The 41,534-nt window shown below is 73.1% G+C and carries 26 protein-coding genes and 1 pseudogene; 11 read left to right on the top strand and 16 right to left on the bottom strand.

From position 1 onward, the window contains the following. The first annotated feature begins 173 nt into the window (after window positions 1–173). A complete protein-coding gene (locus J7E97_RS11810) occupies window positions 174–1,064 on the top strand; it encodes an AraC family transcriptional regulator (RefSeq protein WP_251054296.1) in 891 nt (296 codons plus the stop codon). Here the strand turns inward: J7E97_RS11810 and J7E97_RS11805 are convergent. The 9 genes from J7E97_RS11805 to J7E97_RS11765 all read right to left on the bottom strand — a co-directional run bounded on the left by J7E97_RS11805 (window position 1,052) and on the right by J7E97_RS11765 (window position 10,781). Beyond that, a complete protein-coding gene (locus J7E97_RS11805; protein ID WP_215025527.1) occupies window positions 1,052–4,489 on the bottom strand; it encodes an endo-alpha-N-acetylgalactosaminidase family protein in 3,438 nt (1,145 codons plus the stop codon). The genes J7E97_RS11810 and J7E97_RS11805 overlap by 13 nt on opposite strands. Before the next feature lie 247 nt (window positions 4,490–4,736). Next, a complete protein-coding gene (locus J7E97_RS11800; protein ID WP_215025524.1) occupies window positions 4,737–5,111 on the bottom strand; it encodes a YbjQ family protein in 375 nt (124 codons plus the stop codon). Window positions 5,112–5,159: 48 nt separating this feature from the next. Beyond that, window positions 5,160–5,882 (bottom strand): response regulator transcription factor, encoded by a 723-nt coding sequence (locus J7E97_RS11795; RefSeq protein WP_215025521.1) that lies wholly within the window; start codon window positions 5,880–5,882, stop codon window positions 5,160–5,162. Further along, window positions 5,872–6,102 carry a hypothetical protein gene (locus J7E97_RS11790; protein ID WP_215025518.1) on the bottom strand — a complete coding sequence of 77 codons (231 nt, stop codon included), beginning with the start codon at window positions 6,100–6,102 and terminating at the stop codon, window positions 5,872–5,874. Before J7E97_RS11790 ends, J7E97_RS11795 begins: the two co-directional genes overlap by 11 nt. A 224-nt stretch (window positions 6,103–6,326) precedes the next feature. After that, on the bottom strand, window positions 6,327–6,704 hold the full coding sequence (locus tag J7E97_RS11785) for an NTP pyrophosphohydrolase (RefSeq protein ID WP_308346465.1): 378 nt from the start codon (window positions 6,702–6,704) through the stop codon (window positions 6,327–6,329). A gap of 64 nt (window positions 6,705–6,768) precedes the next feature. Next, window positions 6,769–7,824, bottom strand: a complete 1,056-nt coding sequence (locus J7E97_RS11780; RefSeq protein WP_308346464.1) for an AAA family ATPase — start codon at window positions 7,822–7,824, stop codon at window positions 6,769–6,771. Window positions 7,825–7,827: 3 nt separating this feature from the next. Further along, the gene (locus J7E97_RS11775) at window positions 7,828–9,045 is read right to left on the bottom strand and encodes a T4 RnlA family RNA ligase (RefSeq protein ID WP_215025515.1); all 1,218 of its coding nucleotides are present in this window, start codon (window positions 9,043–9,045) and stop codon (window positions 7,828–7,830) included. Window positions 9,046–9,320: 275 nt separating this feature from the next. After that, window positions 9,321–9,755 (bottom strand): VOC family protein, encoded by a 435-nt coding sequence (locus J7E97_RS11770; protein ID WP_215025512.1) that lies wholly within the window; start codon window positions 9,753–9,755, stop codon window positions 9,321–9,323. 78 nt (window positions 9,756–9,833) lie between these two features. Then, window positions 9,834–10,781: a tellurite resistance/C4-dicarboxylate transporter family protein gene (locus tag J7E97_RS11765; protein ID WP_308346463.1), complete on the bottom strand. Its 948-nt coding sequence runs from the start codon at window positions 10,779–10,781 to the stop codon at window positions 9,834–9,836. Between the two features lie 259 nt (window positions 10,782–11,040). Here J7E97_RS11765 and J7E97_RS11760 point away from each other — a divergent pair, with 259 nt between their 5' ends. Beyond that, a complete protein-coding gene (locus J7E97_RS11760) occupies window positions 11,041–11,715 on the top strand; it encodes a DUF6445 family protein (RefSeq protein WP_215025506.1) in 675 nt (224 codons plus the stop codon). A 198-nt stretch (window positions 11,716–11,913) separates the two neighbouring features. After that, a complete protein-coding gene (locus J7E97_RS11755) occupies window positions 11,914–12,636 on the top strand; it encodes a dienelactone hydrolase family protein (protein WP_215025503.1) in 723 nt (240 codons plus the stop codon). A gap of 214 nt (window positions 12,637–12,850) precedes the next feature. On the opposite strand, the gene J7E97_RS11750 is transcribed toward J7E97_RS11755, so the two are convergent. From J7E97_RS11750 to J7E97_RS11740, 3 genes and pseudogenes are all read right to left on the bottom strand, one after another. Next, window positions 12,851–14,878: a serine/threonine protein kinase gene (locus J7E97_RS11750; RefSeq protein ID WP_215025500.1), complete on the bottom strand. Its 2,028-nt coding sequence runs from the start codon at window positions 14,876–14,878 to the stop codon at window positions 12,851–12,853. Between the two features lie 133 nt (window positions 14,879–15,011). After that, window positions 15,012–15,624 (bottom strand): annotated as a pseudogene (locus J7E97_RS11745) (RraA family protein). Window positions 15,625–15,790: 166 nt separating this feature from the next. After that, window positions 15,791–16,339 (bottom strand): SRPBCC domain-containing protein, encoded by a 549-nt coding sequence (locus tag J7E97_RS11740; RefSeq protein WP_308346462.1) that lies wholly within the window; start codon window positions 16,337–16,339, stop codon window positions 15,791–15,793. A 417-nt stretch (window positions 16,340–16,756) separates the two neighbouring features. Here J7E97_RS11740 and J7E97_RS11735 point away from each other — a divergent pair, with 417 nt between their 5' ends. From J7E97_RS11735 to argG, 5 genes are all read left to right on the top strand, one after another. Beyond that, the gene (locus J7E97_RS11735) at window positions 16,757–18,454 is read left to right on the top strand and encodes a M3 family metallopeptidase (RefSeq protein ID WP_215025497.1); all 1,698 of its coding nucleotides are present in this window, start codon (window positions 16,757–16,759) and stop codon (window positions 18,452–18,454) included. Window positions 18,455–18,802: 348 nt separating this feature from the next. Next, window positions 18,803–19,960 carry a ThiF family adenylyltransferase gene (locus tag J7E97_RS11730; RefSeq protein WP_215025494.1) on the top strand — a complete coding sequence of 386 codons (1,158 nt, stop codon included), beginning with the start codon at window positions 18,803–18,805 and terminating at the stop codon, window positions 19,958–19,960. A gap of 8 nt (window positions 19,961–19,968) precedes the next feature. Beyond that, the gene (locus J7E97_RS11725; RefSeq protein ID WP_215025491.1) at window positions 19,969–20,886 is read left to right on the top strand and encodes an isocitrate lyase/phosphoenolpyruvate mutase family protein; all 918 of its coding nucleotides are present in this window, start codon (window positions 19,969–19,971) and stop codon (window positions 20,884–20,886) included. A 130-nt stretch (window positions 20,887–21,016) separates the two neighbouring features. Continuing rightward, window positions 21,017–22,282, top strand: a complete 1,266-nt coding sequence (locus tag J7E97_RS11720; protein ID WP_215025488.1) for an MFS transporter — start codon at window positions 21,017–21,019, stop codon at window positions 22,280–22,282. Window positions 22,283–22,346: 64 nt separating this feature from the next. After that, a complete protein-coding gene (gene argG / locus J7E97_RS11715) occupies window positions 22,347–23,798 on the top strand; it encodes an argininosuccinate synthase (protein WP_215025485.1) in 1,452 nt (483 codons plus the stop codon). A gap of 93 nt (window positions 23,799–23,891) precedes the next feature. Here argG and J7E97_RS11710 read toward each other — a convergent pair whose 3' ends face one another. Together J7E97_RS11710 and katG are read right to left on the bottom strand one after the other, a co-directional pair. Then, entirely contained in the window at window positions 23,892–24,242 is a 351-nt protein-coding gene (locus tag J7E97_RS11710) for a hypothetical protein (RefSeq protein ID WP_215025482.1), read from the bottom strand. A gap of 181 nt (window positions 24,243–24,423) precedes the next feature. After that, window positions 24,424–26,658: a catalase/peroxidase HPI gene (katG, locus tag J7E97_RS11705; RefSeq protein ID WP_215025479.1), complete on the bottom strand. Its 2,235-nt coding sequence runs from the start codon at window positions 26,656–26,658 to the stop codon at window positions 24,424–24,426. A gap of 291 nt (window positions 26,659–26,949) precedes the next feature. Here katG and J7E97_RS11700 point away from each other — a divergent pair, with 291 nt between their 5' ends. Continuing rightward, window positions 26,950–27,360, top strand: a complete 411-nt coding sequence (locus J7E97_RS11700; protein WP_215025475.1) for a Fur family transcriptional regulator — start codon at window positions 26,950–26,952, stop codon at window positions 27,358–27,360. 112 nt (window positions 27,361–27,472) lie between these two features. Here the strand turns inward: J7E97_RS11700 and J7E97_RS35735 are convergent, their stop codons facing one another. Both J7E97_RS35735 and J7E97_RS11690 read right to left on the bottom strand, forming a co-directional pair. Beyond that, window positions 27,473–28,750 (bottom strand): putative Ig domain-containing protein, encoded by a 1,278-nt coding sequence (locus tag J7E97_RS35735; RefSeq protein ID WP_285428082.1) that lies wholly within the window; start codon window positions 28,748–28,750, stop codon window positions 27,473–27,475. A 110-nt stretch (window positions 28,751–28,860) separates the two neighbouring features. Then, on the bottom strand, window positions 28,861–29,754 hold the full coding sequence (locus J7E97_RS11690) for a LysR family transcriptional regulator (RefSeq protein ID WP_215025472.1): 894 nt from the start codon (window positions 29,752–29,754) through the stop codon (window positions 28,861–28,863). A gap of 452 nt (window positions 29,755–30,206) precedes the next feature. Here J7E97_RS11690 and J7E97_RS35730 point away from each other — a divergent pair, with 452 nt between their 5' ends. Together J7E97_RS35730 and J7E97_RS11675 are read left to right on the top strand one after the other, a co-directional pair. Continuing rightward, window positions 30,207–38,615, top strand: coding sequence for an SDR family NAD(P)-dependent oxidoreductase (locus J7E97_RS35730; RefSeq protein ID WP_374224135.1), 8,409 nt, complete (start codon window positions 30,207–30,209; stop codon window positions 38,613–38,615). Further along, window positions 38,608–41,534: beta-ketoacyl synthase N-terminal-like domain-containing protein (locus tag J7E97_RS11675; RefSeq protein ID WP_308346460.1), on the top strand; the 2,927-nt coding region annotated here is incomplete at its 3' end. The genes J7E97_RS35730 and J7E97_RS11675, both read left to right, overlap by 8 nt.

The raw sequence follows: 41,534 nt of genomic DNA, 5'->3' as shown, positions 1-41,534 counted from the left end.
GGCCCGCTCCGGCCCGGTCGCCGCCCCGGCGGACACCCCGCTCGGCGCCCCGGCCGCGGCCCCGGCCGCCGCTACGGCCGCCGCCCCGGCTCCCTGACCGCGCGAAAGCCCCGTAACGCCCGGGAGGCGGCCGCCCCTTGAGCGCGCCGGGACTCGTGGATCACAATCCGCAGATGGCAACGCCCCCGTACAGCAGCTGGATGCGGTACTTCTCGCCCACCGCGAATCACCGCAGACTCGGCCTGGTGTGCCTCGGTGTGGGGGTGCAGCAGGGCATGCTGCCCGTCGTCGGGCCGCGCGTGCTCGACCACCACGTCGCCGTGGTGGTCTCCGCCGGCCGGGGCTGGTTCAGCCACGGCGGCCGGGCGCCGCAGCCGGTGACGGCCCCGGCGCTGCTGTGGCTGGTGCCGGGGGTGGAACACCACTACGGGCCCGATCCGCAGACCGGCTGGGACGAGTGCTTCGTGGACTTCGCCGGCCACAGCGTGGAGGCGTACACCGACCTCGGCTACGTCACCCCGGACCGGCCGCTGGTGCCGCTGAGCGGGACGACCGGGGTCCGGCACGTGGTCGACGGGATCGTACGGGCGGCCCGGCTCGGCGGCCCGCTGCTGGAGGTGGAGGCGGCGGCGGCCGTGCACGGGCTGCTCGTCGCGCTGCGCTACGCCCGGGCCGAGGTCTCCGTCCACGGGGACACCGTGATGGACACCCTGGCCCGGGACGCGCTGCTGCCGATATCGGTGGCCGAGCACGCCGCCCGGCTCGGGATGCCGCTGCCCCAGCTGCGCTGGGCGGTGCGGTGCACTACCGGGGAGGGGGTCAAGGAGTACCTCCTCGGCATCCGCCTGAGCCGGGCGAAGGAACTGCTGGCGCGGACCGACCTGCCGGTCGCCGGGATCGCCCGGCGGGTCGGTTACGAGGACGCCGCCTACTTCAGCCGGCTCTTCAGCCGCCGGGTGGGCATGGCGCCGGTCCGGTTCCGCGAGCAGCAGTCCGTGTCACGCTGGGCGACCGGCCGGCAGGTGGCCGGGATGCCACCGGATGGCCCGGGTCACGGCAGGTAGCCGATGTTGAGCTCGGCGACGGCCGTCCACGGGTTGCCCGAAACCTCCTTCGTGGCCTTGAGTTTGACGTAGCGGGCGGTCCGCGCCGTGAAAGCGACGTCCTGCTGGGCGGCGGTGTTCGCGAAGGTGCCGGAGGCGGCCGCCGTCCCCCAGGTGGCCCCGTCGGTGGAGGTGAGCACCTGGTAGTCGGCGATGCGCCCGTTGCTCTGCGTCTGGCGGGGCAGGTAGTGCAGGGCGGACACGTTGTACGAGGCGCCGAGGTCGAGGGTGATCTCGTGCGGCATCGGCGCGGTGGCCTGGTACCACTGGGTGTGCCAGATGGTGGCGCCGTCCCCGTCCAGGACGTTGGCGGCGGCGCCGTTCTCGCCGGCCGTCTCCTGGCTGTCGACCGCCTTGACGCTCATCTGGGTCTGCGGGACCAGGAGTTCTCCGCCGCCGCCCGTGCCGAGGTCGTCCACGGCGAGGTCGTCGAGGATGAAGTCGGCCTCGTTGTGGGAGCCTTCGCCCGTCACCTTCCGTACGCCGATCCAGGCGTCGGTCCCGGCGGTGAAGGTCTTGGTGAAGGTGGTGGCCGTACGGGCCTGGTTCAGCGCCGTCGCCGTCTCGGTGCTGCCGGAGCCGGTGATGAACTGGTAGTCGCCGCTGAAGCCGTTCTCGTAGGCGAAGGTGACCTTGTACGAGCGCCCCGGCGTGAGCCGCAGCGTCTGCGGGAGGGTCCGGTAGACCAGGCCCTGCCGTTCCTCGTGCGACTTCAGGGAGTTCTGGCCGCTGATCACGTCGTCGACGAGCTTCCCGCTCCACCCCGCCTGGGTGTACGGGGCGTTGCGCTGGGCGATGTGGGTGCGCGGGTCGGTGGCCGATCCGCCGGCGCCGCCGAAGGCGAAGGGGCCCCAGCCCGCGTCGACGTTCTCGAAGTCCTCGGTGAAGTAGTGGCCGTTCAGCGGGGTGCGGGCGGAGCGGACCACGCGGACGTCGTCCAGGTAGACGGTGCCGGAGCCGGAGGCCGCGGACAGTTTGAGGGTGGCCGTGGACTGGCCCGCCGGTACGTCGAAGAACACCTTCATCCGCTGCATCTTGGTGGTGTTCTTCTCGCTCCCGCCCAGGCTGTTGGTCAGCGTCGAGGAGTCGGCGTAGACGGAGGCGGCGGCGCCGCCCGCCGGGGTGACGGTGAGGGTGGTGACCCGGCCGGCCGGGGTGGAGACCCAGACGGAGGCGGCGTAGGTGCCGGGGGCGAGGCCGGTGAGCTGCTGGGAGACGGCGGGTGCGGTGTTCGGGGCCATCGTGAGCTCGCTTTGGCCCTGGGCGTTGCGGGTGACGGCGGCGCCGGCCTGGGTGACGGTCCAGGCGTTCAGGTTGCCCGCGAAGAAGGAGGGGTCCTTGACGGGCGTGCCCTCGCCCCAGTTCGGGCCGCTCTGGGCGGGGGCCGCGCCGTTGGTGACCACGTAGGCGGTCTTGGCGGTGGCGTTGATGGTGACCTGGCCGCCGGTGACGGTGAGGTCGCCGACCAACTGGCGCCCGGTGTCGCTCAGTTTGTAGAGCTTGGGCGAGGACCAGCCGGCGGGCAGGGTCCAGGTGGTGGAGCCGCCCGCGGTGTTCCAGTGGTAGAGCTTGCCGTCGCGGGGCAGCAGGTACGCCGAGCCGTTCAGGACGGTCCGGCCGCCGGTGGTGATCTTGCGGGTGCCGCCCGCGGTGGTGACGGTGGCGCCGTTCGCGAGGGTGAGCGAGTCGGCGGGCCATTTCACGACCGGGGATTCCTGGAGGTACTTGGTCGGCAGGTTGGTGGCGAAGGTGGTGGAGAGGAAGGCGGTGTAGTCCCGCTTGCCCTGCCAGCCCTCGTACGCGGTGATCTCGGCGCCGCCGAGCAGTGCGTTGCCCGCGATCCAGTCGTCCTTGGTGTGGTTGCCGATGAAGCGGGCGATCTTGGAGTTGATGCCCTTGAGGTCGGTGCCGCCGTAGTTGACGTCGGTCGCCCAGTGGTGCCAGAGCGACTGCTCCGTCATGGAGTTGGGGAACTCCGTGGCGAGCTGGTAGCCGAGGCCGCCGATCTCGCGTTCCAGCTTGCGCGAGACGTAGCCGTCGCCGTACCAGACGTCCACGTAGAGGAAGTCCAGCCCGGGGGCGGCCGCCTTGAGGTCCTGCAACCGCTTGAGGCGCCCGCCGGACTGCCCGTCCTTGCGGGTGTCCACGTAGTACGACTGGTCGAGCCAGTCCCAGCCGAGGCCGCCGCTCTGGTGGGCCGGGTCGAAGGTGGCCGAGACCGGGTACTCCTCGGTGGCGTTGACGTGCACCCCGAAGTCGGCGTTGTAGGCGTGGCCGACGGTGGTGAGGGTGTTCAGGTCGGTGGCGCCGCCGAGCTTGGAGCCGATGTTCTTGTAGTCCATGTGCGCCGAGTCGTGGCCCTCGGAGGCGTACCCCTTGAGGAGGACGAACTGGCCGAGGCCGTCGGTGGCCAGGTTGACCCGCTTGGTCTCGTCGAGGGTCTCGGCGAAGGGGTGGGTGGCCGCGGAGGCGAAGTTGAAGGGGATGCGCTGCACGACGCGGTCGGCGGTGTGCTCCCAGCCGGTGGGCGGGGTCCAGATGTCCCGGTAGGCGACGGCCGCGTCCTGCCAGTCGACGGTGGAGTCGTTGTTGCGGTCGGCGGTGATCGCGACCCGGGCGTAGGGCAGCGGCTCGGTATCGGTGTCCGCGGCGCCCGCGGCCCGGTAGAGCCAGGCTCCGCTCCACAGGCCCGCGCGCCGGTAGGAGCCCTTGTCGGTGACCTGCTTGCTGATCCGGCCGTTCTCGGTGGCGGTGCCGCCCGAGGGGGCGTCGTAGGAGGAGTTGGAGTCGATGGCGGCAGCGAGTTTGCCGGTGTTGGCCAGGCCGTACATGACGGTCGTGGCGGAGGCGTCGACCGGGGTGCTCGCCGTGACCGGGGTGAAGGTGTCCCCGGTGCCGGTGGTGGCGGTGTGCATCTTCGCCGTGGAGAGCGCGGCGCCCGCCTGATCGCTGCGCACGCTGACGAGGTTGTGGCCCGGGATCGCGAAGCTCCGTACGCGCAGGGCGGTCGTGTCCTCGATCGCGGTGACCTTGAATTCGACGACCGAAGCGGCCACCGAGAGCCGGGCCCTGACGGTCACTCCGGAGAAGGACAGCGCGTAGTCGACGGCGGCGGCCGAGGGCGTGGAGGTGACCGTGGGGGTGTAGGTGGTCCCGTTGACCACGATCGCGCCGATGGCGTCCTCGTTGCCGTTCAGCAGGTCCCCGGTGGTCCTCCGGGTGTAGCTGATGACGCGGGGGAAGGCGCTGTCCACGCTCACGGCCAGCTCGGGCGAGGTGATCGTCACGGGCGCGGCCGCCGCGGCGGGGGCGGCGGGCACGGCCACGACCAGGGTGGCGACCAGGCCGGCCACCGCGGCCGCGGCCGGCCAGAGTGGGGTTCGCATCGGACCTCCGGGAGTCGGCGCTTCCTAGGCGGAAGACCGCGCGACAATGGAGGCCGGCGGTCCGCTCACTGACTGGACAGCTTGCGGACCGCGGCACTACAGGCCCATGGACAAAGCAGATCGCCGTCCTGGACTTATGTGACCGGGGGGTCACACGGGCGATGGGTCCGGCCAGAGCAGTCGTGCTGTGGCCGGGAAGGTTCACCGGGGTCGCGGCGTCAGCACCAAGGGCTGCCCGGGGGTGCCCTTAGGTACTCGCGGGTACCAGGACGACGGCCGTGCCGTAGGCGCACACCTCGGTTCCCGCGTCCGCGGCTTCCGTGACGTCGAACCGCATCATCAGCACCGCGTTCGCACCGCGTGCCTTCGCCTGCTCGATGAGCCGATCCATCGCCTGGTTGCGGGTCTCCACCAGGGTTTTGGTGAGGCCCTTCAGTTCGCCGCCGATCATCGACTTCAGGCCCGCGCCGATCTGGCTGCCCAGGTGGCGCGAGCGCACGGTGAGTCCGAAGACCTCGCCGATGACCTGCTCGACCCGGTAGCCGGGGGCGTCGTTGGTCGTCACGACCAAGACACCGGTCTGCTGTGCGCCGGGGCCGCCGCCGTAGTCTTCGATTCCCATGGCTTCCACTGTGGCGGCGCAGGGCGGCGCCCGCATCCGCAGGGTCGCTCAGGCCAGCCGGGCGGCGAAGCCGGACTCGTGGGCCACCACCACGGCCTGCGCGCGGCTGGACAGCCCCAGCTTGCTCATGCAGCGGTGGACGTGGGTCTTGACGGTGGCGGGACTGAGTACGAGGCGTGCGGCGATGTCGGCATTGGACAGCCCGGCCCCGACCAGGCCGAGGATCTCGCGTTCGCGCGGGGTCAGGGTGTCCAGGCCGGGGCGCGGAGCACGGGCGGCGGCCGGGGCGGCGTACGTGTTCACGAGCCCGCGCAGGGCTCCCGGGCTGAACAGCATCTCGCCGGCGTGCACGGTGACGATGGCGGCGAGCAGTCGATCGGGCGGGGTGTCCTTGAAGAGGAAACCGCCGGCCCCGACGCGCAGGGCCCGGAAGACGTACTCGTCGGAGTCGAAGGTGGTCAGCATGAGCACCTTGGGCCGCGGGCCGGCGCCGGCCTCGGCGGCGGCCAGGATCCGTTCGGTGGCCGTGATCCCGTCGATCCCGGGCATCCGGATGTCCATGAGGATCACGTCGGGGCAGGTCTCGGCGGCGAGCCGCACCGCCGCTTCCCCGTCCTCGGCCTCGCCCACGACCTCGTAACCGGGCGCGGCGGTGAGCAGCGCGGTCAGTCCGGACCGGATCAGGAACTGGTCGTCGACGACGAGGACGCGCAGCACGGTCACTCCCGGCACGGTCCCTCCTTCCCGTTCCTGCTCCCGCTCAGCCGGCATGGCCTGCCCTGGACACGGGCACGGGCACGGGCACGGGCGGGTGGACGGCGGCGAGTGCGTGGGCCAGGGTGTCGGTGTCGCGCCAGTAGCCGAGTGGATCGGGCCAGTGGTGGAGCACGCTGGCCGATGTCCAGAGCGAGCCGACGGCATACGCGATCTCGGCGACGGCCGGACCCCTGGTGCGGATCCGGATCATCGCCGGGTGTGCGAGCAGCTGCACGTCGATCCCCCTTGTGTACACCCCTGGTTGTACAGGGTTACCACCCACGGGGGTAGCCGCCAGTTCAACCTGTGGATGGGCGAGAGGGGCGGACCGGCGCCCGTAGATTTCCTTGAGCCGGTCCCGACCGGCACTGGCCCTATCCCCCCGGGGCCCGCCAGGCGGCCGTGCCCGTTCGGGGGCGGGCACGGCTCCGCCGGGGCACGTCCGTGTTCGCGGCCCGCTCAGGCCTCCGGACGGACGGCTCGCGGGCCCAGGCAGCGCGCGCCGAAGGCCCGTACCCGCTCGCGCAGTTCACGGTCCGCCGTGACCACGACGCACCCGCCGCGCTCCGCGCGGGCCGCCACCAGCTCCACGATCCGGTCGTCGCCGCTGCCGGGCGCCGAGTCCACCCGTACCCCGGGCACGGACTCGACGCCCCGGGCGGCGCCCTCGACGACGAGGACGATCTCCTCGCCCTCGTCTCGCTCGGCCAGCCGGTCGCGCAGCCGTTCGGCGGCGCCGCGCCGGTCGCGCCACCAGCCGTCCGGTACGGATCCGACGACGTTGGCACCGTCCACGATCAGCAGGTTCGGACCGTTCACGTCGTTCAGGTCGTTCACGTCGCTCACCGGCCCAGTATGGGCAACGCGGCGGCCGGACCGGCGGGCCGGCGGGGCGGGCGGCCTAGAAGTCGCCGTAGTTGACCTGCCAGGTCGCCAGGCCCATCCGGCGCCAGATGGCCACCACTCGGTCCCGGTCGTCCAGGGAGACCCGGACCGCGTACCGGTCGCGTACGTGCGCGTTGAACAGCTCCGCCTTCACGATGTCGTCGCGGCGCGTGTCGCCCGCCGCGCGCATCCACAGCTCGTCGTACGGGACCCCGTGCTCCCGGAGCCAGGCCTCGGTGGGCTCGCGGTGCTCCTCGCCCCGCCCGGACAGCAGCACGATGACGTCGCCGTCGGCCCGCCGGAAGGAGTCCAGGGCGTCGCGCACCGGTGTGTTCAGCGTGTCGATGCCGCAGCGCGAGAAGTCGTACGGATTGCGGGCGCCGGTCATCGCGAGCGTGCCGTCGATGTCGCACATGACCGCCGTGGGCAGCGCCGGGTCGGCGACGTACGGGGACACGTCCGGCTGGTCGTTCAGCCACTGCTCGGTGAGCCGCCAGCCGCCCTTGCGGGCCTTCGCGTGCTTCTCGGCGAGTATCCGGATGATCTCCTCGCCCACCTGTCGCTCGCGCGCGGCGTCGCGGCGCAGGCACTCCTCCACGGGCACGTCGGTGTAGTCGTGCACGACGAAGGTGGCCCGCCCCGCGACGGCGGCCTTCAGCCGCTTGGGGATGTGCGAGGTCAGGTGGGTGTTGTCGACGACCACGTCGAAGCCGCCGTCGACGGCGGCGCTGACGGCCGCGTCCTGGATCTCCAGGACGGTCTGCTCGTGCTTGTACGAGCGCCCGCGCTCGGGGTCCGGCACGTCGAGCATGGCCCGCAGGTCGTCGAGGTTGACGCGGCGCATCCGGCCGCCGGACCGCGCCTGGAGTTCGCGCGCGGCCGTGGTCTTACCGGAGGCCGGCAGACCCGTCATGACGTGGACCACCGGGAGCGCCGGGGTCTGCCTGCCGCTCTCGGCCGCGGTCGCGGGCTCGGGCTCGGGCTCGGGCTCGGGCTCGGCGATGATCGCGCCCTGGGGCTCGGCCGCGGCCGCGGTCTCGGGCTCGGCCGCGGTTTCGGGGGCTTCGGACACGGGTCAGTTCTCCTCGTCGTTCGTGAAGGGGTCGGACGTCTCCGGCCGCACCTGCCGCCAGGTGCCGAGTTCGGTCGGTTTGCCGTCGAGGCGCTGGAACAGCGCGCCGCGGATCCCGCTGCCCGGCAGTCCCTTGGCGGCGCGCGCGAACGCGCCCCGGTCGCCGACCAGGTGGGCGAGCGACGCGTACGCCTCGTCGATGGCGCGCTCGCGGAGCGCGGCCTCGGCCTCGAGGCGTTCGATCACCGAGCGCACCCACTGGTCGAACTCGTCCGGCACCTGTTCCAGCAGCGCGTCGAGCGGCTTTCCGCCCGAGGCCTCGATCTCGGCGACGGTGCAGTTGAGGCCCTGGGCGAGCTGTTTGACGGGCAGGCCGGCGAACCGCTGGATGCCGTGGCCGCGCCAGATGTCCCGCTCGGTCACGCCGGTGAGCACCTTGTGGAGCCGTACGTACTCGGCGATCTTGGCCTTGGCGCGGACGCCCGAGGCGAAGCGCAGGACGAAGCCCTCGGCGTCGGTGCCGGTCGCGCCCGCACCGCCGGGCAGGGTGCTGGAGGCGGTCAGCGCGAGCAGCTCGCCGAGCGGCATGGCGGGCCACACGGTGACGACGGAGCCGATGCCCCGCCAGTGGACGGCGGCTTCGGCGAGCGGCACTTCGGTGCCGTCCACGCCCTCGGTGCGGTACGCGGCGAGGAGGACCAGGTCGCGGCGGTCGCCGTAGTCCACGACGATGCGGTTCTGCGGGTACAGGATCTCCGCGAGGTACGTGGTGCCGGGGACCAGGGCGGAGGTGTCCCGTCCGTCCAGGCGGCGCTGCGCCCAGGTGGCCTGAGTGCTGGTGAAGGAACCCCTGGACGCGACCCGCCACTTGTCCGCGTAGTGGAAGACCACCCCGAGGCTGCCGTCGACCTTGTCGTACACCTCGAACGGCTCGTCCGGCAGGGCCGGCGCGTAGGGCTGTCCGGACGTGTGCTCGCCGACGTTGAAGAACTTGGGCAGCGGCAGGGCGATCACCGCGCCGGTGACGTCGTCGGCGACGAGGCCGCGGCAGCGCGTGGTGACCTCGTTCCAGACCCGCTCGTACTGGGCGGTCCGGGTGTAGGTGTAGAGGGACAGCGGCAGTTCGGGGTGTGATTTGCGGATCACGTGGCCGGCGTCGATGGCCTCGGTCAGCGCCTGCGCGGGCATCAGGTCGTGGAGAGTCAGGCGGTCCTGGCTCATGGGGTTCCTCCCGGTTCGAGATGCCCCATTCTCCGGGCCGGGAGGGGCTGACCGAAACCGAATATCCGTCCGTTGCCGCAGGTCTGCGGCACTGCCCGGGTCTTCGTCGCCCAGCCGGTTGGTGCCGTTGATGTCCTCGGGCCGCAGGATCGCGTCCGCGACGCGTGCCCCGAATGCGGTCGGCGCGAAACCGCTGGGGCGCGGACCCGTCGGCGGTGGGGTGGACGAGGCGGGGCGTGGGCGACGACGGCGGGGGGGGTGGCGAGGGCGGCCGCTCAGTGGGAGATGCAGAGCTCGTTGCCCTCGGGGTCGGCGAGGGTGCTCCAGCTGTAGGGACCCTGGTTGCCGTCGTGGAGGTGCACGGCGCCCTTGGCGACGAGCCGCTCGACCACGGTCGCGGGGTCGTCCTCGCCCGTGCGGACGTCGAGGTGGACCCGGTTCTTGACCGTCTTGGCCTCCTCGACGAGCTGGAAGAGGACGCGGGGCGCCCGGTCCAGCCCCTCGGGGTGGCGGATCGCCTGGCCGACCCTCCAGACGAGGACGCCCCGGTGGGTGGTGGTGTCGTCCTCGCTCGCGTGCCCGGCGGCGATCATGCTCCGGATGAACTCCTCGTCGCTGGGCTCGACTTCCCATCCGAGGGCATCGGCCCACCAGTCGGCGAGAGCGTGCGGGGCGGCGGAGTCGACGGTCACTTGAAACGTGTAGGCCATGCGGGGACCCTACTGAGCGCCCCCGGCCCCTGCCACCATGACGGGCGCGCAGGAGGAACCGACGGCCCAGAGGGGCGATCACCAGCCTCCGGGGGCGAGCCGGCGGGTCGCGACCAGCTTCGCGAAGGTCAGCAGCCACGCGCCGACCGCGATCCAGAGCAGGACCGTGCCGAGGGGGCGCAGCCACTCCACACCGGTCGGGCCGGCCGCGGAGAGGCAGGCGGTGGCCGTCATGCCGAGCGGGAAGACGCTCGCCCAGCGCCGGACGTCGTAGCGCGGGCGCGGCCGGAGCGCTTCGGCGGCGAGGAGCACGGCGTACCAGGCGAGGGAGAGGCCGAGCGTCGCCAGGGCGACGGCACGCAGCGCCGTGTGCGCCCACCCCGTCCACAGGTGTGAGGCCGTGAGTCCGGAGGCGGCGAGGGCGGTGATGGAGAGCGCCCCGCCGGCCACCCAGTGGTCGCCCGCGCCCGAGACCACCTCGCGGAAGTCGAAGCGTACGAGTGCTTCGGCGTAGAGCAGCAGCCCCAGGCAGAAGGCGGCCAGCGCGGCCCGGCCGAGCCAGTCGCGGCCGGTGGCGGCGGCCAGGGTTCCGGCCAGGACGGCGAGGCCCTGGGTGGCCACGCAGACGAGGAAGGCCGCGCCGGGCATCCGGCGGCCCCAGTGCCGCAGTACGGCGATCAGCAGCCCCGGCCAGAGCGCGGCGGCGAGCGCCAGCAGCCCGAGGGCCAGGGGCTGCCACCCGAGGAGGGAGAGCCGGGCACCGAGCACGGTCGTGGCGGCCACGGCGGTGAGGGCCGCCGGGGTGTCGGCCTCGGCACGGAACCGCCGGGGGTCGCCGAACAGCCGGACGGTGAAGTCGGCTGCGAGTACGAGCCACAGCGCCGCGCAGACGATCAGCGCGACGAGCGAGGGCAGTTCCCGGCCGAGGACGTGCAGGCCGGTCGAGATGATCCCGGCGGCCATGACGGCGGCGCCCGCGGCCGGCGGCAGCTCGGCCCACCAGCGGGCACGCACGGAGACTCTCACCCGCCCAGCGGACACCACCGGGTCGCGTCCCGCCGGTGCGGCGCGCCAACGGGGCGGCAGCGATGACCCTTCCGGGCGCGCCGGCGCCCTCCGGTGCTCGGGGATCACCTTCCTGCTGTCCACCGGCGGCGGGAGCATCCAGGCCGTCCGTCAGGGGCGCCTCACGCAGGGCGAACAGCAGGCACATGGCGAACACTTGACAGAAGGTTGACCGCTTCGGTGGCGAGAGCGCCACGGGAGGCCAACTACTTTCCCTGGCATGCCCCTTCACCCCCCGACGCCCCTGCCGGTCCTCCCGTACCGCAAGCCGACCCGCGGGCGCGACTACTGGGAACTGGACGACGTACTGCCGGATCCGGACGCCGTACGGAAACGGCTGCTCGCCCGGGACGACTGGACCGAGGGGTACCCCCACAAGCCGGAGGCATGGCCCGGCCTCCGCTCGATGCCCGCGCTCGAACCGGACGAACTCGCCCACGTGGAAAGGCTGGTGCGCCGGGCGACCGGGGCGCAGCGGATCTGGGCCCAAGAGCCCGGCGGGGGCGGCACGTTCAACCACAACTGCGTACAGGTCGTCGGCGAGGGCGAGTGCGAGCCGCGGCCCCACACCGATTCGCGCACGCTGTGCCGGTACGCCGCGGTGCTCTACCTCAACCCCGCGGTCCCGAAGGACTGCGGCACCAGCTTCTACCGCCAGAGCCTGCCGGGCGGATCCCTCGGCGGCAACCAGGTGGCCGCCCCGCACAACAACCTGGTCGACGCGCTGGGCACCCGGTTCGTCGCACCCGACTCCTTCGTCGAGGACGTACGGGTCCCCCACCGGGCCAACCGCCTGCTGCTCTACTCCGCCAACCTGATCCACACGGCCACCCGCTATTGGGGACACACCCTCGAGGACAAGCGGATGACCGCGGTGTTCTTCTGGATGACCTGAACCGGCCGCGCGGAGGCCGTCCGGGAAACCGTTTGGCTGACCGCGGGGCCCACTGCTACTTTCCCCGTGGCCGTGCGAGAGAACGAGGAGGTGGTACCCGTGAACGCAGTTTTGACATGGGTGCTCCCTTCTTGGGCCACGGTCGGGCGATAGGTCGTCCGGGAGCGCCGTTCAAGAGCACTCCCGAAAGGCACGACCATGCGATTCACTTCCGAACAGCGTCTCGACGACGGCGTCCTGGAACGCGAGTTCACCCTCGGCGAGATCCCCGGCACCCTGTGGACGCCGCCTGGATCCGCCCCGGCTCCGCTGATCCTGATGGCCCACAACAACGGCCTGCCCAAGGCGCAACCGCGGCTGGTGGCCCGGGCCCGGCGATCCGCCGCATACGGCTACGCGGTGGCCGCCATCGACGCCCCCGGGTGCGGTGACCGGCCCCGTTCCGCCGCCGACGAACAGGCCCGCGCCGACCTCCGCCGGGCGATGCAGGCCGGCGACCCGGTCGATGAGGTCTTCGAGTCCTTCATCGGCCCGCTGGTCGAAAAGGCGGTCCCGGAATGGCGGACCACCCTGGACGCCCTCCTTTCGCTGCCCGAGATCGGCGGCCCGATCGGGTACTCGGGGTGGACCGCCGTCGGCATCCGGCTGGCGGTGGTCGAGCCGCGCATCGCGGCCGCCGGTTTCTTCGCCGGGGGTTACGTGCCCCACGCCCAGCGCGAGGAGGCCCGGCAGGTCACCATTCCGCTGCTGTTCCTGCTCCAGTGGGACGACGAAGGGAACCCCCGGCAGCGGGCACTGGACCTGTTCGACGCTTTCGGCGCCAAGGAGAAGACGCTGCACGCCAATCTGGGCGGGCACACCGGCACTCCGTGGTTCGAGGTGGAGGACGGGAACCGGTTCTTCGGCCGGCACCTGAAGTGAGGCGGGGCCGCCAGGCCGGCAGCAGCCGGTAAGCGGCGTCGGCCGTGATGCCGCCATCGAGGACGGGCCCCGGACCTGGCCCTCCTCGATGGCGGTGGCGGTGGTAGCCGTGGCGGCCGGCAGACGCATGACCGCCCCGACCGCGGCGATACCCCGGCCGGGTGTGGTCCTGTCCGACGGCAGCGCCCGGTCGTGGCGCCATGAGCACACGGTCTCAGCTCTGCTTCGTCCAGCGCTGCGATGCCTCCCCGCCGCAGGTCTTCGTGTTCAGGCCGTTGGCCATGCCCAGGTCGAGGCAGCCGCCTCCGTAGTCGCTGCGGAGGCTCCCGTTCGAACCAGTGCGCCACACCCGGGTGGTGTCGTCGGAGCACGCGCCCACGAAGACCGCCTGGCCGAGGCCGTTCGAGTACAGGCACGAGCCGCTCTGCTGGTTGACGAGCTTGAAGCTGCCGTCGCTCCCGCTCCGCACGGTCCACCGCGCCGAGGCGTCGGAGCATTCACCGAAGTCCGAAGATCCGTAGACCTGGGTGATGCACTTGCCGTTGTTGCCGTTCCGGTAGCGGTACGTCCCGGAGTCCGGGGCCGCAGGAGGTGTCGGCGCGGGCGTGTTGGACGCGGAACCGCCGGGGGGACGCGGGGTGGTGGCACCGCCCGGGCTTCCGCCGTTCGCGGAACCGCCCGCGCCGTTCTGCGTACCGCTGCCCCCGGAGGCGGGGCTGGTCGCGGGGCCCTGGCCGGTCCCGGCGCCACCTACGGGCCCGGGCTGGGGTGCGGTCCCGCCCGCCGCCGCCTGCCCGCCCCCGTTCTGGCCGTCCGCCCCACCGGATTCCTGGGACGGGGACTGCTGGGCGGAGGCCGGAGCCGACGGGGTGCCTCCCGTCGCCGACGACGACGGCGATCCGGCGGCGGGCGCCGAGCCCTGGGCGGACGGACCGCCGTGCGCCCCGGCCTGCGGCGAGGACGTGTACGGCAGGTGCTGGATGGCCAGCGTCGTACCGCCCGCGACCACGACGACCGGGATGACGGCGAGCAGGACGCGGGCGCGGCGCCGACGGTGCTCGGGCCGCACGGCCCGCTCGGGCGCGGCCGACGCGCCGGGGTCAGGGACGGGTATGGGTATGGGTATGGGGACAGATACGGGTACGGCTACGGGGACGGGCTTGGCGTCCGGCTCCGTACCGGCCTTGGTGTCCGGCACTGCATCCGGCTCCGTACCCGCCTTCACTTCCGGCTCCGTACCCGCCTTCGCGTCGGGCTCCCCGGCGGTGTCCCCGGCCGGTTCCGGGTCGGTGCCCGTGACCGGGAGGGTCGGTACGTCGATCTCGCGCACGTCCGCGGCGAAGGCGGCGCGCTCGCTCAGGTGCACGGTGACGGCTTCCGGCCACAGCGGGTCGGCGAACGGGCCCTGTCGCGCGGCGGTTTCCTGGAGCTCCGCGGCGGTGGGCCGGCCCTCGGGGTCCTTGTCGAGGCAGGCCGCGACGAGCTCGGCGAGTTCGGGGTCCAGCTCCCGCAGGGGGTCCAGTTCGGGTTCCTCGTGGACGACGCGGTACAGCACGCCGTGCCCCGACTCCTCGCCGAAGGGCGGCCGGCCGGAAGCCGCGTACGCGAGGACCGAGCCGAGCGCGAACACGTCCGTGGCCCCGCTGACCTGCCGTCTTCCCGAGGCCTGTTCGGGCGCCATGTAGGCGGGCGTCCCCACCACCATGCCCGTCCTGGTCAGCTGGCTCTGCTCGGCGGCGCGGGCGATGCCGAAGTCGATGAGGGTCAGGCCCCGCAGGGTGAGCATGACGTTGGACGGCTTCAGGTCCCGGTGAACCATCCCGAGCCCGTGCACCGCCGCCAGGCCCGCCGCCGCCTCCCGCAGCAACAGCCACAACGCGTCCGCGGGCAGCGCGCCGCCGTACAGCTCGACGGCCTTGCTCAGGGTGACCCCGGGTATGTAAGCGGTGGCGAACCACGGCGGCCGGGCGGTCCGGTCACTCGCCAGCAGCGGCGCGGTGGCCCGGTCGGGCAGCCGGGACAGGTTGTCCAGCTCGTGCCCGAAGCGGCGCACGAAGTCCTCGTCCTCGCCGACGACCGAAGCCAACAGCTGCTTGACGGCGACGTACCGGCCCTCGTGGACCCCGAGGTACACCCGTCCCATGCCGCCGGCCCCGAGCCGGCCCGCCAATGGAATCGGCCCGATCCGCTGCGGATCCCCGGCCTCCAGCGGCCCGGCCCCGCTCCCCGTCAGCTCTAACACGTCAGCCCCGTCGGTCTTGGAATCAGATGCCCGAAACTTACCCGAGGACCCGAACCGAGGACACGGCCAGGCCCGTTGTCCGCCCCCTGCCAGGCCCGGCGGGCGGCCGGACGGGCGGCCGGATCCGGCGGGCTCAGCCAGTGAAGCCGCGGTCGCTCAGGGCCTTCTCGATCCGCGCACGGTGCTCTTCCTCCCATGCGTCGAGGGACTCCTCGGCCTCCCTTGCGGGTGGCCCGGGCCACCCGCAAGGTCTCCTCGCGGCGGGCGGCCGGAACGACCACGACGCCCTCCTCGTCGGCCACCACGATGTCGCCGGGGTGGACGAGCACCCCGCCCACCCGGGCCGGTGCGCCGAGTTCGCCGAGCTTGTCCTTGGTGCCCGGGATCGGGACGACCCCGCGGGAGAACACGGGGAAGCCCGCCTCCCGCACCTCGCCGAGGTCGCGGATGACCCCGTCGACCACGAACGCGGCGATCCCCCGGCGCTGGGCGACGGCGCACACGTTGCCGCCCGCCAGCGCGTAGTCCACGTCACCCGACTCGACGACGATGACGGAGCCCGGCTCCGCACGGTAAATGGCGGCGTGCAGCATCAGGTTGTCGCCGGGCTCGCACCGCACGGTGTACGCGGGTCCCGCCACCCGCGGCGCGTCCCACAGCGGGCGGATGCCGATGTCCATGACCTGCTCGCGACCCAGCAGGTCGGCGAGGGTGGTGGGGGGAACGTCCTTGAACGCGTCATCCATGTCGGTCGGTCCTTCTCTCTTACCGGTCGCGGGGCAATGATTCGGCGTATCGGCGTATCGGCGGGCCGGCCACGGACATGCCGGGCCCCGCCCCTGTGACGCCCGGAGCCGACCCTATGAGGCCCCGTTCCGGCGACGGCCACCCGGTCCGGTCCAGTCCCGGTCCTCAGGGAGCGGGCCGCGGCCTACCGGCGCCCTGCCCGGCGTCCGGCGCCGGATCCGTGCCCTCGGCGCGGTCGGCGAGGCGGTCCACGTAGTGCTGCCAGCCCTCGGCGTGCAGGAAGCAGGCCGCCTCGGAGGGCAGGCCGCTGTGGATCAAGTGCAGCAGGGTGCCCTCGGGGCCGGGTTCGAGGGTGATCTGCACGGTGGTGGAGCCCGGCGGCAGGGGCATGCGGCCGGTCTCCCAGCCCCAGGTGAAGACCAGCCGGGCGGGCGGGTCGACGGCGAGGAAGCGGCCGGAGGCGGTGTGCTCGGCATCGACCCGGACGAGGTACGCGCCCCCGGGCTCGAAGGAGAAGGTTCCGTCGGTCCCCATCCACGACAGCCACTTCTCACGGTCGGAGAGGAAGGCGAAGACGGATTCCGGGCGGGCCGTGATGTGCCGCTCCAGGGTCACGGTGTCGGTGGGGGTGCTCATGGTCTCGTCCCGTTCCGCCCGGCGGAACGCTTCGCCCCGCTCCTTGCGCAGCGTAGCCAGACCCGCGTCGCCCAGCACCTCGGGAGGCCTTCCCTTCCCCCTCTTCCCCCTCGGCAGTCTGCTCCACCAGTGGCCGTACCGGCCGTAGACCGTGCCCGCGACCGAGGGCCCGAGGGAGCCGGGGGCCGGGAGGAAAACCGGCCAGGGCGCATGTACGAAAAGGATGACGTTCCGCAGTCAGAATCCGGACATCGGGGATCCTTCAATGCGGAATGTGACCCTCGATGAAACTACACGCTACTTTCGAAATGATATTCAAGCCTATCGACAGGGAGGCTTGACTCCTGCGCGACGCCTACCCTAGTGTCCTGTGCAGTAACGCGACCACCGGGGGGGTAAATGTCGGAGCGCAGAAACCTCCCTGCGGATTTACCCGTTCCGCATTGGGAAATCTCCGCCCTCTTACCCGAGCCGCACTCTCGATTAGTCGACGAGTTGCTGAACGAAGCCCTGGCCGAGGCGCGGGAAATCGCGGATGAGTACGCCGGCACACTGACGGACCTCGATCCGCTTTCCCTGCCGGCCGCCATCCGTCGCTACGAGCGGTGCATCGCACGGACCCAGGAAGCCTCCTGCTACGCCGAGCTCCTCCAGTCGGGCGCCTTGACCTCCCGCTGCGACCGGGCCTGGGCCGAACTCGCGTCGGCGCTCGCCTTCTTCGAACCCGAGCTCGGCGCGCGCAAGCCCCACGGACCGCCGGGTGCGGACGCCGAGGCCGGCCTCGGCCCCTACGCGAACTTCGTCCGCAAGGTCCGGGCCGGCGGCGCGCGGCAACTCTCCGAGGCGCAGGAAACGATCCTCGCGCGTCTCCTTCCGACCGGCGGGGAAGGCTGGGAGCGGCTGGCCCAACTGCTGCTCCGCGGCATCTCGGTGGGACCGCCCGAAGATTCGCGGAGCATCGGCGCGGTCCTCCCGGGCCTGTACGAGGCGGATCGCGAGGCCCGGCAGGAGACCCACGCGGCGGTCAGCCGGGCACTGGCCGACCAGGCCGGACTGCGGGCCTTCGCCCTGGCGATGACGGTGGAGGACGGCGAGACCCGCGCCGGGCTCCGGGGCACGGACTGGCTGCATGAGCGGCGGGTCCTGGACCAGGTCCCACAGGCGGAGCTCGACGAGCTCCTGTCGGCCTCCGCGGAATGCCTCCCGCTGATCCACTCCTATTACATCCTCAAGCGGGAATTGCTGGAGATCGACGATTTCGCCGACTACGACAGGTACGCACCGGTCGGCATTCCCTCTCCGGAAATCTCCTGGGCCGAAGCGCTGGGCATGGCCCTTTCGGTCATGGAATCAATTTCTCCGGTATTCGCCGAGCTGTCGCACAAGCTGATCGACAACGGCAGGATCGACGCGGCCGCGCGACCCGGGAAACGCCAGAGCGCCTTCACCCAGTCCATTCCGGGACAGCTCCCCTGCGTTTCCATGATCTTCTCCGGGAAGCCCCGCGACGTACTGACCCTGACCCATGAACTCGGGCATGCCGTACATATCCAGCTGGCGGCCGAACAGCCTTATCTCGCGGCCACCCCGGCTCCGGTGATGGCCGAAACCCTCGCGCTGTTCTGCGAAGCGGTGGCCGTACGCCGGCTCTTGGCCGAAGCGTCCGATCCGGCGGTGCGGCTGTCCTGGCTGGCGCGCTGGCTGGAGGACCAGATGGTCGCGATCGGACGGCACGCGGCCCTGCACGCCTTCGAAGTGGCGCTGCACGAGCGGGCGCGTGCTGGGGAGGCCCTGGTGCCGGAGCACATCGACGAGGCGTGGACCGAGGGGCAGTGCCGGCTCTACGGTCCCGCGGTGCGGCTGACCGAGGAGTACCGCCTGTGGTGGAGCTATCTGGGTTCGCTGTTCACCTCCCCCGGGTCGAACTATGCCTACGTCTATGGTCAGTTGTCGGCGCTCACCCTGCTGAGCCACTTCGAGGCCGACCCCCGGGGCTTCGGCGAGCGGCTGACGCGGATGCTCCGCCTGGGCGACACCCGCGGGCCCGCCGAGCTGCTCGCCCTGGTGACCGGAAACCAGGAGGGCGCCTGGCGGGGAGCCGTCGCGCATCTGGCGCGCTCGCTGGACGAGTTGCGTTCCCTCACAGACTTCCACGTGCCGCGCTCAGCGGAACGTGGAACATCCGAGCCCTGAGAAGGACCGAAAGGAGGTGTTCTCCATGTCCGTTGCCATGACCACCCGCAAGGCCAGCGTCGCCGGCCAGTCACACGAGGGCTGAACCCCCTCGCCCGAGGGGCGCCGGCCCCTCGCACCCGCTCGACACGACGAGGAGGTGTCCACTATGTCCGTTGCCATGACGACCCGCAAGGCCAGCGTTGCCGGCCAGTCGCACGAGGGCTGAACGTCCTCCGCCGAGGGGCACTGACCCCTCGTGCTATACAACTCCGCGGGTGGGCGTGCCAATCGCCCACCCGCGGAGGTCATCGGACGGGCCGGACTCCGGCCCGTTTCACGGCTCAGTATCGCGGAAGGAAATCGACGATGCCCCCCGCCGCAACACGCAGGCCCCAGCTCAAGCACACCTCGCCCACCTTCGGCTCGGGGGAGACCATCTTCATCGGCGGCTACGGCGAGGTCACCGAGATCGCCGACCCGACCGGGGCCATCCGTCGCCTGCTCGCGCTGCTGGACGGCACTCGCACCACCGACGAGGTGCACAAGGAACTGAGCGCCGATTTCCCCGAGGTGACGCGCCAGGACGTGGACGAGGCCCTGGCCCAGTTCGACGAGGCCCGGTTCCTGCTGGACGACCAGCAGACCGCGGACGGCGTACTCGAAGCGCACGAACTGAAGCGCTGGGAACGCAACATCAACTTCTTCGGCTCGTTCGCCCGTATGGACGACAACAAGTACGACCTGCAACGCAGGCTCCGCGACTGCCGGGTCACCCTGCTCGGCCTGGGCGGTCTCGGCTCGCACATCCTGCTCGACATGGCCGCGATGGGCGTGGGACACGTACGGGCCGTGGAGTTCGACCGGGTCGAACTGTCCAACCTCAACCGGCAGATCCTGTACCGCGAGGAGGACATCGGCAAGGAGAAGCTGCACCTGGCGGTCGAGCGGGTGAAGCAGTTCAACCCGCACATCGACATCGAGCCGGTCGATCTGCGGATCTCCTCCGTCGAGGACGTGGCCCGGGTGCTGGAGGGCTCGGACGTGTGCATCTCCGTGGCGGACCGGCCCAAGATGGAGATCGCGAACTGGGTGAACGAGGCCTGCGTGCGCGCCGGAGTACCGCTGATCACCGGCGGGTTGGAGACCCAGCGCGCCGTGTACTACACGATGCTGCCCGGTACGACCGGCTGCATCGAATGCTGGCGGCGCCAGACCTTCGCCTCCGACGAGGTCTCCGGGCAGCTGCTCCAGGAGAAGCGGGACCGCCAGATCGGCGGCGACAACGCGGCGTTCTGCCCGCTGGTGACGATGACCACCGGCTTCCTCATCGGCGAACTGACCAGGATCGTCACCGCAATCGCCCCGCCGGTCGCCGCCGGCCGCCTGATGGAACTGCGGTTCGCGGACTACGCCATGGGCGAGAGCGAGCGCTGGGAGCGGCAGAGCGACTGCCCGGTGTGCGGCCCCACGGCCGGCCCCACGGCCGCCGACGCCTCGCCGGCCGACCTCGCGGCGAGGGCCTGAGCCGCCCGATGCCCTCCCCCGCACCCGCCCCGTCACCCTTCCACGCCCTGCACCGGGCAGACGAGTTGCTGTTCCTGCCGTGCGTGTGGGACACGGCGAGCGCACGGCTGTTCTCGGCGCTGCCCACGGTGAAGGCCCTGGGCACCACGAGCGCCGGCCTGGCCGCCGCGCACGGGGTCGGCGACGGGCAGCAGCTGGCGCCGGCCGATCTGCTGCGCGCGGTGGAGGGCATCCGCGCGGCCACCGCACTGCCGGTCTCGGTGGACCTCGAACGCGGCTACGCCGACGACGCCAAGGGGGTCCACCGCTTCGTCGGCGAGCTGCTGGACCTCGGGGTCAGCGGCATCAACCTGGAGGACGGCCTGCCGGAGAACGGCCCGCCCGGCCCCGGCCGGGCCGGGGGCGGCACCCTGGCCGATCCGGCCGAGCACGCGGAACGGCTGGCAGCGGCCCGCGCCGCGGCAGACGACCGGGGGCTGCCGCTGTTCGTCAACGCGCGCACGGACGTCTGGTGGCACCCGGCCGCGACGGCTCCGCACCGGCTCTTCGAGACCGGCGCGTCCCGGCTGCGCCGGTACCTGGCGGCCGGGGCCGACGGGGTCTTCGCCCCCGGTTACCCCGCGAGGACCGAGCCGGACGGCCCGGCGGCCATCCGAAGGCTCGTCGCGGCGGTCGACGGCGCCCCGCTCAACCTGCTGCTCCGCCCGGGGCTGCCGGCGCTGGCCGAACTGGCCGGGCTCGGGGTGCGCAGGGTCTCCACCGGCTCGGGACTGTACCGGCTGGCGCTCGCCCAGGCCCGGCGGGCGTACGCCACCATCGCCGACGGGGGCCCCTCGGAGGCCGTCTCGGCCGAATCCGGGCTGCCGTACGCGGAACTGGCCCGGCTGCTGCGCGCGGAGGACGCCGACGGCGACCTCGCAACCTGACCGGCCCTCAGGCCGGCCCACGGACCGGTGCACGGCCGACCGACCCGCCCGCCACGCACGGACCGGCGCCCGTCCCGCCGGTGAACGACCGGTGCACGACCGCCGGTGAACGACTATCTGGAGAAGCCCCGTGGGAAGCCGTTACTACACCCTGCTGACCGCCTACCTCACGTCCTCACTGGGCAACTGGCTCTACCGACTGGCCCTGCCGCTGCTGGTGCTCAAGCTCACCGGCTCCGCCCTGAGCACCGGCGCCGTCTACGCGGTCGAGTACATCCCGTTCCTGCTGCTGTCCCTGCCCGGCGGAGTGTTCGCCGACCGCTTCGACCGCCGCAGGCTCCTCATCTTCGGCGACATGACCGCCGCCGTCATCGCCACCGCGCTCGCCGTCGTGGTGTCCACCGGCAGCACCGCGCTGTGGCCGATCTACCTGACGGCCTTCCTGCTGGCCTGCGTGGAGCCCGTCTACCATCCGGCGTTCCAGAGTTTCCTGCCCGAGGTGGTGCCGGCCGACCGGCTCGGCCCCGCCAACAGCTGGATGCACTCCGGGGACAACGTCATGAGCATGATCGGTCCCGCGGCGGCCGGTGGTCTGGTGATGTTCCTCGGCTACCAGACCACCATCTACGTCAACGCGGCGACGTTCGTGGTCTCCGCCATCGCCATCCTGCTGATCCGGCCCACCGCGGCCAAGGGCGAGCGGACCCCGCCGCCCAAGGCCACGTTCATCCAGGACGTCCGCGTGGCGCTGCGGTACGTCTTCCGCCGGAACCCGGTCCTGGCGGCCGGTTCGCTGATGTTCACCGGCACCAACTTCGCGATCTGGCTGATCCAGGCGAACTTCATCTTCTACCTGACCACCTACCGGCACATGAGCCCCCAGGTGATCGGCGTGGTGCTGGCCGCCCAGGGCGTCGGCGCCGTGCTCGGCGCGGCGGTCGCCGGCCGGCTGGTGCAGAAGTACCCGCCCGGCCGGATCCTGATCACCACCACGGCCGTGGCCGGCCTGGGCACCCTGCTGCTGATCCCGGCGCGCGGCCCGCTCGCCATCGGCGCCATCTGGGGCGCGCTCTACGCGCTCGGTTCCATCAACCCCGTCGCCTGGTTCACCCTGCGCCAGAAGATCGTCCCCCGGGAACTGCTCGGCCGGGTCGTCGCCAGCACCCGCATGCTGGCCTTCGCCTCCATCCCCGTCTCCGCCCTCCTGGCCGGCGCCCTGGAATCCGCCTTCCACAATATGTACTTGATCATCGTGGTCGGCGGCCTGCTCCGCCTGGCCATCGCGGGGGTGGCCTGGCTCTCGCCGCTGCGCACCCCGGTCGAGGGCGTCATCGAGGACGAACCGGGCACCCCCGGCACGCAGGCCCGTACGGCGGACGCGGAGAAGACCTCCTGACGCCGCGCCGACGACGGCGGGGCGGTCAGTTGCATGATCATGCATGAGGACGCATAATCTTCCTATGTCTAAGGTTCTCACCTCCCTGCCCACCGGCGAGCGCGTCGGCATCGCCTTCTCCGGCGGCCTCGACACCTCCGTCGCCGTCGCGTGGATGCGCGACAAGGGTGCCGTCCCGTGCACCTACACCGCCGACATCGGCCAGTACGACGAGCCCGACATCGCGTCGGTGCCCGGCCGCGCGTCCGCGTACGGCGCCGAGATCGCGCGCCTGGTCGACTGCCGTGCGGCGCTGGTCGAGGAGGGCCTGGCCGCGCTCACGTGCGGCGCGTTCCACATCCGTTCGGGCGGGCGCTCCTACTTCAACACGACGCCGCTCGGCCGCGCGGTGACCGGCACACTGCTGGTCCGTGCGATGGTCGAGGACGACGTACAGATCTGGGGCGACGGTTCGACGTTCAAGGGCAACGACATCGAGCGGTTCTACCGCTACGGACTGCTCGCCAACCCGCATCTGCGCATCTACAAGCCGTGGCTCGACGCGGACTTCGTCACCGAGCTCGGCGGGCGCAAGGAGATGTCGGAGTGGCTGGTGGCCCACGGGCTGCCCTACCGCGACAGCACCGAGAAGGCGTACTCCACCGACGCCAACATCTGGGGCGCCACCCACGAGGCGAAGACCCTGGAGCACCTGGACACCGGCGTGGAGACCGTCCAGCCGATCATGGGCGTGCGGTTCTGGGACCCCGAGGTCGAGATCGCCGCCGAGGACGTCACGATCGGCTTCGACCAGGGCCGACCGGTGACGATCAACGGCAAGGAGTTCGCCTCCGCCGTGGACCTGGTGATGGAGGCCAACGCCGTCGGCGGCCGCCACGGGCTGGGCATGTCCGACCAGATCGAGAACCGGGTGATCGAGGCCAAGAGCCGCGGCATCTACGAGGCCCCGGGCATGGCGCTGCTGCACGCCGCGTACGAGCGCCTCGTCAACGCGATCCACAACGAGGACACCGTCGCGCAGTACCACAACGAGGGCCGGCGCCTCGGCCGCCTCATGTACGAGGGCCGCTGGCTCGACCCGCAGGCGCTGATGATCCGCGAGTCCCTGCAGCGCTGGGTGGGCGCGGCGGTCACCGGAGAGGTGACGCTGCGGCTGCGGCGCGGCGAGGACTACTCGCTCATGGACACCTCCGGCCCGGCGTTCAGCTACCACCCGGACAAGCTGTCCATGGAGCGCACCGCGGACTCGGCTTTCGGCCCGGTGGACCGGATCGGCCAGCTCACCATGCGCAACCTCGACATCGCCGACTCCCGCGCCAAGCTGGAGCAGTACTCCGCCCTGGGCATCGTCGGCAACACGCACGCGACGCTCATCGGCGCGGCCCAGGCCGCCTCGACCGGGCTGATCGGCGCGATGCCGCAGGGCGGCGCCGAGGTCATCGCCTCGCGCGGCCGTGCCGAGGGCGACGACGAGCAGATGCTCGACCGGGCCGCGATGGAGTCCGGCACCGACTGATCGAGTTCCCGGGAGATCCGGAGATCCCGGGAGATCCCCGGTGGCCGCACCGGCCCCGGGGATCTCTCGTCTGCGCGGGCACTGCCGGGCGCCTCAGTGGATGACGCTGAAGCTGCGCCAGGGCAGGCTCGCGGGGGCCGTCACGTTCGAGAGCGTCGTTCCGACATAGATGCCGTCGGCCCGGTCGGCCTTGCGGCAGTCCTCCGTCCGGTACAGGACGACATCGACGAGGGTGTGGTTCACCACGTGGGTCGCCCCCTTCGGGATGGCGATCTTGTGGCAGCCCTTGACCGGGGTATTGGAGTAGCTCAGCTCGACGGGCGAGTCGTGGCCGCGGAACTGGAGCATGCCCACCGTGCTCCGGCCCATGCCCGAGCAGGCACTGGCCGTCAGCAGCAGCGCTGCCGACCCCGCGATGATGCTGATACGCCGGCTGAGGGACATGGCGCGGATCCTCGTCTGTGCGGTGGTGTCGGTCCTGGACACAGCCTGCCCCGCCGGCGCGCGGGCGGCTTGCGCAGATCGGCCAACCGGATGCACGGCCGACGGCGTCCGGGCCGGCCACGGTGGGCCGGCCCGGACGCCGTCATCGGGTCCGGGCTCGGGTCCGGGCTCGGACCCGGGCTCAGACCAGGTCGAACCGGTCCAGGTTCATCACCTTGTCCCAGGCGGCGACGAAGTCCTTCACGAACTTCTCCCGCGCGTCGTCGCTCGCGTAGACCTCCGCGAGCGCGCGCAGCTCGGAGTTCGACCCGAAGACGAGGTCGGCGCGGCTGCCGGTCCACTTGACCTCGCCCGTGGCGGCGTCGCGGCCCTCGAAGGCGTTCGCGTCCTCGGAGGTCGCCTTCCAGACCGTGCCCAGGTCGAGCAGGTTGACGAAGAAGTCGTTCGTCAGGGTCCCGGGCTCGGTGGTCAGGACACCCAGCTGCGACTGCTGGTGGTTCGCTCCGAGGACCCGCAGGCCTCCGACGAGGACCGTCATCTCGGGGGCGCTCAGGTTCAGCAGGTTCGCCCTGTCGAGCAGCAAGTACTCGGCCGGCAGCCGGTTGCCCTTGCCCAGGTAGTTGCGGAACCCGTCGGCGGCCGGCTCGAGCGCGGAGAACGACTCCACGTCGGTCTGCTCCTGCGAGGCGTCCACTCGCCCCGGCGTGAAGGGGACCCGGATCTCGACACCGCCGGCCTTCGCGGCCTGCTCGACGCCCGCCACTCCGGCCAGCACGATCAGGTCGGCCAGCGAGATCTGCTTGCCGTCGGTCCGCGACGCGTTGAAGGAACCGCGGATGCCCTCGAGGGTGCGCAGTACCGTCGCCAGCTCGTCCGGGCTGTTGACCTCCCAGCCGCACTGCGGCTGGAGGCGGACGCGCGCGCCGTTGGCGCCACCGCGCTTGTCGCTGCCGCGGAAGGAAGCGGCCGAGGCCCACGCCGTGGACACGAGCTGGGAGACCGACAGGCCGGAGGCGAGGACCTGCTCCTTGAGGGAGGCCACCTCCTCGGTTCCGACGAGCTCGTGCGCCACCGCGGGGAGCGGGTCCTGCCACAGCAGCGTCTCGGAGGGGACCTCGGGGCCGAGGTAGCGCACGACCGGGCCCATGTCGCGGTGGGTCAGCTTGAACCACGCGCGGGCGAAGGCGTCCGCGAACTCGGCCGGGTTCTGGTGGAAGCGCCGCGAGATCTGCTCGTAGGCCGGGTCGATCCGGAGCGAGAGGTCGGTCGTGAGCATCGTCGGCGCGTGGCTCTTGGACGCGTCGTGGGCGTCGGGCACGGTGCCCGCCCCGGCGCCGTCCTTCGGCCGCCACTGGTGGGCTCCGGCCGGGCTCTTGAACAGCTCCCACTCGTAGCCGAACAGGATGTCGAAGAAGGTGTTGTCCCAGGTGGTCGGCGTGTTCGTCCAGATGCCCTCGAGGCCGCTGGTGATCGCGTCACCGCCCTTGCCGGTGCGATAGGAGTTGGCCCAGCCCAGGCCCTGCTGCTCCAGCGGAGCGGCCTCGGGGTCGTCGCCGACGTTTTCCGCCGGGCCCGCGCCGTGGGTCTTGCCGAAGGTGTGGCCGCCCGCGATCAGGGCGACCGTCTCCTCGTCGTTCATCGCCATCCGGCGGAAGGTCTCGCGGATGTCGCGAGCCGCCGCGATCGGGTCCGGGGTGCCGTTCGGGCCCTCGGGGTTGACGTAGATGAGGCCCATCTGGACCGCGCCGAGGGGGTTCTCCAGCTCGCGGTCGCCGGTGTAGCGCTCGTCGTCGAGCCAGGTGCTCTCGGGACCCCAGTAGACGTCCTCGTCGGGCTCCCAGACGTCGGCGCGGCCGCCGCCGAAGCCGAAGGTCTCGAGACCCATTGACTCCAGGGCCACGTTGCCGGTGAGGATCATGAGGTCGGCCCAGGAAAGGCTCTGGCCGTACTTCTTCTTGACCGGCCAGAGAAGGCGGCGGGCCTTGTCGAGGTTCCCGTTGTCCGGCCAGCTGTTGAGGGGGGCGAAGCGCTGCTGGCCGGCTCCGGCGCCGCCACGGCCGTCGCTGATGCGGTAGGTGCCGGCGCTGTGCCAGGCCATGCGGATCATGAGGGGGCCGTAGTGGCCGAAGTCGGCGGGCCACCAGTCCTGCGAGGTCGTCAGCACCTCGGCGATGTCCCGCTTCACCGCCGGCAGGTCGAGCGTCTTGAACGCCGCGGCGTAGTCGAACTCCTCGCCGAGGGGGTTGGCCACGGCCGGGTTCTTGGCGAGGATCTTCAGGTTGAGGCGTTCCGGCCACCACTGCCGGTTTCCGCCTCCCTGGGTCGGGTGGGGGGCGCGCTCGTGCGCGACCGGGCAGCCGCCACCGCCGCCTTCCGACTTCGCGTCTACGACGATTGCATCGTGGTTCTCAGACATGGGAATCCTTCCGGACCGGACCAGGCGGTCTCGGTGATCAGGAACTGCATGCGGTGGAACATCGGGCACAAAACCCCGCTGACGGGCTCCGGCTTCGTGGGTCGTCCTGACGCCGGATCTCCGGTCTCCCGCCGCGCTGGGGTCTTCCTGTCCCTTGGCTGTCAACGCAACCGATCCTACGATCGACACAGTCCAAGTCAAGAACGACACCAAGGCCCCATCCTGTCGGATCCTGGACGTCCACCGGTAGAATTCGGGGCATCCCCGTCGAACCTGAAAAGGTGAGTCGATATGAGTGACCTTCTGGAGCGGCTGCGAGGGCGCGGCTGGCGGATGACGTCCCAGCGACGGGTGGTCGCGGAGGTCCTCGACGGCGACCACGTCCACCTCACCGCCGACGAGGTGCACGCCCGCGCGGTGAAGCGGCTGCCCGAGATCTCCCGGGCAACCGTCTACAACGCCCTGGGCGAGCTGGTCTCCCTCGGCGAGGTCGTGGAGATCGCCACGGACGGCCGGGCGAAGCGCTACGACCCGAACGCCCACCGCCCGCACCAGCACTTGGTGTGCTCCGGCTGCGGCCTGATCCGCGATGTCCACCCGGGCGGCGATCCGCTGGCCGACCTCCCGGTCGAGGACCGGTTCGGATTTACGGTGTGCGGGGTCGAGGTCACCTACCGGGGGCTGTGCGGGTCCTGCTCGTAGGCTGGGGCGGCGCGCCGGTCGCGGTCCCACCCGCCCCAGCTCGCCCCAGCTCGCCCGTGCTCGCCCGGCCCGCCGTACTCGCCGTGCTCCCCGTGTTCGATCCCGCTGTGGGTCAGAACCAGGTGAGGGTGAGGGGGAAGGTGGTGGTGGCGGTGGTTCCCGTGGTGTCGGTGGCGGTTGCGGTGATCTGGAGGGTTCCGGTGGCCCAGGGTTTGCCGGTGATGCGGCCGGTGGCGGCATCGAGGGTGAGGCCCCAGGGGAGTCCGGTGGCGGCGTAGCGGACGGGGGGCTTTCCTCCGGTGGCCGTGAGCTGGATGGTGCAGGACTGGTTGAACTTGCAGGCTTGCGGGCCGGGATTGGCCAGCTTCAGCTCACCGGTGGTCGGCGTGGGAGTCGGAGTGGGAGTCGGGGTCGGCGTGGGAGTCGGGGTCGGCGTGGGAGTCGGGGTGCCTGCGCATCCCGGGGTGGCCTCCAGGGGCAGCGGAACGCGCCAGATCTGGGTGTCGTTCTCCGACCCGACGAGCAGGCTGGTGCAGTCCGCGTACGTCACCGTCTCGCCCTGTGACTGGGCGGGCAGGGCGACGTCCGCCAGCTTGCTCCCCGCGGTGTCGTACACCGAGGCCGTGTTGGCGCCCAGCGGTCCTCCGCTGCGCAGCGTGTACGAGGCGCCCGAGGGTGAGAACGCCCCGTCGGTGGTGAAGACCGGGCCCGGCCGGACCGCGGTGAGGGTGTTGACCTGTCCGACCACCGGAGGCAGCGGCGCCTGGTACAACTGCCCGGCCGCGCCGATGAGTTTGCTCGCGACGTACAGCCGGCCGGTGACCGGGTCGGCGAGCAGGGACTCGGCGTCGTGCCGGCCGTCGGCGTAGGCGAAGCGGTACGTCACGGGAGTCACCGTGGCGTTGGCGAGCTGGTCGGGCTCGGTGAAGCCGTGCACGGTGATCTCGGCGCGGCCGCTGAGGTTGTCGCCGATGTCGCCGACCAGGATCGCGGGGCCGCCCGCGGCGTCCTTGCCGATCGTCAGGGCTTCCCAGTCCGTGTTGCCCACTCCGGAGACCGTGAAGGTGGCCAGGAGCCGGCCGGTGGCGCCGTTGCAGTCGATGGCGAAGACCTGGTTGGTGTTCCCGCTGTCGTTGACGGCGTAGAAGACCCCGGGGTGCTTGCGGCTCATGGCGAGGCCGCTGAGTTCGGCCAGGCCCCCCGGGAGGGTGCACTTGCGTTCGGGGGCGAGGGCGGGGGCGGAACCGGACGCGGATGCGGGCGCTGCCGTGGAGGAGACGGCGCCGGCCGCGGGGCCGGCCAGCCAGGCCATGGCCGGCAGGATCATGGTGAGGGCCGCGGCAGCGAGGGCCGCGGCGGCCCGTGGGGGCGTGAGCAGTAGTCGGGACATGCGCACCATGTGAGGGGACGTCAGGTCACGGCGCCAGGCCCAACCACCCCCCGTTCGAGCATCGTTCAATGCCGGACGGGCATGCCTGGCCGCCAGGGGCCGCCTTCCGGTCAGCGGGCCGGTTCCCGTACGGGCGCGTTGTGCCGGGCGTGCGCGATGAAGGCGCGGGCCGCACGGCTCAGCGGTCGCCGCGCGTGCGCGATGCCCACGGGGCGCAGCAGGAGCGGCGTGAAGGAGCGGACCTCCGCCCTGCTGCCGAACGCCCTTAACACCACGTCCCGGTACCAGATGAGTGAGCCGCGGCCGTCGGTCACGCCGGTGACCCAGGCGAGGCGTTCGTCCACCTCCAGGCACGGCACGGGGCGCACTCCGAGACAGCTGAACATGGCCTCCATCTCGGTGCGCCGACCGGTACCCGGGGTGGGCAGCACCATCGGCAGTCCGTCGAGGGCGCGGAACGGCAGCGGGTCGGGCAGCGGCGAGCCGATCGGCGAGACGAGGACCACCTCCCGCTCCTGGATGTGGTGGGTGGAGAACTCCTTGTCGATCGGCAGGTCGACGAGCGCCAACTCGGCCCGGCCTTGGCCCAGTTCCTGCATCAGCGCCTCGCGGCTGTCGTACTGCTGGAGCCTGACGTCGATGCCGGGGTGCCGCTCCGTGAAGGCGGGCACCAGCTCGGAGGCCAGGTCGAGGGCCAGGGTGGGGGTGGTGACGAGGACGAGGGTGGTCCGGGTGTCCTTGCCGTGGGGAGTCCCGATGTCGTCGATCGCCTCCACCGCGTCGAGCACGGTGCGGGCCAGCCGGACGACCCGGGCCCCTTCCGGCGTGAGGTCCACCCCCCTTCCCCGGCGGGCGAGAAGTTCGACTCCGAGGTCGCGTTCCATCGCCTGGACGGCCCGGGACAGCGCGGACTGGGCGACGAAGACGGAGGCCGCCGCGCCGGTGATGGAGCGGCAGTCGGCGACGGCGACGAGGTAGCGGAGCTGGGCGAGGGTGGGTGTCATGACCGGACGGTAACCGCGCAAGGGTGTACCTGTAAGAGCAAGTCGGGTGAACAACTGCCCGACTCCGCAAAGGCGGTCATGCCGGGCCGGTGGGAAGTCATACCGATGCGGCATGACCCGGGCGGACGCGCTACGCCGACCCGTGGACCGCGGCCGGACCGCCCGGCCGCATCGCCGCAGGCCACCGCCTCGACGGGCCCGCGCAGCCGGGTCCTGCGGGGGGCCGTCAGGGTGGGTGGCCGATTACGGACGCGCGAAACGGAGTACTCCGGATACCCGTTGACAGTCCACGGCCCTCACCGCACGATGCAACGCGGCATCCGGGACATTGACCACCGCTCAAGCATGCCTTCCGGCGCACCGGCCGGCCGCTGCGCGCGCCGCGCACCTCGGTCCCCTCGCACCCCACGGGAATCTCGCCCGCCGCTCTCCCCCGTGCTTCCCACAGCGCCATGTCACATATCACTGGAAGAGGAGTGCCCGTGACCTCCCAGCCCGAGCCGTCCCCCCAGCCCGAGCCCTCCCCTCCGCCGGATCCCTCCGCCCAGCCCGAGCCCTCGCCTCGGCCCAGCCCATCACCTCGGACCGGCTCCGCACCTCGGCCCAGCCCGTTACCTCGGACCGGCTCCGCGCCCCAGACCGGCTCCGCACCTCGGACTCCCCAGTCCCTTCCGGCCCGGCAGCAGCAGCCACCCGGGGCCCTGGCCGCCCACCGCGACCTGGTCGTCGCGGTCAGCCCCTTCGAGGAGCCCAACCCGCGGATCGTCACCGCCGCCGAGCGGGCCGGGGCGCTCGGGCTGCTCGACCTCGGCCGGGACCACGGTGCCGCCGGGCGCGGCTTCGCCGAGCTCGCCCGCCGCCTCGGCGGGAGCCGTTACGGGGTCCGCGTGCCCCCCGGCTGCCCGATCGGGCCCCGGGAGCTGCCGGCCGAGGTCGACACGGTGCTGCTCGCCGACCCCGCCTCGCACACCCCGGAGCGGGTGGCCGACTGGGCGGCGGCGGATGGGCGGCCCCGGGTATGGGCCGAGGTCACCGGCCCGGCGCCGGCCCTGGCCGCGGTGGCCGCCGGGGTCGACGCGCTCGTCGCCAAGGGGCACGAGGCCGGCGGGCGGGTGGGCGGGGCCACCACGTTCGTGCTCCTCCAGCAGCTGCTCGCCGACCCCGCGATCGGGGTACCCGTCCGGGCTTGCGGCGGCATCGGTCCGCACACGGCGGCCGCGGCCGTCGCGGGCGGAGCCGCCGGCGTGCTGGTCGACGTACAACTGGCCCTCACGCCCGAGGGCGAGGCCGCCCTGCCCGCCGAAGTGGCGGCGGCGCTGCGGGCCATGGACGGATCGGAGACCCGGCTGGTGGAGGGTCACCGGGTCTACGCGCGCCCGGACTTGACCCGGCCCCAGGGGCCGGTCGAATCCCTGCTGGGCGCCCGGAACCTGCGGACCCAGCTGCTCCCGGTCGGACAGGACGGGGCCTCGGCGGCCCGGCTGGCCGCGCGCTACCGGACGACGGGAGGCGTCCTTCAGGGCGTCCGGGCGGCGGTCGCGGACCATCTGGCAGCCGCGGTACGGGCCCGGCCGCTGGGGCGTGGGCGGGAGCCGGGGCGGCCGCTCCCGGTCGCGCAGGGGCCGATGACCCGGGTCAGCGACCAGGCGGCCTTCGCCGAAGCCGTCGCCGCGGCCGCCGGGGTCCCCTATCTCGCGCTCGCGGTGATGGAGGGACCGGACGTGCGCCGGCTCCTCGCCGAGACCGGCGAGCGGCTCGGCGACCGGCCCTGGGGGGTGGGCCTGCTCGGCTTCGCCCCGCCCGATCTGCGGGCGGAGCAGCTGGCGGCCGTCGTCGAGGCGCGCCCCCCGTACGCGATCATCGCCGGCGGCACCCCGGCGCAGGCGGCCCCGTTGGAGGCGGCGGGGATCCGGACCCATCTGCACGTGCCTTCGCCCGGGTTGCTGGAGCGGTATCTGGCGGACGGGGCGCGGCGGTTCGTGTTCGAAGGGTTGGAGTGCGGCGGTCACGTCGGGCCGCGCGCCTCGTTCCCGCTGTGGGAGGAGCAGATCGAGATCCTGCTGTCGTGCCCCGAACCGGTCCGGCTGGACGTGCTGTTCGCGGGCGGCATCCACGACGAGCGCTCGGCCGCGATGGCGATGGCCGCGGCGGCGCCACTGGCCGAGCGGGGTGCGCGGATCGGGGTGCTCATGGGCACCGCTTACCTGTTCACCGAGGAGGCGGTGGCGGCCGGTGCGGTGCTACCCGCATTCCAGCGCGCCGCGGTGGAGTGCACGGACACGGTGCTGCTGCACACCGCGCCCGGTCACGCCACGCGGTGTGCGGGCACCCCGTACGTCGACACCTTCGGGGCGACCCGGCGGCGACTGACGGAGAGCGGCGTCGAACCACGGGAGATGTGGGAGGAGTTGGAGCGGCTCAACCTGGGTCGGCTGCGGATCGCGAGCAAGGGACTGCGGCGCGCCGCCGCGGGAGGCTCCGGGCTGGAACCGGTCGACGAGGAACAGCAGTACGCCGAGGGTCTGTTCATGCTCGGCCAGGCCGCCACCCTGCGCTCCGCGACCACCACGATCGCCGCGCTGCACGCGCAGGTCACCGAGGGCGCGACGGAGTTCCTGCGGCGCCGGGCCGAGGAGGTCGGCGCGCCCGCGCGGGACGCGGCGGCGCCCGAGCCACTGGACATCGCCGTCGTCGGCATGGCGTGCGCCTACCCCGGGGCACCAGACCTCGCCGCCTACTGGGCCGGGATCCTGGCCGGGAACGACGCCGTGACCGAGGTGTCGGCCGAGCGCTGGGACCCGGCGCTCTACTACGACCCCGACCCGGCGCGGGCGGGCGAACGCACCCCGTCCCGCTGGGGCGGCTTCCTCGGCCCGATGCCCTTCGACGCCCTCTCGTACGGCATCCCGCCCGCCTCGCTGGCCGGGATCGAACCGGTGCAGCTGCTAGCCCTGGAGGTCTCGGCGCGGGCGCTGGCGGACGCCGGGTACGGCCGGGACCGGGAGTTCGACCGGTCGCGTACCTCGGTGGTGTTCGGGGCGGAGGCCGGTACCGAACTGGCGGGCGCCTACGGGCTGCGCGCGCTGTACCCCGGATACCTGGGTGACCTGCCCCCCGAGCTGGACGAGCAACTGCCGCGGCTCACCGAGGACTCCTTCCCCGGTGTGCTCGCCAATGTCATCGCGGGCCGGGTCGCCAACCGGCTGGACCTCGGCGGCGCGAACTGCACGGTCGACGCCGCGTGCGCCTCCTCGCTGGCCGCCCTGGACCTCGCCTGCCGGCAACTACGTGACGGCGACAGCGACATGGCTCTATGCGGCGGCGCCGACGTACACAACGGCATCAACGACTACCTGCTGTTCTCCTCCGTCCGCGCGCTGTCTCCCGGCGGCCGCTGCCGTCCCTTCGACGCGGCCGCCGACGGGATCGCCCTCGGTGAGGGGGTGGGCGCACTCGTACTGAAGCGGCTCGCGGACGCGGAGCGGGACGGCGACCGGGTGTACGCCGTGATCAAGGCGGTCGGAGCCTCCAGCGACGGGCGGTCCCTCGGCCTGACCGCTCCCCGTCCGCAAGGACAGCGCATGGCCCTGGAACGGGCCTACGCGCGGGCCGGAGTCACCCCCGCGGAGGTCGGCCTCCTCGAGGCGCACGGCACCGGCACGACGGTCGGCGACAGTACCGAACTAGCCGTGCTGAGCGAGCTGTTCACGGCCTCGGGCGCCGCTCCCGGGTCATGCGCGCTCGGCTCGGTGAAATCCCAGCTCGGGCACACCAAGTGCGCGGCCGGGCTGGCCGGACTGATCAAAGCGGCCCGCGCCGTCCACGCGGGCGTGCGGCCGCCGACCCGGAACCTCGACACCCCGGTCCCGGCGTGGCAGCCGGAGACCAGCCCGTTCTTCTTCGACACCGAGGCACGGCCCTGGGCGGCGCCGCCGGAGCGGCGGATCGCGGGCGTGAGCGCCTTCGGCTTCGGCGGCACCAACTACCACGCCGTGCTGGCCGGTTACGCGGGGGCCGAGGAACCCCGGCACGGGCTGGAGGAGTGGCCGGCCGAGCTGTTCTGCTTCCGCGGCGCGGACCGGAGGGCGGCGGGCCGGGCGATGGCGCGGCTGGCGGCCAGGCTGGAGGAGAACGACGCGGCCGGGCGGCCGTGGGCGCTGCGGGACCTCGCCGCGGAGGTCGCGGCCGATCCCGGCCCGATCCGGGTCGCGGTCGTGGCTCGCGACCCGGACGAGTTGGCGGCCCGGCTGGAGCAGGCCCGGGCCTTCGCTCCGGGCGCGGGGGTCCACGTACGGGGAGGGTCGGCCGATCCCGGTCAGGTGGCCTTCCTCTTCCCCGGACAGGGCAGCCAACGCCCCGGCATGTTCGGTGAGTTGTTCATGGCCTTCCCCGCACTGCGGGAACTCCTGGACACGGCGCCGGGCGCGGTGGTCTCCGCGATGTTCCCGCCGACGGCGTTCACCCCACAGGGGCGGGCGGCCCAGCGGGCCGCGGTCACCGACACCCGGGTGGCCCAGCCGGCCCTCGGGCTGGCGGGCTCGGCGGCGCACCTGCTGCTCGGGACGCTGGGCGTCCGGCCCGACTGCGTGGCCGGGCACTCGTACGGCGAGCTCACCGCCCTGGGGGCGGCGGGCGTGTGGGACACGGAGAGCCTGCTGCGGCTGAGCGCCCGCCGGGCCGAGGCCATCATGACGGCGGCCGGGACGGATCCCGGGGCGATGGCGGCGGTGGCGGCCGCGCCCGAGGTGGTGCGGGAGATCGCCGAGCGTGCCGGGTGCGTGGTGGCGAACCACAACGCCCCGCGGCAGTGCGTGATTTCGGGGCCCTCGGCTGCGGTGTCCGAGGCGGTGGCAGGGCTGAGGGCGGCGGGCCTGTCGGTCCAACCCCTCCCGGTGGCCTGCGCGTTCCACAGCGAGGTGGTGGCGGGGGCCGCGACGGCCCTCGCCGAGGAGCTGGCCGGGACGGCGCTGGCCGACGCCGCCGTCCCGGTCTGGTCGAACACGACGGCCGGCCCGTATCCGGCGTCCGCCGAAGAGGTACGGGGCCTCGTGGCCCGCCAGGTCGCGGAGCCGGTCCGGTTCGTGGAGCAGGTGGAGAACATGTACGCGGCCGGTGTCCGGACCTTCGTGGAGGCAGGGCCGGGCCGTGTCCTGTCCGGCCTGATCGGCCGCATCCTGCGGGAGCGTCCGCACACGGCGGTCCCGCTGGACGTGCCGGGCGAACACGGCCTGCTCCGGCTGGTCACGGCCCTGGCGGAACTGACGGCGGCGGGCGTGTCCGTGGCTCCGGAGGCCCTGTTCCGCGGCCGGACCTCCCGCCTCCCCGAGCGCGCTCCGCGGCGCCCGGGCTGGCTGGTGGACGGCTACCTGATCCGCACCGCGGACGGCCGCCCGATCCGGGGCGGGCTCCGCCCGGCCGAGCGGGTACGGGTGACGGCCGACTGGGCCACGGCTGCGAGCCCGGCTCCCGGTCCGGCCGCACCCGCGGGCCTGGTCGCGGGGGCGACCGCGACGGCGACCGTGGCCGCGCACCAGGGGCAAGGGCACCTAGGCGCCGCCATGAACGGCGCCCGCGCCGCCGACGGCCTCTCCCAGGCCGGCCCCGTGCCACAGGGCCTGCTCGGGCTTGCGCATCCGGACGCGGCCTCGGGTCCGGCTACGGGTCCGGCTACGGGCCCGGCTGCCTCCGCCGTGGCGCTGAACGGTCGTCAGACGCCCGCAATGAACGGCGATCCGGCCTCCGAAGGCCTCCACCCGGCCCAGTGGGCCGCCCTGTCCACACCCGCGGACCCCGCCGCGGCCCCGCCGATGGCCGCGGGTCCGACTCCCACACCACCTGCCGGCCGGCTGAACGGGCACCAGGCTCCTGCCGTGGACGGCCCTTGGGCTGCCACCGCGGGCCTCCGGTCCACGGCGGCAGAAAGCATAGGAGGCCCCCAAATGTCCCCAGCCACGAGCGTCGGCCCGGCCGGAGGTACGGAGCCGCTGGACCGCCCGGTCCCCGGGCGAGCGAACGGCCACCCCGTCCAGCCAGCGGGCGGCAGCCCGGCCGGAGGCCCCGGGCCGACGGCGGGCCCGGCCCTCGGGCGATCCGACGGCCGCACCGCCCAGGCCTCGAATGGCGGCCCCGGCGTCGGTGGCCACCAGCCCTCGGCCGGCGAAGGGACGGACGGCATTCCCGGGCCCCGTGCCTCGGGCGGCCACCCGGGCGGCCTCGGAACGGGTCCCGGCCAGGCCGCCGGGCGGGCCGACGGCCAACCGGCCGGAGCTCAGGCTCCCGCCCCGGCCGCAGTCGGGTCCTTCCTGCCGGGGGCCACGGACAGCCGTGCCGCAGTGATGTTGGAGTACCTTCGCGGCTCCCGCGACCTGATCCAGGCTCAGCGGGACGTCCTGCTCGGCTACCTGGACTCGGCCGCTCAGGCCGACGCCCGGACCTGGGCGAGCGCGGAGCCGATCGCGTACTTCGTCGGCCAGGCCCCCGCCTTCGCGGACCAGGGCCAGATCCTCGCCACCCCGCACCACAGCCCCGTCGCCCCGGCTCCCGCCCTCGGGGCGGGGCGGCCCGGCGGCCCCGGGGCAACGGGTCAGGAACCCGACGCCGAAGCGACGGCCACCGAGTCCTGGCTCGCGGGTCCTCAGGACGCGGCCGCCGCCATGGCCACGGCCACCGGGCCCGGTCCCGCGGGCCGGCACGACGCGACCGCCGACGCCGGGCTCGGGGAACATCAAGGCGCCGCTCCCTCCACGCACGTTCTCGTCCCTGGTGTTGTGCCCACGCCGGACGCGTTCGGTCGGTCCAACGGCCGGAGCCCGCTGGACGTGGCCAATGGATCACTGCCGCCCAGGGCCGACAGCCCGATTCTGCCCGGGGCCGGCCACGGCTTCGCGTCACCCGGCTCATGGCCACCGGTCCCGGGTGACGCGGCTCCCGCCGGCGCCACCCCGGGCTCCGACCCCGGCGGCGCTCCCGCGGACCCTCCGGCAGCGCCGGCCGGCGGCGCCGTCCCGTCCGCCGAAGAGGTGATGGACGTGATCGTCGAGATCGTCCACACCCGGACCGGATACCCGCGGGACATGCTCGATCCCGAGCTGGACCTGGAGGCGGACCTGTCCGTCGACTCCATCAAGCGGGTCGAGATCATCGGCGCCCTGGCCGACCGGATCGGCCTCCCCCAGGACCCGGGCGGCTCCGCCGAAGCCGCGATCGAGGAGCTGTCCCGCATCAAGACCCTCCGCGGGATCGTCGACTGGGTCACCGCCCACACCGCTCCCCCGGCAGCCACGGCCCCGGCCACCCCTACCGCCCCGGCCATCCCGGCCACGCCGGCCGTCACCGCGCCCGGCGATCGGCCCGCCGCGGGCGCCGTCAACCGGCTGAGGGTGGACCTGCTGCCCCTCCCGGCGGTGCCGGGGAACCCGGAGGCCCTCCGCGGCCTGCGGATCGGAATCGTCACCGACGCCAACGCCGACCTCGCCCCCGATACCGACGCCGATATCGACAGCCCGGCCGTCGCACCCGCCCTCACCGCGGCCTTGCAGTCACATGGGGCGGAGGTACGTCAACTACGCGTCGCAGAGGCCGGGTTCGACGCGGTCATCGACCTGTCCGCCCTGCGACGGGGCGCCGTACCCGTCCTGCCCGAGGCCTTTGCCGGGCTGCAGCGGACGCTGACCGGCGGGGTGCAGCGCCTGCTCCTCGCCACCGCGAACGGCGCGACCCCGGGAGCCGGACTGCACGGCTTCGCACGCAGCGCCGCCCTCGAGTTCCCCGGCAGGCTCATCCGTGCGGTGGACGTCCACCCCAAGGAGGATCCCGATCGGATCGCGGTCCAGCTCATGGCCGAACTGACCTGCACCTCATCCGAGTTCGCGGGGGCCACCGGTGCCTCCGCGTCCGCCGCGGACCCCGGTCCCGCTTCCGTCGGTTACACCGCCCAGGGCGTACGGGTCTGCCGTCGGCCCGTGCCCGCGCCACTCGCCACCGCCGACGGCCGGCCGCCCCTCGGCCCGGATTCCGTGGTCCTGCTCACGGGCGGGGCGCGCGGGATCACCGCCCGAACCGCTCTCGCGCTGGCCCGGGCCACCGGATGCCACGTCGAGCTGATGGGGCGTACGCCGGAACCCCCGGCCGGAGCGGATGGGTTCGGGCACGCCACCGACCGGGCGGCCCTGCGCGCCGCCCTGATCGCCACCGGCCTGCGCACCCCCGCGGAGATCGAGGCCGCGGCCTCGCGGATCCTCGCCGAGCGTGAGGTGCGGGCCACCCTGACGGCCCTCGGCACGGTGGCCGCGTCCGTCCGCTACCACTGCGCGGACGTCACGGACGAACAGGCGGTACGGGCCGTCGTGGCCGGCGTACGGGAACGGCACGGGCGCCTCGACGGCATCGTGCACGGGGCGGGGACCCTGCGGGACGGCCTGCTCCACGACAAACAACCGGCGGACTTCGCCGAGGTGTTCACCACGAAGGTGACGGGCGCCCGCCACCTCGCCGTCGCGGCGGCCGAGCACGGAACGGCGCCGGCGCCCCGGTTCCTCGCCCTGTTCGCCAGCGTGGCGGGCGTGTACGGGAACCGTGGCCAGAGCGACTACGCGGCCGCCAACGACGCCCTCGACTGCCTCGCCCACACCTGGGCGGAGTCCTTCCCGGGCCGGGTGCTGTCGGTGGACTGGGGCCCCTGGGCCTCGGAGGCCGGCGGGATGGTCAGCCCCGAGCTGGCTCGCGCGTACGCCCGGCGCGGTGTTCCGCTCATCGAGCCGGAGGCCGGCACCGCCGCCCTCCTCGCCGAACTGTCGCACGGGACCGACGTGCAGGTGGTCCTGATGGCCGAGGCGAGCGAGGAGCGTGGCGGGCGTGGCTGACCGGAGGCGACGGCGCGGCCCACGGCCGACCGACGCGGCGATCGTCGGGATGGGCGCGGTTTTCCCGGGCGCCGCGGACCTGGCCTCGTACCGCCGCAGCCTCCTCGCCGGCACGGACTGCATCGGTGACGTCCCGCCCGGCCGCTGGGATCCCGAGGTGTACTACGACCCGGATGGTGCCACCGGCACGGTGGCCAGCGACCGGTTCTATTGCCGGCGCGGCGGCTTCGTGGACGGGTTGGCCGCCTTCGACCCGACCCGGTTCGGGATCATGCCGGCCACCGTGGAGGGGGCCGAGCCGGACCAGCTGCTGGCTCTGCACGCGACGGCCGAGGCGATCGCCGACGCGGGCGGCGACGACCGCCTGCCCGCCGACCGCTCCCGGATCGGGGTGGTGCTGGGGCGCGGCGGTTTCATGGGCGTGGCCACCGCACGGCTCGACCAACGGGTACGTACGGCACATCAGTTGGCGCAGACGCTACGGGAGCTCGCGCCCGAGCTGGGCGAGGGGCGGATCGCCGCGGTGCGCTCGGCCTTCCAGGACGCACTGGGCCCCGAGCGACCGGACGCGTCCATCGGGCTCGTGCCGAGCTTCACGGCCGCCCGGACCGCGAACCGGCTCGACTTCCGCGGGCCCGCCTACACCCTGGACGCGGCCTGCGCCTCCTCACTGCTGGCGGTGGACCAGGCGGTGGGCCTGCTGGCGGGCGGGCGCTGCGACGCGGTGGTCGCCGGGGCCGTGCACCACTGCCACATCGCCACCCTGTGGAGCGTGTTCACGCAGTTGCGGGCCCTGAGCCCCAGCGAGCGCATCCGCCCCTTCGACCGGCGGGCGGACGGGACCCTGCTGTCCGAGGGCACCGGGGTGGTGCTGCTGAAGCGGCTGGCGGACGCGGAGCGGGACGGCGACCGGATCTACGCGGTGATCCGCGGTACCGGCGTGGCCGGGGACGGCAGGGCGGCGAGCCTGATGAGCCCGCTCGTCGCGGGCCAGGTACGGGCGCTGGAGCGGGCCTGGCGGGAAGCGGGGCTGGATCCGCGGGCGCCCGGCGCGCTGGGGCTGCTGGAGGCGCACGGCACCGGGACACCAGTGGGCGACGCGGCCGAACTGGAGACTCTGGCACAGGTGTTCGGCCCTCCCAAGAAGATCACCGACGGTCCCCGGGGCGATCACGGGGCCGGTCACGGCGCCGGGCACCCGGACGGGACCGGGGACGAGCACGGGGACGGCGACGGCGACGGGATCGGCTTCGGCTCGGTGAAGTCGATGCTCGGCCACACGATGCAGGCCTCCGGGATGGCCGGGCTGATCAAGGCGGCGCTCGCGGTCCACGAGGGGGTGCTGCCGCCGACGCTGCACCTGGAGGAGCCGCACCCGGACCTGGCCCGGACCCGGATGCGCCCGGTGACGGTGGCGCGGCCGTGGGAGCGCGGGCCGCGGGGGGTGCCTCGCCGGGCCGGGGTCAACGCGTTCGGCTTCGGCGGCATCAACGCGCACGTGGTGCTGGAGGAGGCTCCCGGCGCCGTGCGCCGCGCCGCGCCCGTACGGCGGTTCCTGCCCCTGGGGGGCTCGGCCGCGCCGGTGGGGGCGGCCGGGCGGGAGGACGTGCTCCTGATGGGGGCGGACAGCGCGGCGGAGCTGTCGGTCCGCCTGGCGGCCGGCTCCCCGGTGTCCGGCGGCGACGGACCGTGCAGGCTCGCCGTGGTGGGGCCGACGCCCCAGCGGCTCGCGCTGGCCGCGAAGGTGGTGGCGCGCGGCGGGGCGTGGCGTGGGCGCGGTGAGGTGTGGTTCGCACCGGAGCCGCTGGGCGGCCGGGTCGCGTTCCTGTTCCCGGGCCTGGAGCCGGAGTTCTCCCCGGTGCTGGACGAGGTGGCCGACCGGCTCGGGCTGGAGCGGCCGCGCCTGGGCCGGCGCGAGGAGCTGATGGAACGCGCCCTGGACGCGATCACGACGGGGCGTTTCTACGGCCGGGTGCTGTCCGAACTCGGCCTGGAGGCCGATGTGCTGGCGGGCCACAGCCTGGGCGAGTGGGCTGCGATGGTCGCCGCCGGGATGTATCCGCAGGACGCGGCCGATGCCTTCCTGGACTCACTACGGCCCGATTCGCTGAAGGTCCCGGACCTGGTCTACGCCGCCTTGGGCTGCGGGACGCGGCGGGCGGAGGCGGCGCTCCACGGGCTGGACCGGGTGGTGGTCAGCCACGACAACTGCCCCCATCAGTCGGTGATATGCGGTGATCCCGGGCAAGTGTCCGCCGTCCTCGACCGGTTGCGGGCGGAGGGGGTACTGGGCCAGGAACTGCCCTTCCGTTCCGGCTTCCACACCCCGATGTGGGAGCCCTACCTCGGTCAGGTCCGCGCCGCCTTCGGCCGGCTGCCGCTGCGGCCGGGCACCCTGCCCGTGTGGTCGGCGACCACCTGCTCCCCGTTCCCCGCCGCGCCGGACGACGTACGGTCGCTCGTGGTCCGTCACCTCCTGGAGCCCGTCCGTTTCCGGGAGTTGACCCTCCGCCTGTACGAAGAGGCGGGCGTCCGCAGCTTCGTCACGCTCGGCCCCGGAAGCCTGCCGGGCTTCGTCGAGGACACCCTCCGCGACCGCCCCCACCTCTCGGTGTCGGCCGCCTCCCCGCGTCCCGCGGGCCTCGCCGCCCTCCGGCGCACCTGCGCCGCCCTGTGGACAGAGGGCCACTCCCCGCGCTGGGAACGCCTGTCGCCCGCGCGGCCCGGCGGCCCGGACCACCGGGCCGCCGCACCGGCCACGGCGCCCGCCCCGGCGAAGGCACCCGCACGGTCCGTACCGGCCACCGGAGGGCGGAGCGTGCGACTGGAGCTCGGTTCGCCGCTCGTCCGCCTCGGCGACGCGGCGCGCACCGCCCTGGGCAGCCTCTTGCCCCCGGCCGCACCGGCCCCGCCCCCGGC

The sequence above is a fragment of the Streptomyces sp. ISL-66 genome, from assembly GCF_018614135.1.
Taxonomy (GTDB): Bacteria; Actinomycetota; Actinomycetes; order Streptomycetales; family Streptomycetaceae; genus Streptomyces.
The sequence above is the reverse complement of the archived record's forward strand: the minus strand, read 5'-3'. Positions and strand labels throughout refer to the sequence as shown.

Bases quoted from the DNA above. Each gene is read 5' to 3' on its own strand.
- J7E97_RS11810 (WP_251054296.1), top strand. From the start codon at position 174: ATGGCAACGCCCCCGTACAGCAGCTGGATGCGGTACTTCTCGCCCACC.
- J7E97_RS11805 (WP_215025527.1), bottom strand. From the start codon at position 4,489: ATGCGAACCCCACTCTGGCCGGCCGCGGCCGCGGTGGCCGGCCTGGTC.
- J7E97_RS11800 (WP_215025524.1), bottom strand. From the start codon at position 5,111: ATGGGAATCGAAGACTACGGCGGCGGCCCCGGCGCACAGCAGACCGGT.
- J7E97_RS11795 (WP_215025521.1), bottom strand. From the start codon at position 5,882: ATGCCGGCTGAGCGGGAGCAGGAACGGGAAGGAGGGACCGTGCCGGGA.
- J7E97_RS11775 (WP_215025515.1), bottom strand. From the start codon at position 9,045: ATGAGCCAGGACCGCCTGACTCTCCACGACCTGATGCCCGCGCAGGCG.
- J7E97_RS11770 (WP_215025512.1), bottom strand. From the start codon at position 9,755: ATGGCCTACACGTTTCAAGTGACCGTCGACTCCGCCGCCCCGCACGCT.
- J7E97_RS11760 (WP_215025506.1), top strand. From the start codon at position 11,041: ATGCCCCTTCACCCCCCGACGCCCCTGCCGGTCCTCCCGTACCGCAAG.
- J7E97_RS11755 (WP_215025503.1), top strand. From the start codon at position 11,914: ATGCGATTCACTTCCGAACAGCGTCTCGACGACGGCGTCCTGGAACGC.
- J7E97_RS11730 (WP_215025494.1), top strand. From the start codon at position 18,803: ATGCCCCCCGCCGCAACACGCAGGCCCCAGCTCAAGCACACCTCGCCC.
- J7E97_RS11725 (WP_215025491.1), top strand. From the start codon at position 19,969: ATGCCCTCCCCCGCACCCGCCCCGTCACCCTTCCACGCCCTGCACCGG.
- argG (WP_215025485.1), top strand. From the start codon at position 22,347: ATGTCTAAGGTTCTCACCTCCCTGCCCACCGGCGAGCGCGTCGGCATC.
- J7E97_RS11710 (WP_215025482.1), bottom strand. From the start codon at position 24,242: ATGTCCCTCAGCCGGCGTATCAGCATCATCGCGGGGTCGGCAGCGCTG.
- katG (WP_215025479.1), bottom strand. From the start codon at position 26,658: ATGTCTGAGAACCACGATGCAATCGTCGTAGACGCGAAGTCGGAAGGC.
- J7E97_RS11700 (WP_215025475.1), top strand. From the start codon at position 26,950: ATGAGTGACCTTCTGGAGCGGCTGCGAGGGCGCGGCTGGCGGATGACG.
- J7E97_RS35735 (WP_285428082.1), bottom strand. From the start codon at position 28,750: ATGTCCCGACTACTGCTCACGCCCCCACGGGCCGCCGCGGCCCTCGCT.
- J7E97_RS11690 (WP_215025472.1), bottom strand. From the start codon at position 29,754: ATGACACCCACCCTCGCCCAGCTCCGCTACCTCGTCGCCGTCGCCGAC.
- J7E97_RS35730 (WP_374224135.1), top strand. From the start codon at position 30,207: ATGTCACATATCACTGGAAGAGGAGTGCCCGTGACCTCCCAGCCCGAG.